This window comes from Streptomyces sp. NPDC002935 (assembly GCF_040611295.1).
GTDB lineage: Bacteria > Actinomycetota > Actinomycetes > Streptomycetales > Streptomycetaceae > Streptomyces.
Genome location: NZ_JBEXNW010000001.1, coordinates 115344 through 171764 on the forward strand (window position 1 = coordinate 115344; position 56421 = coordinate 171764).

General features: G+C 70.4%; 50 protein-coding genes and 1 riboswitch (1 of these 51 cut by a window edge). Of the genes, 30 read left to right on the top strand and 20 right to left on the bottom strand.

The window, feature by feature from the left end:
- On the top strand, positions 1–532 hold the 3' portion of the coding sequence (locus tag ABZX90_RS00455; protein WP_355200533.1) for an ABC transporter substrate-binding protein. 530 nt of this gene lie to the left of the window's left edge; 532 of the gene's 1062 nt are visible here — the last part of the coding sequence; its start codon lies off the left edge, out of view; its stop codon occupies positions 530–532.
- Positions 533–644: 112 nt separating this feature from the next.
- Here the strand turns inward: ABZX90_RS00455 and ABZX90_RS00460 are convergent, their stop codons facing one another.
- From ABZX90_RS00460 to ABZX90_RS00475, 4 genes are all read right to left on the bottom strand, one after another.
- Positions 645–1325 (bottom strand): response regulator, encoded by a 681-nt coding sequence (locus ABZX90_RS00460; RefSeq protein ID WP_351121503.1) that lies wholly within the window; start codon positions 1323–1325, stop codon positions 645–647.
- Entirely contained in the window at positions 1322–3214 is a 1893-nt protein-coding gene (locus ABZX90_RS00465; RefSeq protein ID WP_355200535.1) for a sensor histidine kinase, read from the bottom strand. The genes ABZX90_RS00460 and ABZX90_RS00465 overlap by 4 nt, the downstream gene beginning before the upstream one ends.
- Before the next feature lie 176 nt (positions 3215–3390).
- Entirely contained in the window at positions 3391–4335 is a 945-nt protein-coding gene (locus tag ABZX90_RS00470; protein ID WP_351121499.1) for a sucrase ferredoxin, read from the bottom strand.
- Positions 4336–4505: 170 nt separating this feature from the next.
- A complete protein-coding gene (locus ABZX90_RS00475; RefSeq protein WP_355200537.1) occupies positions 4506–5765 on the bottom strand; it encodes a citrate synthase family protein in 1260 nt (419 codons plus the stop codon).
- Positions 5766–5862: 97 nt separating this feature from the next.
- On the opposite strand from ABZX90_RS00475, the gene ABZX90_RS00480 reads away from it, so the two are divergent.
- Positions 5863–7029, top strand: coding sequence for a citrate synthase/methylcitrate synthase (locus tag ABZX90_RS00480; protein WP_351121495.1), 1167 nt, complete (start codon positions 5863–5865; stop codon positions 7027–7029).
- 229 nt (positions 7030–7258) lie between these two features.
- Here the strand turns inward: ABZX90_RS00480 and ABZX90_RS00485 are convergent, their stop codons facing one another.
- Positions 7259–7495, bottom strand: a complete 237-nt coding sequence (locus tag ABZX90_RS00485; protein ID WP_351121493.1) for a hypothetical protein — start codon at positions 7493–7495, stop codon at positions 7259–7261.
- Positions 7496–7860: 365 nt separating this feature from the next.
- Entirely contained in the window at positions 7861–8361 is a 501-nt protein-coding gene (locus tag ABZX90_RS00490; protein WP_351121491.1) for a DUF6082 family protein, read from the bottom strand.
- Between the two features lie 321 nt (positions 8362–8682).
- Here ABZX90_RS00490 and ABZX90_RS00495 point away from each other — a divergent pair, with 321 nt between their 5' ends.
- The gene (locus tag ABZX90_RS00495) at positions 8683–9756 is read left to right on the top strand and encodes a GTP-binding protein (RefSeq protein WP_351121489.1); all 1074 of its coding nucleotides are present in this window, start codon (positions 8683–8685) and stop codon (positions 9754–9756) included.
- A gap of 7 nt (positions 9757–9763) precedes the next feature.
- Here ABZX90_RS00495 and ABZX90_RS00500 read toward each other — a convergent pair whose 3' ends face one another.
- Positions 9764–12223, bottom strand: a complete 2460-nt coding sequence (locus ABZX90_RS00500) for a DNA topoisomerase IV subunit A (protein ID WP_351121487.1) — start codon at positions 12221–12223, stop codon at positions 9764–9766.
- A gap of 370 nt (positions 12224–12593) precedes the next feature.
- Between ABZX90_RS00500 and ABZX90_RS00505 the strand changes: the two genes are divergently transcribed.
- The 4 genes from ABZX90_RS00505 to ABZX90_RS00520 all read left to right on the top strand — a co-directional run bounded on the left by ABZX90_RS00505 (position 12594) and on the right by ABZX90_RS00520 (position 17374).
- Positions 12594–13946: a pitrilysin family protein gene (locus ABZX90_RS00505; RefSeq protein ID WP_351121485.1), complete on the top strand. Its 1353-nt coding sequence runs from the start codon at positions 12594–12596 to the stop codon at positions 13944–13946.
- Entirely contained in the window at positions 13943–15331 is a 1389-nt protein-coding gene (locus ABZX90_RS00510; RefSeq protein WP_351121483.1) for a pitrilysin family protein, read from the top strand. The genes ABZX90_RS00505 and ABZX90_RS00510 overlap by 4 nt, the downstream gene beginning before the upstream one ends.
- A 215-nt stretch (positions 15332–15546) precedes the next feature.
- Positions 15547–15705: riboswitch (cyclic di-AMP (ydaO/yuaA leader) on the top strand.
- 12 nt (positions 15706–15717) lie between these two features.
- Positions 15718–16482 carry a M23 family metallopeptidase gene (locus ABZX90_RS00515; protein WP_351121482.1) on the top strand — a complete coding sequence of 255 codons (765 nt, stop codon included), beginning with the start codon at positions 15718–15720 and terminating at the stop codon, positions 16480–16482.
- 196 nt (positions 16483–16678) lie between these two features.
- Positions 16679–17374 carry a GntR family transcriptional regulator gene (locus ABZX90_RS00520; protein WP_351121480.1) on the top strand — a complete coding sequence of 232 codons (696 nt, stop codon included), beginning with the start codon at positions 16679–16681 and terminating at the stop codon, positions 17372–17374.
- A gap of 224 nt (positions 17375–17598) precedes the next feature.
- On the opposite strand, the gene ABZX90_RS00525 is transcribed toward ABZX90_RS00520, so the two are convergent.
- A complete protein-coding gene (locus tag ABZX90_RS00525) occupies positions 17599–17880 on the bottom strand; it encodes an HPr family phosphocarrier protein (RefSeq protein ID WP_351121478.1) in 282 nt (93 codons plus the stop codon).
- Positions 17881–18056: 176 nt separating this feature from the next.
- On the opposite strand from ABZX90_RS00525, the gene ABZX90_RS00530 reads away from it, so the two are divergent.
- The 4 genes from ABZX90_RS00530 to ABZX90_RS00545 all read left to right on the top strand — a co-directional run bounded on the left by ABZX90_RS00530 (position 18057) and on the right by ABZX90_RS00545 (position 23484).
- Positions 18057–20885 carry a GNAT family N-acetyltransferase gene (locus ABZX90_RS00530; RefSeq protein WP_351121476.1) on the top strand — a complete coding sequence of 943 codons (2829 nt, stop codon included), beginning with the start codon at positions 18057–18059 and terminating at the stop codon, positions 20883–20885.
- A gap of 134 nt (positions 20886–21019) precedes the next feature.
- Entirely contained in the window at positions 21020–21607 is a 588-nt protein-coding gene (locus ABZX90_RS00535) for a DUF5998 family protein (RefSeq protein ID WP_351121474.1), read from the top strand.
- Positions 21607–22794, top strand: a complete 1188-nt coding sequence (locus ABZX90_RS00540; RefSeq protein ID WP_351121472.1) for a nucleotide pyrophosphatase/phosphodiesterase family protein — start codon at positions 21607–21609, stop codon at positions 22792–22794. Before ABZX90_RS00535 ends, ABZX90_RS00540 begins: the two co-directional genes overlap by 1 nt.
- A 42-nt stretch (positions 22795–22836) precedes the next feature.
- Positions 22837–23484, top strand: a complete 648-nt coding sequence (locus ABZX90_RS00545) for a thymidine kinase (protein WP_351121470.1) — start codon at positions 22837–22839, stop codon at positions 23482–23484.
- A 44-nt stretch (positions 23485–23528) separates the two neighbouring features.
- On the opposite strand, the gene ABZX90_RS00550 is transcribed toward ABZX90_RS00545, so the two are convergent.
- Positions 23529–24332: a VOC family protein gene (locus ABZX90_RS00550; protein ID WP_351121468.1), complete on the bottom strand. Its 804-nt coding sequence runs from the start codon at positions 24330–24332 to the stop codon at positions 23529–23531.
- A gap of 322 nt (positions 24333–24654) precedes the next feature.
- On the opposite strand from ABZX90_RS00550, the gene ABZX90_RS00555 reads away from it, so the two are divergent.
- Positions 24655–25482, top strand: a complete 828-nt coding sequence (locus ABZX90_RS00555; protein ID WP_355200544.1) for a sulfurtransferase — start codon at positions 24655–24657, stop codon at positions 25480–25482.
- 205 nt (positions 25483–25687) lie between these two features.
- On the opposite strand, the gene sepH is transcribed toward ABZX90_RS00555, so the two are convergent.
- A complete protein-coding gene (gene sepH, locus ABZX90_RS00560; RefSeq protein ID WP_355200546.1) occupies positions 25688–26740 on the bottom strand; it encodes a septation protein SepH in 1053 nt (350 codons plus the stop codon).
- Between the two features lie 472 nt (positions 26741–27212).
- On the opposite strand from sepH, the gene ABZX90_RS00565 reads away from it, so the two are divergent.
- Positions 27213–28010 (top strand): hypothetical protein, encoded by a 798-nt coding sequence (locus ABZX90_RS00565; RefSeq protein ID WP_355200548.1) that lies wholly within the window; start codon positions 27213–27215, stop codon positions 28008–28010.
- On the opposite strand, the gene ABZX90_RS00570 is transcribed toward ABZX90_RS00565, so the two are convergent.
- Both ABZX90_RS00570 and ABZX90_RS00575 read right to left on the bottom strand, forming a co-directional pair.
- Positions 27934–29253 carry a D-arabinono-1,4-lactone oxidase gene (locus ABZX90_RS00570; RefSeq protein WP_355200550.1) on the bottom strand — a complete coding sequence of 440 codons (1320 nt, stop codon included), beginning with the start codon at positions 29251–29253 and terminating at the stop codon, positions 27934–27936. The genes ABZX90_RS00565 and ABZX90_RS00570 overlap by 77 nt on opposite strands.
- On the bottom strand, positions 29213–30451 hold the full coding sequence (locus ABZX90_RS00575) for an MFS transporter (RefSeq protein WP_355200552.1): 1239 nt from the start codon (positions 30449–30451) through the stop codon (positions 29213–29215). Before ABZX90_RS00575 ends, ABZX90_RS00570 begins: the two co-directional genes overlap by 41 nt.
- A gap of 269 nt (positions 30452–30720) precedes the next feature.
- Between ABZX90_RS00575 and ABZX90_RS00580 the strand changes: the two genes are divergently transcribed.
- Positions 30721–31848: a ferrochelatase gene (locus ABZX90_RS00580; protein ID WP_355200554.1), complete on the top strand. Its 1128-nt coding sequence runs from the start codon at positions 30721–30723 to the stop codon at positions 31846–31848.
- An 8-nt stretch (positions 31849–31856) separates the two neighbouring features.
- Positions 31857–32672, top strand: coding sequence for an inositol monophosphatase family protein (locus tag ABZX90_RS00585; protein ID WP_351121454.1), 816 nt, complete (start codon positions 31857–31859; stop codon positions 32670–32672).
- Positions 32673–32751: 79 nt separating this feature from the next.
- On the opposite strand, the gene ABZX90_RS00590 is transcribed toward ABZX90_RS00585, so the two are convergent.
- Entirely contained in the window at positions 32752–32925 is a 174-nt protein-coding gene (locus ABZX90_RS00590) for a hypothetical protein (RefSeq protein ID WP_167459062.1), read from the bottom strand.
- Between the two features lie 414 nt (positions 32926–33339).
- On the opposite strand from ABZX90_RS00590, the gene ABZX90_RS00595 reads away from it, so the two are divergent.
- The 4 genes from ABZX90_RS00595 (at position 33340) to ABZX90_RS00610 (ending at position 36848) form a co-directional block, all read left to right on the top strand.
- Positions 33340–33993: a response regulator transcription factor gene (locus ABZX90_RS00595; protein ID WP_103549594.1), complete on the top strand. Its 654-nt coding sequence runs from the start codon at positions 33340–33342 to the stop codon at positions 33991–33993.
- Between the two features lie 6 nt (positions 33994–33999).
- On the top strand, positions 34000–35232 hold the full coding sequence (locus ABZX90_RS00600; protein WP_351121451.1) for a HAMP domain-containing sensor histidine kinase: 1233 nt from the start codon (positions 34000–34002) through the stop codon (positions 35230–35232).
- A 394-nt stretch (positions 35233–35626) separates the two neighbouring features.
- Positions 35627–35923: a DUF4193 domain-containing protein gene (locus ABZX90_RS00605; RefSeq protein ID WP_003997302.1), complete on the top strand. Its 297-nt coding sequence runs from the start codon at positions 35627–35629 to the stop codon at positions 35921–35923.
- Between the two features lie 13 nt (positions 35924–35936).
- Complete coding sequence (locus ABZX90_RS00610) at positions 35937–36848, top strand: hypothetical protein (protein ID WP_355200557.1); 912 nt, start codon at positions 35937–35939, stop codon at positions 36846–36848.
- Positions 36849–37183: 335 nt separating this feature from the next.
- Here ABZX90_RS00610 and ABZX90_RS00615 read toward each other — a convergent pair whose 3' ends face one another.
- The gene (locus ABZX90_RS00615; RefSeq protein ID WP_351121447.1) at positions 37184–37660 is read right to left on the bottom strand and encodes a DUF3093 domain-containing protein; all 477 of its coding nucleotides are present in this window, start codon (positions 37658–37660) and stop codon (positions 37184–37186) included.
- 58 nt (positions 37661–37718) lie between these two features.
- Between ABZX90_RS00615 and ABZX90_RS00620 the strand changes: the two genes are divergently transcribed.
- The 9 genes from ABZX90_RS00620 to ABZX90_RS00660 all read left to right on the top strand — a co-directional run bounded on the left by ABZX90_RS00620 (position 37719) and on the right by ABZX90_RS00660 (position 46651).
- On the top strand, positions 37719–38303 hold the full coding sequence (locus ABZX90_RS00620) for a hotdog domain-containing protein (protein ID WP_351121445.1): 585 nt from the start codon (positions 37719–37721) through the stop codon (positions 38301–38303).
- Between the two features lie 41 nt (positions 38304–38344).
- Entirely contained in the window at positions 38345–38839 is a 495-nt protein-coding gene (gene dut, locus ABZX90_RS00625) for a dUTP diphosphatase (protein WP_351121720.1), read from the top strand.
- A 1-nt stretch (position 38840) separates the two neighbouring features.
- Positions 38841–39599, top strand: a complete 759-nt coding sequence (locus ABZX90_RS00630; protein ID WP_351121443.1) for a DUF3710 domain-containing protein — start codon at positions 38841–38843, stop codon at positions 39597–39599.
- 232 nt (positions 39600–39831) lie between these two features.
- Entirely contained in the window at positions 39832–41052 is a 1221-nt protein-coding gene (locus ABZX90_RS00635) for an alginate lyase family protein (RefSeq protein ID WP_355200559.1), read from the top strand.
- 95 nt (positions 41053–41147) lie between these two features.
- Positions 41148–41846: an ABC transporter ATP-binding protein gene (locus ABZX90_RS00640; protein WP_355200561.1), complete on the top strand. Its 699-nt coding sequence runs from the start codon at positions 41148–41150 to the stop codon at positions 41844–41846.
- 249 nt (positions 41847–42095) lie between these two features.
- Positions 42096–44639: an ATP-binding protein gene (locus tag ABZX90_RS00645; protein ID WP_355200563.1), complete on the top strand. Its 2544-nt coding sequence runs from the start codon at positions 42096–42098 to the stop codon at positions 44637–44639.
- A complete protein-coding gene (locus tag ABZX90_RS00650; protein WP_351121435.1) occupies positions 44636–45319 on the top strand; it encodes a response regulator in 684 nt (227 codons plus the stop codon). Before ABZX90_RS00645 ends, ABZX90_RS00650 begins: the two co-directional genes overlap by 4 nt.
- 171 nt (positions 45320–45490) lie before the next feature.
- Positions 45491–45889 carry an OB-fold nucleic acid binding domain-containing protein gene (locus ABZX90_RS00655; RefSeq protein WP_351121433.1) on the top strand — a complete coding sequence of 133 codons (399 nt, stop codon included), beginning with the start codon at positions 45491–45493 and terminating at the stop codon, positions 45887–45889.
- 3 nt (positions 45890–45892) lie between these two features.
- Positions 45893–46651 (top strand): DUF3159 domain-containing protein, encoded by a 759-nt coding sequence (locus ABZX90_RS00660; protein WP_351121431.1) that lies wholly within the window; start codon positions 45893–45895, stop codon positions 46649–46651.
- 240 nt (positions 46652–46891) lie between these two features.
- Here ABZX90_RS00660 and ABZX90_RS00665 read toward each other — a convergent pair whose 3' ends face one another.
- Positions 46892–47569, bottom strand: coding sequence for a TrkA family potassium uptake protein (locus ABZX90_RS00665; RefSeq protein WP_351121429.1), 678 nt, complete (start codon positions 47567–47569; stop codon positions 46892–46894).
- Positions 47569–48240 carry a TrkA family potassium uptake protein gene (locus tag ABZX90_RS00670; protein WP_351121427.1) on the bottom strand — a complete coding sequence of 224 codons (672 nt, stop codon included), beginning with the start codon at positions 48238–48240 and terminating at the stop codon, positions 47569–47571. Before ABZX90_RS00670 ends, ABZX90_RS00665 begins: the two co-directional genes overlap by 1 nt.
- A gap of 424 nt (positions 48241–48664) precedes the next feature.
- On the opposite strand from ABZX90_RS00670, the gene ABZX90_RS00675 reads away from it, so the two are divergent.
- Positions 48665–50713 (top strand): APC family permease, encoded by a 2049-nt coding sequence (locus tag ABZX90_RS00675; protein ID WP_351121425.1) that lies wholly within the window; start codon positions 48665–48667, stop codon positions 50711–50713.
- Positions 50714–50819: 106 nt separating this feature from the next.
- Positions 50820–52148, top strand: coding sequence for a class I SAM-dependent RNA methyltransferase (locus tag ABZX90_RS00680; protein ID WP_355200567.1), 1329 nt, complete (start codon positions 50820–50822; stop codon positions 52146–52148).
- A 182-nt stretch (positions 52149–52330) separates the two neighbouring features.
- On the opposite strand, the gene ABZX90_RS00685 is transcribed toward ABZX90_RS00680, so the two are convergent.
- From ABZX90_RS00685 to ABZX90_RS00700, 4 genes are all read right to left on the bottom strand, one after another.
- On the bottom strand, positions 52331–52912 hold the full coding sequence (locus ABZX90_RS00685; RefSeq protein WP_355200569.1) for an SRPBCC family protein: 582 nt from the start codon (positions 52910–52912) through the stop codon (positions 52331–52333).
- An 89-nt stretch (positions 52913–53001) separates the two neighbouring features.
- Positions 53002–54378 (bottom strand): carotenoid oxygenase family protein, encoded by a 1377-nt coding sequence (locus ABZX90_RS00690; RefSeq protein WP_355200571.1) that lies wholly within the window; start codon positions 54376–54378, stop codon positions 53002–53004.
- A gap of 78 nt (positions 54379–54456) precedes the next feature.
- Positions 54457–54897, bottom strand: coding sequence for an SRPBCC family protein (locus ABZX90_RS00695; protein ID WP_355200573.1), 441 nt, complete (start codon positions 54895–54897; stop codon positions 54457–54459).
- Between the two features lie 48 nt (positions 54898–54945).
- On the bottom strand, positions 54946–56421 hold the full coding sequence (locus ABZX90_RS00700; RefSeq protein ID WP_355200574.1) for an MFS transporter: 1476 nt from the start codon (positions 56419–56421) through the stop codon (positions 54946–54948).

Here is a 56421-nt window from a genome sequence, read left to right on the forward strand (position 1 = left end):
CAGCGAGTTCACTCCGGTCGCGGTCGGCGCCGGACCGACGTTCGTCTCCGCTCTGCAGCAGGGCGCCATCGACGGTGGCATGACGACGGACCCCACCGTCGCCACGGTCATGGAGAAGAACCTCGGCAAGGTACTCATCGACATGCGGACGCCCGAGGGCTCGCAGGAGGCGCTCGGCGGGCCGTACCCCTCGTCCAGCCTCTACATGCAGACGGACTGGGTCAACGGTCACAAGGCGACGGTCCAGAAGCTGGCGAACGCCTTCGTGAAGACGCTTCGGTGGATGTCCACGCACAGTGCCTCCGACATCGCCGCCAAGATGCCCGATGACTACTCCCAGGGCAACAAGACGCTGTACGCCGGGGCGATCCAGAGCACGCTGCCGATGTTCACCGAGGACGGCGTCATGCCAGAGAACGGCCCCGAGACCGTGGAGAAGGTACTCAAGGCGTTCAACCCCAACATCAAGAACGCCGATGTGGACCTGAGCAAGACCTACACCACGGAGTTCGTGAAGAAGGCGGCCGGCTGACCGCACGCCGGCCGGCAGCGTGTCGAGCTGACCCGTCGCGCGTACGACTGTGCTCTCCCGGCAGTCGTACGCGCGACGCGTGCGCCGCCGTGCCGCCTCGTCGGTCGTGTCCTCAGGCGCGGGTCGCCCAGACGTAGCGATGCTCCGGGCGGCCCGCGTCGCCGTATCTGAGGGTCAGCCTGGCCCTCCCCATACGCTCCAGGAGCTTCAGATAGCGCTGTGCGGTCTGCCGGCTCAGTCCGGTCTCCTCCGCGACCTCCTGGGCCGACAACGGGCCCTCCGCGCTCAGCAGGGCGCGCCGTACGAGCTCGGCGGTCGGAGGCGAGTGCCCCTTGGGCAGATCGGGTTCGGCGCGCGCCGAGAAGGCCCCGAAAATCCGGTCCACCTCGGACTGTTCGGCTTCGCCGCCGCCGTCGAGAGTGCGTCGCAGCTCCGCGTATGCCTCCAGTTTGGCGCGCAGCCCAGCGAACGCGAACGGCTTGACCAGGTACTGGAGTGCGCCCTGGCGCAGCGCCGCCTGGACGGTCGAGATGTCACGGGCCGCGGTCACCATGATCACATCGGTCTGGAGGCCCCGGCGGCGCATCTCCTGGACGACCGCGAGGCCTGTCTCGTCCGGCAGATAGTGGTCCATGAGGACCAGGTCCAGGCGCGGCAGCGCCTCCATCCGGCGCAACGCCTCGGCGGCGCTGTGCGCCTCGCCCGCGACATGGAAGCCGGGCACCTTCTCCACGTAGGCGGCGTTGACGCGCGCGACCCGTGTGTCGTCGTCCACGACCAGGACCTCGATCATCGCGACTCCTCCCTGGCGTCCTCGGCGTCCTCGGCGTCCTCGGCGTCCTCGGCGTCCTTGGCGTTCCTGATGGCTCCGGTGGCGGCGAGGGAGGTATCGGCGGTCCCCGGAGGAGGGAGCTGTCGTACGACTCCTGGTTCCTGACCGGGGACGGGGACGGGGGCGAGGAGGTGGGCGGGGGTGGGTCCGTTCCCCGTCGTGAGCCCGTCGTTCAGCGCCACCGTGTCGTCCAGTGCTCCCCCGCCATCCGGTGCCACCGCGTCCTCCGGTGCGAGTGCCGGGTCGGTCAGTGCCTCCGGCAGGACGACCGTGAACTCCGCGCCTCCGCCGTCCGCATCGGCCACCTCCGCGCTGCCGCCCTGCCGCTCGGCGAGGCGCCGCACCAAGGAGAGGCCGATTCCACGCTTGCCGTGCGCAGGGGGCTTCTTGGTGCTCCAGCCGTCCGTGAAGATCAACTCCCGCCGCCCCTCCGGGATACCGGGCCCGGTGTCCCGTACCCGCAGCACGGCGGTGCGTCCCTCGAAGCGCAATTCGACCTCCACGCGCGCGTGGGGCGTGCCCGCGACGGCGTCCAGCGCGTTGTCCACGAGGTTCCCGACGACGGTGACGAGCCCTCGCGGGTCGATCAACCGATCCGGCAGCAGCGTCCGGTCCGAGATCCACAGCGCCACGCCACGCTCGGCCGCCACGGTCGCCTTGCCTACCAGCAGGGCGGCGAGCAGCGGGTCGTGGATCTTCTCGGTGACCTGCTCCGCGGTGACCCTGTGGTCGCCGACCACCTCCCCGACGAACTCCACGGCGTCGTCGTACATCTCCAGTTCGAGCAGCCCCAGAAGCGTGTGCATGCGGTTGGCGTGCTCATGGTCCTGCGCGCGCAGCGCGTCGATCAGGCCGTGCGTGGAGTCGAGCTCGCGGCCGAGCTGCTCGAGTTCGGTCCGGTCGCGCAAGGTGGCGACCGCGCCGCCGTCCTCGGTGGGCATCCGGTTGGCCACCAGGACACGCTGGCCGCGAACGGTGAGCAGGTCGGTGCCGGTGACGCGCCCGGCCAGCACATCCGTCGTACGGCCCGGGCCCAGCGCGTCGTCGAGCGGCTGCCCGATGGCCTCGGCGCCGACCCCCAGCAGCCGCTGCGCCTCGTCGTTCAGAAGGCGTACGCGACCTTCGCGGTCCAGCGCGACCACGCCCTCCCGGATGCCGTGCAGCATCGCCTCGCGCTCCGCCAGCAGCGCCGAGATATCGGAGAAGGCCAGGTCGCGGGTCTGCCGCTGGACCCTGCGGGAGATCAGGTACGCGGCCAGCGCACCGACGGCCATGGCCCCGCCCGCGTAGGCGAACAAGCCCGGGATCGCGTCGATCAACCGAGCCCGCACACTGTCGTACTTGATTCCCACCGACACCGCGCCGACGATCCTGCCGTCGGCGTCACGCAGCGGCACCTTGCCCCGTGCGGAGCGGCCCAGCGTTCCGGTGTCGATCTCCATGACGTCCTTGCCGGCCAGGGCCCGGGCAGGGTCCGTCGAGACCGGTTTGCCGATTTCAGCAGGGTTCCTGTGCGACCAGCGGATGTGCCGCATGTCCATCACGACGACGTACTCGGCACGGCTCGCCTTCCGTATCCGCTCGGCCTCGGCCTGCACGGGGCCGGTCGTGGAGGGAGGTGTCCTTTGGAGGTCCAGGGCGATCTGCGGCTGCGCGGCCGTGGTCCGCGCGATCGCGAGTGCACGCTGCATGGCCTGGTCGTCCAGCTGCGCGCTCAGCGGCGCCAGGAACAGCCCGGTGGCGAGTACAGCGACTCCCGCCGCGATCGCGATCTGCATCAAGAGCACTTGTGAGAACACTCGCCGCGGAAGACCGAGGCGCAGTCGTCGTGCGGGGGGAGTGGGGCTCATGCCCATGACGGTACGGGGGCGTGCGCGCCCCTCCGAAGGGAGTGTGGCGTGGATCTCTTGATCAATGGGTGAGCCAGTCGACGAATACCGGACCGGGCCGTCGGGGAGCGAGGGCGTCGCGGATCGTGCGGAGGGAGCCGGAGGGGTCAGGTTCGGGGCGTTGGGGACCAGGGCCCTCAGCAGGCCACGGGGACAGCCGTCTGCTCCAGTTGCCGTACGGCCACCACGTCCATCCGGGCGGGTGAACCCAGTGCCGAGCCGCAGCTCTCCGGGCGGGGCGGCAGCGAGGCGCCCTGCGCGACGATGACGCGCCACAGGCGGCCGTCGGCGTGGGCCACGGTCACCTCCCAGCGCGGCGCTGCGCCGTCCGTACGGACCACCGTCAGGACATCGGCGGAATGCTCTCCGGAAGCCGTGCGTACGGCCAGTTCGGCCGCCTGGCCGGGGCGTTCCCAGGCGGAGTTCCCGCGACAGCCCTCGGTGACGACACGGCCCTCCCGGACGCCCTGGAGGACCTCCTTGACGGCGTGGGCCTCGGCACGGCCGTACGCGTACCCGTACGGGAGGACGAGCACTGTGGGCGAGAAACGATGACCGCCCAGATGAGTGACCTCCCAAGTGCCGTGCACGCCGGAAGCGGCCAGTTCCGCCGCGAGGGGGCGTCCGAGCAGGGCGCAGCAGCGGTCGCGCTTGCCGTTGGTGCAGACGAGGGCGAGCGGATCGTCGGTGTGGGGCCGCCCGTGGAGGACCTCGTCGAAGGAGCGCGGGTCACCGTTGCCGAGCTCGGCGAGGTCGAGGCCGAGTACCTCCTCGGGATCACGCGTCATGGCGCCGTGCAGCCATACGTTTCCCGGAGTTGTGTGGGCGGCGTACACATGCCGCTCGGCGGGCGTACCGCAGTCGGCATGGCGCCCTGGACGGCGGATGAGCGCGATCCGTACCCCTGTGCCCTGCGCGGCCGCTTCGAGGGCACGGCCGAGCGTGGGATCCAGGTGGCTCGAAGTGAGCGCCTTGGCACCCCAGGGTCCGGGCTGCTCGATCAGCAGCCATGTCCTCGCGGTGGCCGCGGTCCCCGCGAGGGGCTCGTCGAGGTGCCGCGACGCGGTCGTGCACATACTCACAGAGGTGAGCCTAACCTGACTTGGCCCAGGGCGACTTCCAGGGCGCCTTCCAGCCGCGTGGACGGGGCGCGCCCGGGGTGGTCCAGGCGCACGGTCCGGCTGGGGAAGCGCGCGCGGGGAGAGTGCTTGCGGCTCGCCCCGCGTCTCCGCCGTGATCGACCGGACAGGTCCTAGCCGGGGAGCGGCTGCGGGGGTCGCTCGCCCACGTAGTTCCCGCTCGGTCGCATCCGCAAGGGGCGCTCCGCGTACTCCTCCAGGGTGTGGGCGATCCAGCCCGCCGTCCGGGCGACAGCGAAGATCGTCTCTCCCGCGGAGGCCGGCATGCCGGAGGAGACCGTGAAGGCGGCCAGGGCCAGGTCGACATTGGCGTGCAGGGGCGCGTGGCGGGCCGTGGTGGTCACCACGTCCTGGGCCGCCGCCAGGGCGGGCGCGGCACCGGGCACTTCCTCAAGAAGCGCGAACAGGGCACGCGCGCGTGGATCTTCGCCGGGGTACAGCCGATGGCCGAGTCCCGGGACACGGCGTCCGGCGCGCAGTTCGTCGGCGACCACAGGAGCGGCGGTGCCCTGGTCCAGTACGTCGAGCAGCAGCCTGTGCGCGAGCCCGCTGGCCGCCCCGTGCAGGGGCCCTTCGAGGACGCCGAGGCCCGCCGACACGGCGGCGTACGGGTGGGCGCGGGCCGACGCGGCGACCCGGACCGCCAGCGTCGAGGCCGCCAGGTCGTGGTCGGCGAGCAGCCCGAGTGCGGTGTCCAGCACGCGCAGTGACGCGTCGTCGGCTGTGCGTCCGGTGAGCCGTGCCCACAGCCGATGGGCCAGTGGGCCCTCGTCGCGGTGGTCGTGACGTACGGAGGGAAGGGCGGCGACGAGCGTGGGAATGAGGGTGCGCCCGGTGCCGAGTACGGCGCTCTCGGAGAGGTCGAAACGCAATGGGTCGGCCACCGCGGCGGCGATCGCCGCGACGCGCAGCCGGTCGGTCGGGCCGCTGTGCTCGGGCAGCGACTCGACGCTGCGCCGGGCGGCGGCCGCGGACGCCTCCGGGGCCGTGAACGTGACACCGGGGCGCAGCTCACCGGTCCACAGCCATTCGGCGATCTCTTCGTAGGAGTACCGCGCGGCCAGTTCCGTCGCGTCGACGCCCCGGAAGTAGTACCGGTCCTTGTCGATCAGGGTGATGCGGGTACGGACGGAGAGCTCGCCGCCGACGCTCGGACTGCCGCCGCCCTCCCGCCTGTTGCGCCGCGCGAGTGCCTCCACCTCCTTGGTGTCGAACGTGCTCCCGCGCCCTCCCGGCTCCCGCCTGCTGCTGAGCTGACCGCGGCTCACGTAGGCGTACACGGTCTCCGGCTTCACGCCGAGCAGTTCGGCTGTCTCCTTGGTGGTGAGCCGTCGGCCCTCGTGCCCTGACGTTGCGGCTTCTCGATCCCTCATGAGCGCCACCGTATCTGTGGATCAGTGTATTGATTGGATCAATATTGACAGCTATAGAGTCAAGCATGGACAGTCGAATCAAGTCCAGGGAGGAAACATGCCGATCAACCGGGCCGCGTCCACCTCTGTCGACGTACCGCGAGGACTCGCGGGCGTCGTCGTCACCGACACCGAACTGGGTGACGTCAGGGGGATGGAGGGCTTTTACCACTACCGCCAGTACTCGGCCGTCGACCTCGCACAGGCCCGCGCCTTCGAGGACGTCTGGCATCTGCTGGCCCACGGTGAGCTGCCCGACGAGGCTCGCCGTGCCGCCTTCACCGAGCGGACCGCCGGGTTGCGCAGACTGCCGGACGACGTGCGCGCCGCCCTGCCCGCGATCGCGGAGGCGACCGGCATGTCGGGACCGCTCGCCGGGCTGCGCACCGCGTTGTCGCTGCTCGGAGCCTCGCTGGGGTTCCGTCCGGTGTACGACATCGACGCCGAGCGGCGCCGCGACGACGGCCTCGCGGCGACGGCGGCCGTGCCGACGCTGCTCACCGCGCTGTACCGGCTCGGACAGGGGCTGGAGCCGGTGGAGCCGCGCGAGGACCTCGGCTACGCAGCCAACTACCTGTACATGTTGACGGGTTCGGAGCCGGACGCGGCCCGTGCTCGTGCGGTTGAGCAGTACCTCATCTCAACCATTGATCATGGATTCAATGCATCAACCTTCACGGCGCGGGTGATCGCGTCGACCGGCGCGGATGTGGCGGCCTGTCTCGTAGGTGCGGTCGGGGCTCTCTCCGGCCCGCTCCACGGAGGTGCTCCCAGTCGTGCCCTGGACACACTCGACGCGATCGGGACACCCGACCGTATCGACCCCTGGATCCGCGAACGTGTTCTCGCCGGCGATCGCATCATGGGCTTCGGGCACCCCGTCTACCGCACGGAGGACCCGCGTTCACGCATGCTCCGCGGTATAGCCCAGGGGTTCGGAGGCCCGCTCGTCGACTTCGCCGTCGAAGTGGAACGACAGGTGGAGGCGATCCTGGCCGAACTCAAACCGGGCCGCGAGTTGCACACCAACGTGGAGTTCTATGCCGGTGTGGTCATGGAGCTCTGTGGGTTGCCCCGCGAGATGTTCACCCCCACGTTCGCCGCCGCCCGCGTGGTCGGCTGGAGTGCGAACGTCCTGGAACAGGCGGAAGACTCGAAGATCATCCGCCCGGCGGCCCGCTATGTGGGGCCGGTCCCGCCGGTGGCGGTGCCGACGGCGGGCTGACGTCATCCAGTGGTTGACCCGTTAAGGTACCGGCTGCCGACACGCGTGGAACCCGGCGTGCGGCTACGCGTCAAGGGCCCGGCGTCGTGGTGATGCCGGGCCTCTGCGTCGTGGTCGAAAGGATTCTCTCGAAGCGATTCAAGGGAAGTCAGAAGGGGGCGATCTTCCCGTCTGCTGTCGTGCGACCAGACCCGCGCCACTCCGCGGGCAAGCCCTGGTCCGGTGTCAGTCAGGCGTCCGGGATGTCTTTCTTGGCGCGCAACAGCGTCTCGCGGGTGATGATCACGATCCGCTCGTAGTCCGCTCGTGAGGCGTCGGGCGGGAGCTCAGGGTCGAGCTCCTGGGTGGCCTCGCGCCCAATGACGGCGAAGCTGCCGTCGCTGAGCTCGAAGATGTCGGGGCAGGACTGGCCTGTAGCGCTGCCGCGCTCACGTGGAGTAGCCCCGACACGTCGCACGATCTTCACGGAGTGGTACCAACCTTATGCTCGGAAATCTTAGTCAGGGCTGTGGTGTCGTCCGAGCGAGGTTTCTCGGCATGTGAGGGACTCCGAGCGGAGATGTTCGCCCGGAGTCCTGGGTCTCCGAGCGCAGGGGTGTTGGGCCGGAGTGCTCAGAGATCTGAGCAGGCGCCAACTTAGCCAAGTTCCGTTGCTCGTGGTGCGCAAAGCTACCAAGCAGTCGAGTGAATCTCGACTGCTCCGCTTGGGCCGGAGATGGTATTGGGGCTCTTGGTACTCATCGGGGGACCAAAGGGCGCACAGGGGCGTGCGAGGGGGTGCGACGGTCGGGTCCGGCGCGCGAGTGTACCGACCTGCGCGAGACACCGGGACTATTCCTCGTCCGGCTCACCCACGACCCACCACTCGTCGGCGTCGCCATCCGTCTGATCCTGGATCAGCGTGTCCATCATCCGGCCCAGTTGGGCCTCATCAGAGGAATCGGGCAGGCTCTTGCGGTGATGCTCGGTTGCCGACCAGTACTCCCGGAAAATCCGGTTCTGGCACATGATGCGGAAGTGGCCGTGAAGCTCCGCGCGGTCCAGCGCCCCGATCCGATGGAAGTACAGAGCGTTGATGTAAAGGGCGTTCGCGAAGAGGTACTGGCGCTGCTTCTCGGGGCTGATCTCCGTCTCGTACGTGTTGAGGACGGCCGCGAGTGCGGGATCGTCCATGGCCTTGCACAGCAGGTCGAAATGGAGGCGGTGCTGCTCGGTGAGCACGGCACGTCTGCGCTGCCGTGAGCTTCGATCCGTCACGGCGTGCGCCGCGACGCCGAGCCCGGCCCGGGCGACCGAGCCGAGCCTCCGTATCGCGGAATTCTGTGTGGCCATGTCAACCCCCGAATCAGGCGACCGTCCGCCGGTCGTCGGTTGTGGGGCGACAGGGAGCGGACCGGCGAGCGGTGGGCGGCGCGCTTGCCGTCTCCCAGTGTTGCCGAGCGGCTCTGATCGGCAGGGAGGCGGAGAGGAGGCGCACGGAGGGATGTGTGGGTCGCGTATACCGGCGCCATGTCCAACGTGTGCCCCGCGAGCGCCGCTAACAATCGTTCACTTCGGGGCCGTTTCCTCCAGCTCGTATGCTGGGTCGGCATTCATTCCCCGCGTGAACGCCGGTCCCGTGAGCCGGTGCGCGCACAGGTTCAGAGAGGGCGCATGGTGAGTCGGCCGAGTCCCCGGCAGATCCCGGTCATCGTTCTCGCCGGTTTCCTGGGCTCCGGCAAGACCACGTTGCTCAACCATCTCCTGCACCGCAGCGGCGGCAGCCGTATCGGAGCCGTCGTCAATGACTTCGGGGCGATCGAGATCGACGCGATGGCGGTGGCCGGCGCGCTCGGCGATTCCACCGTCTCCCTCGGCAACGGGTGTCTGTGTTGCGCGGTCGATGTCGGCGAGCTTGATCAATATCTGGATCGACTCGCTCAACCCTCCGCCCGTATCGATGTCATCGTCATCGAGGCGAGCGGGCTCGCAGAACCTCAGGAACTCGTGCGCATGGTGCTCGCCAGCGAGCATCCGGGCATCGTGTACGGAGGGCTCGTCGAGGTCGTCGACGCCGCCGAGTTCGCCGGCACCCGCGAGAAGCATCCCGAGATCGACCGGCACCTCGCCCTGGCCGATCTCGTCGTCGTCAACAAGATCGACCGGGCCGACGACGGCGAGCGCGTGCTGCGCGCCGTCCGGGAACTCGCCGATCGCGCCGCGGTCGTCCCCGCCACCTACGGCCGTGTCGATCCGGAGTTCCTCTTCGACTGCAGGCCCAGCGAGGAACGCATCGGACAGCTGTCCTTCGACGATCTCCACGATCACGAGGAAGGCGACCCGGGGGAGGGCGGTCATGACGAGCGCGGCCACCTGGGCCATCTGCACTCCGCCTACGAATCGCTCTCCTTCTCCTCCGAAGTGCCGCTGGGCCCACGGCGGTTGATGGCCTTCCTCGACAGCAGGCCGGAAGGGCTCTACCGGATCAAGGGGTACGTGGACTTCGGCGTCCAGGACACCCGCAACCGGTACGCCGTGCACGCCGTCGGACGGTTCCTGCGGTTCTATCCGGAGCCCTGGACCAGTGCGGAGGGCCGGCTCACCCAGCTCGTCCTCATCGGCTCAGGAATCGACACGGCCGCACTGAGCAAGGAGCTGGAGGCGTGCAAAGAGGACGCCCCACACGCCGACGAACACAGCATGTGGGGCGTCCTCCGCTACGTACAGGAGCCGAGCCCGGAGGGCTGACCGCGGACTACACCGGGCCCGCCACCACCGACACCGTCTTCCCCAGCGACAGGCCCGAGCCGTCACGGCGCGGGTCGATCTCCGGCAGGTCGACGGGCATGCCGCTCTTCTGAGCCGCGCGTCCCGGCGTCGGACCGGCCCAGGCCAGCGACAGGCAGTCCTCGCCCTTCAGGAACCGCTGGCAGCGCACACCGCCTGTGGCGCGGCCCTTGCGCGGGTACTGGTCGAAGGGGGTCAGCTTGGCCGTGGTCTGGACGGAGTCGTCCAGTGTCCCGCGCGAACCCGCCACCGTGAACACCACCGCGTCGACCGCGGGGTCGACGGCGGTGAAGGAGATCACCTTCGCGCCGTCCGTCAACTTGATACCAGCCATGCCGCCCGCGGCACGGCCCTGCGGGCGGACCTGCGAGGCCTGATAGCGCAGCAACTGGGCGTCGTCCGTGATGAAGACCAGGTCCTCCTCGCCGGTGCGCAGCTCGACCGCGCCGACGATCCGGTCGCCGTCCTTGAGGGTGATGACCTCCAACTCCTCCTTGTTCGAGGGGTAGTCGGGAACCACACGCTTGACGACACCCTGCTCCGTGCCGAGCGCGAGACCCGGTGACGATTCGTCGAGCGTCGCCAGACAGATCACCGTCTCGTCCGGCTCCAGGGAGGACAGGAACTCCGAGATCGGAGCGCCCCCGGAGAGATTGGGCGCCGACGCCGTCTCGGGCAGCCGCGGGAGGTCGATCACGTTCAGGCGGAGGAGGCGGCCCAGGGACGTGACCGCACCGACCTCGCCGCGTGCCGTCGTGGGCACCGCGGAGACGATCACGTCGTGCTTGGTGCGCTTGCCCTCCGGGTCCTCCCCGAAGGGGTCACCGGTCGCCGTGCGCGCCAGCAGTCCGGTCGAGGACAGCAGCACCCGGCACGGGTCGTCGGCGACCTGGAGCGAGACCGTCGCGGCCGGGCTGCCGGCGGACTCCAGGAGCACCGTGCGCCGGTCGGTGCCGAACTTCTTGGCCACTGCGGCCAGTTCGCCGGAGACCAGCTTGCGCAGCTCCGCGTCGGAATCCAGGATGCCGGTCAGCTCGTCGATCTCGCCGTTGAGCCGGTCGCGCTCCGACTCCAGCTCGATGCGGTCGAACCTGGTGAGGCGGCGCAGCGGCGTGTCCAGGATGTACTGCGTCTGGATCTCGGAGAGCGAGAAGTGCTCGATCAGGCGTTCCTTGGCCTGCGCCGAGTTGTCGCTGGAGCGGATGAGGCGGATGACCTCGTCGATGTCCAGGAGAGCGACGAGGAGACCCTCGACCAGGTGCAGCCGGTCGCGCTTCTTGGTGCGGCGGAACTCGCTGCGGCGGCGCACGACCTCGAAGCGGTGGTCGAGGTAGACCTCCAGCAGCTCCTTGAGGCCCAGGGTGAGCGGCTGGCCGTCCACCAGTGCCACGTTGTTGATGCCGAAGGACTCCTCCATCGGCGTCAGCTTGTAGAGCTGTTCGAGGACCGCCTCCGGTACGAAACCGTTCTTGATCTCGATGACCAGGCGCAGTCCGTGCGCACGGTCCGTGAGGTCCTTGACGTCGGCGATGCCCTGGAGCTTCTTCGCGCCGACCAGGTCCTTGATCTTGGCGATCACCTTCTCCGGGCCGACGGTGAAGGGCAGTTCCGTGACGACGAGGCCCTTGCGGCGCGCCGTGACGTCCTCCACCGACACCGTGGCGCGGATCTTGAAGGTGCCGCGGCCCGTCTCGTACGCGTCCCGGATCCCGGAGAGGCCGACGATCCGGCCGCCGGTGGGCAGGTCGGGCCCCGGGACGTGCTTCATCAGCGTCTCGAGGTCGGCGGCCGGGTACCGGATGAGGTGGCGGGCGGCGGCGATGACCTCGCCGAGGTTGTGCGGCGGCATGTTGGTGGCCATGCCGACCGCGATCCCCGACGAGCCGTTGACCAGTAGGTTCGGGAAGGCGGCCGGAAGGGCCACCGGCTCCCGCTCCTGGCCGTCGTAGTTGGGCGAGAAGTCGACCGTGTCCTCGTCGATGGACTCGGTCATCAACGACGTCGCGTCGGCCATCCGGGCCTCGGTGTAACGCATCGCGGCCGGCGGGTCGTCGTTGCCGAGCGAACCGAAGTTGCCGTGGCCGTCGACCAGGGGCAGGCGCATGGAGAAGGGCTGCGCCAGACGCACCAGAGCGTCGTAGATCGACGCGTCGCCGTGCGGGTGGAGCTTACCCATGACCTCGCCGACGACGCGGGCACACTTCACATAGCCGCGGTCGGGGCGCAGGCCCATCTCGTTCATCTGGTACACGATGCGACGGTGCACCGGCTTGAGGCCGTCGCGGGCGTCCGGCAGGGCTCGCGAGTAGATGACCGAGTACGCGTATTCGAGGAAGGAGCCCTGCATCTCGTCCACGACGTCGATGTCGAGGATCTTCTCCTCGTACGAGTCGTCGGGCGGCGGGGTCTTCGTGCTGCGGCGGGCCATCGCTGCTGCGGCTCCTTCACAGTCTCTGCCGGGGCATGAACGGGTTCTGACGCGCACCATTGTGGACCGCCCCACTGACAACGCGGACCGCGACCCGTCCGTAGCGACTCTCCGGCGCGCTCCGCGGGCGCCGCCGGGACCGCTCCCGAGCGGCCCCCGGGCCTGGTACGCGGCGGCCCCCGGCCCCGGTACTCGGCGGCCACCGGACCGTCCGTGGTGCTCCTCGGAGGGTTCTCCGGGTTGTGTCAGGGACACGCGTAAGTCTCGCTCTCGGCGTACGAGGTGCGGGAACTTCGCCAGCCGTCCGCGCGCTTGCATACAGTGGCAGGACCGACAGGAATGACGCAGTTCCGCGATCGAAGGGACGTACATGCCCATGGGTCACACGGCCACAGCTGAGGCAGGCTCCGGCGGCCTGACAGCGACCGAGCACCGCCTGGCCAACGGCCTGCGCGTGGTGCTCTCCGAGGACCATCTGACCCCGGTCGCGGCGGTGTGCCTCTGGTACGACGTCGGCTCGCGGCACGAGGTCAAGGGCCGGACCGGACTCGCCCACCTCTTCGAGCACCTGATGTTCCAGGGCTCCAAGCAGGTTCACGGCAACGGTCACTTCGAACTCGTCCAGGGCGCCGGCGGCTCGCTCAACGGCACGACGAGCTTCGAGCGCACCAACTACTTCGAGACCATGCCCACCCACCAGCTGGAGCTCGCCCTCTGGCTGGAGGCCGACCGCATGGGCTCGCTGCTCGCGGCACTGGACGACGAGTCCATGGAGAACCAGCGCGACGTCGTCAAGAACGAGCGCCGGCAGCGCTACGACAACGTCCCGTACGGCACCGCGTTCGAGAAGCTCACCGCGCTCTCGTATCCCGAGGGCCACCCGTACCACCACACCCCGATCGGGTCGATGGCGGACCTGGACGCGGCCACCCTGGAGGACGCCCGCGCCTTCTTCCGCACCTACTACGCGCCCAACAACGCGGTTCTGTCGGTCGTCGGCGACATCGACCCGGAGCAGACGCTCGCCTGGGTCGAGAAGTACTTCGGCTCCATCGAGGGGAACGACGACAAGCCCGCCCCGCGTGACGGATCGCTGCCCGACACCATCGGCGAGCAGCTGCGCGAGGTCGTCGAGGAAGAGGTCCCGGCGCGCGCCCTGATGGCCGCCTACCGGCTCCCGGAGGACGGCACGCGCGCGTGCGACGCGGCCGACCTCGCGCTCACCGTCCTCGGCGGCGGCGAGTCCTCCCGGCTCTACAACCGGCTCGTACGCCGTGACCGCACCGCTGTCGCGGCCGGGTTCGGCCTGCTGCGTCTCGCCGGAGCACCCTCCCTGGGGTGGCTGGACGTGAAGACGTCCGGAGACGTCGAGGTCCCGGTCATCGAGGCCGCCGTCGACGAGGAGCTCGCCCGGTTCGCCGAGGAGGGCCCCACGGCCGAGGAAATGGAGCGCGCGCAGGCCCAGTTGGAGCGCGAGTGGCTGGACCGGCTCGGCACCGTCGCGGGCCGTGCCGACGAACTGTGCCGGTACGCCGTCCTGTTCGGCGACCCGCAGCTCGCCCTGACCGCCGTGCAGCGCGTCCTCGACGTCACGGCGGAAGAGGTCCAGGAGGCCGCCAAGGCCCGCCTGCGCCCCGACAACCGCGCGGTGCTCGTCTACGAGCCGACCGCCGCCGAAGCCACCGACGCCGCTGACGACACCGACGAGGAGGCGGCGAAGTGACCGAGCTCGCCACCATGGACTTCCACCCGCAGCCGCAGGCCGGCAGCCCCAAGCCGTGGGCCTTTCCCGCCCCCGAGCGCGGCACCCTGGACAACGGTCTGACCGTGCTGCGCTGCCATCGCCCGGGCCAGCAGGTCGTCGCCGTCGAGGTGATCCTCGCCGCGCCCCTGGACGCCGAGCCCGCGGGCCTGGACGGCATCGCCACGATCATGTCGCGCGCCTTCTCCGAGGGCACCGACAAGCACTCGGCCGAGGACTTCGCCGCCGAGCTGGAGCGCTGCGGCGCCACGCTCGACGCGCACGCCGACCACCCCGGCGTACGCCTGTCCCTCGAAGTGCCCGTCTCGCGTCTGGCCAAGGCGCTCGGCCTGCTCAGCGACGCCCTGCGGGCACCCGCGTTCGCGGACAGCGAGGTCGAGCGGCTGGTGCGCAACCGGCTGGACGAGATCCCTCACGAGACGGCCAACCCGGCCCGTCGTGCCGCCAAGGAGCTCTCCAAGGAGCTGTTCCCGGCGAGCGCGCGCATGTCACGCCCGCGTCAGGGCACCGAGGAGACCGTCCAGAAGATCGATTCCGCGGCCGTACGCGCCTTCTACGAGAAGTACGTACGCCCCGCGACGTCCACCGCTGTTGTCGTGGGCGACCTGACCGGTGTCGACCTCGACGAGCTGCTCGGCGAGACGCTCGGCTCCTGGACCGGTTCGTCCGCCGAGCCGCGTCCCGTGCCGCCCGTGAACGCCGACGACACCGGCCGCGTGATCATCGTCGACCGCCCCGGCGCCGTCCAGACGCAGCTGCTCATCGGCCGTGTCGGCGCCGACCGGCACGACCGTGTGTGGCCCGCCCAGGTGCTCGGCACCTACTGCCTCGGCGGCACCCTCACCTCGCGCCTCGACCGCGTCCTGCGCGAGGAGAAGGGCTACACCTACGGTGTGCGGGCGTTCGGCCAGGTCCTGCGCGCCGCGCCGGACGGTACGGGCGTCGCGATGCTCGCCATCAGCGGCTCCGTGGACACCCCGAACACCGGTCCCGCGCTCGACGACCTCTGGAAGGTGCTGCGCACCCTCGCGGCCGAGGGGCTGACCGACGCGGAGCGCGATGTCGCCGTGCAGAACCTGGTGGGCGTGGCGCCCCTCAAGTTCGAGACGGCGGCGGCCGTCGCGAGCACGCTCGCGGACCAGGTCGAGCAGTACCTGCCGGACGACTACCAGGCGACGCTCTATCAGCAACTGGCCGCCACGGGCACGGTGGAGGCCACCGCGGCCGCCGTGAGCGCCTTCCCGATGGACCGTCTGGTGACCGTCCTGGTGGGCGACGCCGCGCAGATCGAGGAGCCCGTCAAGGCTCTCGGAATCGGTGAAGTCAGCGTGGTGGCCGCGGAGTAGAGCCCACGCGACCGAAGAGGGCCCTGGTGACTGAAGAGTCACCAGGGCCCTCTTGTGCCCGGGCATCGTTCCCAAGATGTCCGGATTGGTACGGAGGTTGCCTGTCTGCCCTGTGGGATGCGCTACAAAAACCGTGATCCGTTTGTTGTTCGAAAGAAACCCCGACTAGCTTCGTTCCGACTGTTCGTCAGGCACTGCGCCGCGCCCGCGGCACCGGACAGCCATCGCCGAGTCCCCCTTTGGCGCGAGCCAGGGGAGCCGGGGACCCACGTAGTCCCTGGGGTGAATCGGACACCCTCCCCGGAGGGGGTCCGTAGGAGACCTTCCTGCTCCGAACCCGTCAGCTAACCCGGTAGGCGAGAGGGAAGGAAAGGATCAGCCCCTACATGGCGTTCACCTGTGGCACCGGGAAGCACCGTCGTCCGACCCGAGTGCACAGCACCACCACGAGCGCCGTCGGCGTCGCGGCCCTCACCACCACCGGTGTCATCGGCACCCTGGCCGCCCCCGCGTTCGCCGCGGAATCCTCCGTCGAGCAGACCGGGCTGACCCAGGCCGTCACCATCGGCGACTCGGTCGCCGACCAGATCGACGCCCAGGCCTTCGCGCAGCAGCGCGCCGCCGCCGAGGCCGCCGCGCGGAAGCAGGCCGAGCAGGTCGCGCGCAAGCAGGCCGCCGAGCAGGCCGCGAAGTCCCGCGAGATCAAGGAGCGCGCCGCCCGCGAGGCCGAGCGCAAGCTCCTGAACACCTTCGTCATGCCGATCACCGGTTCGTACGTCTCCACCGGCTACCAGGCCAGCAGCAGCCTCTGGTCCTCCGGCAGCCACACCGGCGTCGACTTCCACGCCGCGTACGGCACCTCGGTGCACTCCGTCGGCTCCGGAACGGTCGTCACGGCCGGCTGGGGCGGCGCCTACGGCAATCAAGTCGTGATCAAGATGCACGACGGCACGTACACCATGTACGGCCACCTCTCGTCCATCGGTGTGTCCGTGGGTCAGACGGTCACTCCGGGGCAGCAGATCGCGCTCTCCGGGGACACCGGCAACACCACCGGACCGCACCTTCACTTCGAGGCCCGTACGACCGCCGAGTACGGCTCGGACATGGACCCCGTCGCGTACCTGCGCTCGCACGGCGTCAACGTCTGACGACCTCTTCGCCGCTTCTCCACCGCTTTCGATGCCCCGGCTCACCGAGCCGGGGCATCATCGTTTCCGGAGGCCGTCTGTCCAAAAAATATCCATGGATTCAGGCCTGCCATCGGAAATTCCGGCTCCCTGCAATAGAGTCACTGAACAAGCGTCAATCGATGGCGTTTCGCGGGGATTAAAGCGGAGGTCGGGCATGCGTATTCCGGCGCACTCGGTATGCACGGCGATCCGTGACGACATCGTCGCGGGTGTCTACGAGCGTGGCGGCCGGCTCACCGAGGAACTGCTCGCGCGGCGCTACGGCGTCTCGCGCGTCCCCGTGCGCGAGGCCCTGCGCACGCTGGAGGCCGAGGGCTTCGTGGTCACCCGCCGGCACGCGGGCGCGTGCGTCGCGGAACCCACCGAGCAGGAGGCCGCGGACCTCCTTGAGATGCGCATGCTGCTGGAACCGCTGGGAGCCTCCAGGGCCGCCCAGCGCCGCACGGAGGCTCACCTGAAGGTGCTCCGAGGCCTGGTCAGGTTGGGGCAGGAGCGCTCCAGGAGAGGCCACAGCGAGGATCTGCGCTCACTGGGCGGCTGGTTCCACGAGACGCTCGCACAGGCATCCGGAAGCCCCGCACTGAGCTCCACGCTCGCCCAGCTGCGGCACAAGATCGCCTGGATGTACTCGGTGGAGGCGCCGGCCAACCCCGCGGAGTCCTGGGCGGAGCACGGCGGCATCGTGGACGCGGTCGCCCGCGGCGACAGCGAGCGGGCCCGCGCGATCACGGCCCTGCACACCGAGCGGGCGATGGGCGCGCACCGGCTCCGATTTCCCGGCGGCGGCGATCGTCCGGAACGTGTGAGGACTTCGCAACATCCCGTAAACATGACGGGCCCGCGTCATTAACACGGGCGCCGTATACAAAGAGGGATATTAGGCAGGGGTCTATTTCTCATGCCCTTTTATTCGCGTGCCAGGAATTCAGGCGCGCGCTATTTCTGTGTCCGCGCAGCGAGAGGCGCGCGGGTCGCGCGGGAATTCCTGAGCGGGGTACGGAAAACGGCTGAGCCGCACCGCCCGGGGGAGGGGCGGTGCGGCTCAGCCGCGTGTGTCCTGGGCGCCTTGTGGGCTCAGACGGTCTCGGGGAGCTCGTCGAGCCCCTCGGCGACCAGCTTCGCCAGACGGTCGAGGGCGATGTCCGCGCTCTCGGCGTCCGACGCGAGGACGATCTCCTCGCCGCCCTGGGCGCCCAGGCCGAGGACCGCGAGCATGGAGGCCGCGTTGACGGGGTTGCCGTCGGCCTTGGCGATCGTCACGGGGATGCCGGAGGCCGTGGCGGCCCGGACGAAGATGGAGGCGGGCCGGGCGTGGAGGCCCTCGGTCCAGCCGACGTTGACGCGGCGCTCAGCCATGTGATGCTGCCCTTCAGGTGTTCAGGGTTGTCTAGACCAGTGTTCCATATCGTGAGGCATGCCCGGACGGCCCCTCGTTCCGTCCGCCGCGACGCCGGTCCGCGGCCCCGGCGCGACGTCCGTCCTCCACAGACTGCCTCGCGCCGTTGTCGTACGCGAGCCGTACTCTGGGCCCCATGCAGACCTCGTCGGACCGGCACGAGTACCCCGCGCACTGGGAGGCCGACGTGGTGCTGCGCGACGGCGGCACCGCACGCATCAGGCCCATCACCGTCGATGACGCCGAGCGCCTGGTCAGCTTCTACGAGCAGGTGTCCGCCGAGTCGAAGTACTACCGCTTCTTCGCGCCGTATCCGCGCCTGTCCGCCAAGGACGTCCACCGGTTCACCCACCACGACTTCGTGGACCGCGTGGGTCTCGCGGTCACGGTGGGCGGCGAGTTCATCGCGACCGTCCGCTACGACCGGATCGACGCCGACGGGCTGCCCGCGTCCGCGCCCGCCGACGAGGCCGAGGTCGCCTTCCTCGTGCAGGACGCCCATCAGGGCCGCGGTGTCGCCTCGGCCCTGCTCGAACACATCGCGGCCGTGGCCCGCGAGCGCGACATCCGCCGCTTCGCCGCCGAGGTACTGCCCGCCAACAACAAGATGATCAAGGTGTTCACGGACGCCGGGTACACCCAGAAGCGCAGCTTCGAGGACGGCGTCGTACACCTGGAGTTCGACCTCGAACCCACCGACCGGTCGCTCGCCGTGCAGCGCGCGCGGGAGCAGCGTGCCGAGGCCCGGTCCGTGCAGCGGCTGCTCGCCCCCGGCTCGGTCGCTGTCATCGGCGCCGGGCGCACACACGGCGGGGTCGGCCGCAGCGTCCTCGACAACCTGCGGGAAGCCGGGTTCACCGGACGCCTGTACGCCGTGAACACGGCACTTCAGGAGAAGGAACTCGACGGAGTACCGGCCCACCGCTCCATCCGCGACATCGCCGAACCCGTCGACCTCGCCGTCGTCGCCGTGCCCGCCGAGCATGTCCCCGAGGTCGTCACGGAATGCGGCGAACACGGGGTGCAGGGGCTCGTGGTGGTCTCCGCCGGATACGCCGAGAGCGGTCCCGAAGGACGCGAGCGCCAACGCGAACTCGTGCGGCACGCGCGCACGTACGGCATGCGCATCATCGGGCCCAACGCCTTCGGAATCATCAACACCTCCCCCGAAGTGCGCCTGAACGCCTCGCTCGCCCCGGAGATGCCACGCCCCGGGCGGATCGGCCTGTTCGCGCAGTCCGGCGCCATCGGTATCGCGCTCTTGTCCCGGCTGCACCGGCGCGGCGGCGGCGTCACGGGCACCACCGGCGTGTCGACCTTCATCTCCTCCGGGAACCGGGCGGACGTGTCCGGCAACGACGTACTTCAGTACTGGTACGACGACCCGGACACCGACGTCGCCCTGATGTACCTCGAATCCATCGGCAACCCGCGCAAGTTCACCCGCCTCGCCCGGCGGACCGCGGCGGCGAAGCCGCTGGTCGTGGTCCAGGGTGCGCGGCACGGCGGGGCCGCTCCCCAGGGGCATGCCGTACGGGCCACACGGCTGCCGCACACCACCGTGTCCGCGCTCCTGCGCCAGGCCGGAGTGATCCGGGTGGACACGATCACCGAACTCGTCGACGCGGGCCTTCTGCTGGCGCGCCAGCCGCTCCCCAGGGGGCCCCGCGTGGCGATCCTCGGGAACTCCGAGTCGCTGGGGCTTCTGACGTACGACGCGTGTCTCGCCGAAGGGCTCAGGCCCCTGCCGCCGCGGGACCTGACCACGGCGGCCTCGGCGGAGGACTTCCACCGCGCGCTGTCGGAGGCCCTCGCCGACGACGACTGTGACGCCGTCGTCGTGACGGCCATACCGGCGGTGGGGGAGACCTCGACCGCCGACGCCGCGCTCGCCGAGGCGCTCCGCTCCTCCGCCGCGGCGGCTCCGGCGAAACCGGTGCTCGTGGTGCACGTCGAACTGGGTGGGCTCGCCGAGGCCCTGTCCGCCGCCGCGAGCACCGCTCCCCAGGCAGCCGAGACGGCACCCGGTGCGGCCCCTGGAGCCCGGTTCCATCCCGCGGACCGATCACCCACCGCGGTGAGCGCCGAATCCGCGTCGGACTCCCGGCTCATCCCGGCCTACCCCGCCGCCGAGCGCGCCGTCCGCGCCCTCGCCGAAGCGGTGAAGTACGCCCAGTGGCGCATGGACGCCGGCGAGCCCGGCAAGGTGCCCGAGTACGAGGACATCGACGAAAAGGGAGCGGCCCGGCTGATCGACGACCTCCTCGCGCGCGGGGAGGGGCTGACCCTCGGCGGCGAGGAGACGCGGGCGCTGCTCGGGCGGTACGGCATCGACGTACACCCTGCTCTGCCCGCCCCCACACCGGACGACGCCGTCGAGGCCGCGCGCGTCATCGGCTACCCCGTGGCCCTGAAGACCACCGCCCCGCACCTGCGACACCGGGCCGACCTGGGCGGCGTACGGCTGGACCTGGCGGACGAGGAACAACTGCGCCGGGCGTACACGGAGTTGACCGAGCTGTTCGGGACACCGACGGTGCTGCGCCCGGTCGTGCAGGGGATGGCACCGCGCGGCGTCGACACGGTCGTCCGCGCGGTGATCGACCCGGCGGCCGGGGCGGTGCTCTCCTTCGGGCTCGCCGGAGCCGCCTCCGAACTGCTCGGGGACACGGCGCACCGGCTGATTCCGGTCACCGACCGGGAAGCGGCCTCGTTGGTCCGGTCGATCCGGACGGCACCGCTCCTGTTCGGCTGGCGGGGCTCCGCGCCGGTCGACACGGCGGCCCTCGAAGAGCTCATGCTGCGGGTGTCGCGGCTGGTCGACGACCACCCGGAGGTCGTCGCGGTCTCGCTGGAGCCGGTGGTGGTCGCCCCCACCGGTCTGAGCGTCCTGGGCGCCACGGTACGACTGGCCCGCGCCCCGCTCCGGGACGACCTCGGCCCCCGGACACTGCCCGTCGTCTGAGCAGTCGGGGCCGTCTGTGTCGTCCGAGCCGCCTGGTCCGGTCGAGGACTGCTCCCCGATTCGATCTGATCCGTCCACGACAGACCCCTGCGAGCGGTGCCTCGCAGTCAGTGGGCCCCCGTAGGATGGACGTCATGGCCAAGACCAGTACGACGACCCAGGGGCTGCGAGCGGCGATCGAGCGCAGCGGCTACTACCCGGCCCTCGTGGCCGAGGCGGTGGAGGCCGCGATCGGCGGCGAGACCATCCGGTCGTACCTGGTCCACCAGGAGACGACGTTCGACGCGAACGAGGTGCGGCGGCACGTCACCGTGCTCGTCCTCACCGGCAACCGCTTCATCGTGAGCCACACCGACGAGCAGAACGCGGACACCACGTCCCCGACGCCGTACGCCACGACGTCGACGGAGTCGGTCAAGATCGGCCGGATCTCGTCGGTCGTCGTCAGCCGTGTCGTCGCGAACCCCGAGTCGTACACGCCCGGCACGCTGCCCCGCGAGGTCGTCCTGACCATCGGCTGGGGCGCCGTCTCCCGCATCGACCTGGAGCCGGCCGCCTGCGGTGACTCCAACTGCGAGGCGGATCATGGTTACACCGGCAGTTCGACGGCGGACGACCTGAGCCTGCGCGTCAGCGAGGCGGGGGACGGCCCGGAGACCGTCCGCCAAGCCCTCGCCTTCGCGCAGTCGCTCTCCGAGGCGACCGCGGACATCACCCGCTGATGGCGCTGCCCACCTGGGACCACCCGGAACCGCTCGCCATCGGCTCCGCGCCCGTCCCCGAGTACGGCGCCGGTTCGCTGGCCGACCTGCTGCCCACGCTCGCCGCGGGGATGTCCGTGCCCGGCGCGACCGCCGTCATACCGGAGCTGACCGCAGCCGACAGGAACTGCGTGTTCCTGATCGACGGCCTCGGCTGGGAGCAGCTCAAGGCTCACCCGGACGAGGCACCCTTCATGACGTCGCTCCTCGCGTCCTCGCGCGGCGGCACGGGGCGTCCGATCACCGCCGGCTACCCGGCCACCACCGCGACCTCCCTCGCCTCCGTCGGCACCGGCCTGCCCCCGGGCGCGCACGGCCTGCCCGGCTACACCGCGCGCAACCCCGCCACCGGCGACCTGATGAACCAGCTCCGCTGGAACCCGTGGACCGATCCGCGCGCCTGGCAGCCCTACCCCACGGTCTTCCAGCTGGCCGACGCGGCCGGCGTGCACACCGCCCAGGTCTCCTCGCCCACCTTCCAGAACACCCCGCTGACGAAGATCGCGCTGAGCGGCGGCACGTTCCACGGCCGGCTGTCCGGCGAGGAGCGCATGGACCTCGCTGCCGAGCAACTGGCCGCCGGTGACCGCTCCTTGGTCTACACGTACTACGCGGAGGTGGACGGCAAGGGCCACCGCTTCGGCGTCGACTCGGACCCCTGGCGCGGTCAGCTGATGTATGTCGACCGCCTGGTCCAGCGCCTCGTGGAGCAGCTACCGCCCCGCTCGTCGCTGTACATCACCGCCGACCACGGCATGATCGACATCCCGTTCGACGAGCAGCACCGCATCGACTTCGACGAGGACTGGGAGCTGCGTGCCGGCGTCGCCCTGCTGGGCGGCGAGGGCCGTGCCCGCCATGTGTACGCGGTCCCTGGCGCCGAGGTGGACGTGCTGACCTGCTGGCGCGAGGTCCTCGGCGAGCAGTTCTGGATCGCTTCCCGGGACGAGGCGATCGACGCGGGCTGGTTCGGCCCGCACGTCGACGAGCGGGTGTACGCCCGGCTGGGTGACGTGATCGCGGCCGCCCGGGACGATGTCCTGATCACCGCCTCCGAGCGGGAGCCGAAGGAGTCGCTGATGGTCGGCAACCACGGCTCGATGACCCCGGCCGAGCAGCTGGTGCCCCTCCTCCAAGTACGCTCCTGACGCCCTCCCCCTTCCCCGTTGCCGAAAGGTGCTCAACTCACCATGCCCGAGCTGGTGTTCTTCTCCGGAACGATGGACTGCGGGAAGTCCACGCTGGCTCTCCAGATCGAGCACAACCGCTCGGCGCGGGGTCTGCAGGGCATGATCTTCACGCGCGACGACCGCGCGGGCGAGGGCAAGCTCTCCTCGCGCCTCGGCCTGGTCACCGACGCGGTCGAGGTGGCCGACGACCAGGACCTGTACGCCTATCTGGTCGACCATCTCTCCCAGGGCGGCCGGGCGGACTACGTGATCGCGGACGAGGCGCAGTTCCTGGCTCCCCCGCAGATCGACCAACTGGCGCGCGTGGTGGACGACCTGGGCGTCGACGTCTTCGCCTTCGGGATCACCACCGACTTCCGCTCCAAGCTCTTCCCGGGCTCCCAGCGTCTGGTCGAACTGGCCGACCGGGTCGAGGTCCTCCAGGTCGAGGCCCTGTGCTGGTGCGGCGCCCGCGCCACGCACAATGCCCGCACCGTGGGCGGCGAGATGGTCGTCGAGGGCGCCCAGGTCGTCGTCGGTGACGTCAACCAGCCCGAGAACATCGGCTACGAGGTCCTGTGCCGCCGGCACCATCGCCGCCGTATGACAGCGGCCACGGCCCACGCGAGCGCCCTGTCGCCCGACGTCCTGCCGATCGCCTCGGCCTGACCTGTTCTCCGAAGGCGGTTTCCGAGGCGCGGTGGCTCACCGCGTCACGTGACGGCGTGGATCAGGGAGAACATCGCGCCCTCCGGATCCGCCACCGTCGCCACGCGCCCGTACGGCGAGTCGTGGGCCTGCTTGAGGAGGTGCCCACCGAGTTCCGTGATGCGCCGGACGGTGCCGTCCACGTCGTCGGCCTCGAAGTACGTCAGCCAGTGCGGGCCGCGGTCGCGGGGCAGGGCGTTCCCGACGCCGTGGATGCCGGCCACCGGGTGGCCGTCGAGGTGCAGGGTCACATAGTCGAAGTCGGCCGAGACGGTCGGCTCCAGTTCGTAGCCGAAGACCCCCTGGTAGAACTTGACGACACTCTCGGTGTCGCGGGTCACGAGCTCGTTCCACGCCGGGGTGCCCGGCACGCCGGTGATCCCCGTGCCCAGATGGGCCGCCACCTGCCAGATGCCGAAGACGGCGCCCGACGGGTCCGAGGCGATCGCCAGGCGGCCGGCCTCGGCGGCGTCGATCGGGCCCACCCCCACGGTGCCGCCGCTGTGCCGCACCGTCTCGGCGGTCTGGTCCACGTCGGCCGAGGCGAAGTACGGCGTCCAGGCGATCGGCAGGTGCCGGTCGGGCGGCAACTGGCCGATCCCGGCCACCTCATGGCCGTCGAGAAGGGCTCGCGCGTACGGGCCGAGCTGCGGTGGGCCCGGCTGGAACTCCCAGCCGAACAGCGCTCCGTAGAAGTCCTGGGTCGCGGTCATCTCATGCACCATCAGGCTCACCCAACAGGGTGAGCCGGGCGTGTGCCGAGCGTGCGTGGTGCCGTTCGGGCCGGCCGATTCCCGTGCCTCGGTCATCGTCACTCTCTTCTCGGCCCCTCGCGGTGGCCGGTCACCTTCCGCCTGCGAACACGCGTACTCAGTCGCGTGCGTGCACGCCCCGTGCCGATGTTCGCACCACCGGTCGTCCCGCGCGTCCCGGCCGCGCCGCCGTCGGGCGGCCCACGGGCGGAGGACGCCCGATCTGCCGTTTCTCATCCGTTTCGGAGTGATTGCCGCGTGGTGTCCATCGGTTGTACAGCATGTGCCCGATCCCATACGCCTGGTGATCGGACCTGTCCGGCGGAGCAGAGTAGCCGGACATGGACGAAGCGGCCACCCCGTGCGTAAGGATGGGGCCATGAACGCCATCATCACCGCACCCGAACTCGCGAGCGACCTGGCCGGACCGAACCCGCCGGTGCTCCTCGACGTCCGCTGGCAGTTGGGTGGCCCCAACCTGCGCTCCGAGTACGAGAGCGCGCACATTCCCGGTGCCGTCTACGTCGATCTGGATTCCGAACTCGCTGGTCCGGCCGGTGCGGCGGGCCGCCATCCGCTCCCCGACCCCGAGGTCTTCGGCGCGGCGATGCGGGCCGCCGGAGTGTCCGAGGACCGCGATGTCGTTGTGTACGACGGCGGGCAGGGCTGGGCCGCCGCGCGTGCCTGGTGGTTGCTGGGCTATTCGGGTCATCCGTCGGTGCGCGTGCTTGACGGCGGGTTCGGCGTGTGGAGCGGTCCGGTGTCCTCGGAGGTCCCCTCGCCGGCCCCCGGAACGTTCGTACCGGCGCCCGGCGCCCGGCCGATGCTCGACGCGGACGGAGCGGCCGGGCTCGCCCGCACCGGGCTGCTGCTCGACGCCCGCGCGGGGGAGCGGTACCGGGGCGAGGTCGAGCCGATCGATCCGGTCGGCGGGCACATCCCGGGCGCCGTCTCCGCGCCGACCGCCGAGAACGTCACGGAGGACGGACGGTTCCTGCCGTCGGCCGAACTCGCCGCCCGGTTCACGTCCCTCGGTGTGATGCCGGCGTCCGAGGTCGGCGTCTACTGCGGCTCCGGTGTCTCGGGCGCCCATGAGGTGCTGGCCCTCGCCGTGGCCGGTGTTCCCGCGGCTCTGTACGTGGGTTCGTGGTCGGAGTGGTCCCAGGACGGGAACCGCCCCGTCGCGGTGGGCCCCGACCCGCGGTAACGCCCGCAGTAGCCACCGGGACGTCCGCGGTGACGGCGAGAACGTCCGCAGTGACGGCGCGAACGCCCGCGGTAACCGCGAGGCGCCCGCAGGAACGGCGTGGTGCGCCGGCCGCCGTGCCGAGCGCGGTCGTCGACCCCGCCGTGCGGTGTACGAAGACGGGGCCCGCACCGGATCGGCGCGGGCCCCGTCGTCGTACACCTGACTAGTCCTGCTTCTTCCGCCGTGTGCCGAAGACGATCTCGTCCCAGCTCGGGACCGCCGCTCTGCGGCCCGGGCGGACACCGTCGGCCTCGGCCTGGCGGTCGGTCGCGCCGACGAGCCGGTCGCGATGGCTGCCGACCGAGCGGGGCATGAGCACGTCCGCGTACGCGGAACCGGCACCTGCCGAGGCGGCGGGAGCCGGGGGCTCCTCCGCCTCGGTGTCGGGGTCGGGTTCCTCGACGGCGGGCCGCTCGGTGGTGGTGGGCCGCTCGGGCACCACCATGTCGCCCCGGAAGCTGGGCACCGCCTCCAGGAGGCTGGTCAGCGAGTCCCGGTCCTCGGCCTCCTCGGCCGGTTCCGGGGGCGGCGGAGGCAGGCTCGGCCGCTCCATCTGCCGGTCCAGGGCGCGGTCCAGCGGACGGTCGCGGGGCAGCCGGGCGATCCGCGGCACGAACGGGAAGCTCGGCTCGGGTGCCGCGAGGTCGTCGGATTCGCCGATCAGCGAGCGTGCCTCGTCGTCGACGGCCTGGACGAGCCGCCGGGGCGGGTCGTAGGTCCAGCTCGCGGCGTGCGGTTCGCCGGCGACCCGGTAGACCAGCATGACTTCCCAGGTGCCGTCGTCGCGGCGCCACGAGTCCCACTGGACGGTGTCCTTCTCGGCACCCCGGATCAGCAGCCGCTCCTGGACGGCCTCGCCGAGCTGGGGACCGGCGTTCTCTCCGGGGCGGCGGACAGGAGTCTTCCTGGCGCGCTCGGCCATGAAGGCGCGCTCGGCCAGCACGGGTCCCTCGAAGCGACGTACGCGATCGACGGGGATTCCGGCGAGCTGGGCGACTTCCTCCGCGGAAGCGCCGGCGCGTATACGCGCCTGGATGTCTCGGGGGCGGAGATGGCTCTCCACCTCGATCTCGATCTGGCCGAGGCGGGGACGGTCACCGCGTACAGCGGCGCGCAGACGCTCGTCAATCGGAAGCGTGTACTCCGTACTGTCCGCAGCCTTCAGCACCAGCCGTGTGCCGTCGTTAGAGACGGCCACGACACGCAGTTCGGGCATGGGGACCTCCCGGGTGGTGCCTGCCGACGTCACGTGCGTCGCTGCTTCCGCTAGTCGAGTGTGGCCTGCCCGGGTGCAGCCTGCCACAACCTTGCCGAGTTGCCCGGCGTGTCGGGCACGGGCCCGGGATCGCCGTTATGGCACGGTTACCTATTCGCAACGCTAAGTGACGAACTCCATCACCCTGTGCAACGAGCCCCCTCCCGGCGGTCCTGCAAGGCCCCGGACACCCTGGCGGGAGTCCGGACCCAGGGCTCGCAACAGTACTCCATTCGGGCCACTTGCGTGGATCGGCACGCCGCCCAACTTCGAGCGGGGGGTGGTAGTTGGCCGTTCCTGGAGCCGATTCGGCGGTCATCGAACGTGGCGCACTTCACGTAATCGGCAGAAACGGAACTTATCGTTTCGCCTGTACGTCCCCTTCTCGTGCGGTCGGTCGATCAAGTACGGGAAAGGCAGGCAAGGTCCGGGAATGCGTGAGAAGCCGGAAGTGGGCGGCGAGAAGCCGGGTGCCGACGTGGAGTCGAGGAAGAGGCGGGTGGACCTGAGCGTCCCTCAAGTGGCGGGCAGCGCGGTGGCCGCGGTGGTCGCCGCGAAACTCGCCTCCTACTTCGGGGTCTACGGGACGATCCTGGGCGCCGGACTGGTCAGCGCGGTCGCCACCTGCGGAGGAACGCTCTTCCAGCACTTCTTCAAGCGCACCGGCGAGCAGATACGCGATGTGAAGGTGCCGCCGAGAACGAAGCCCCGGCAGGTGCTCGGTACCCCCGGCGAGTTCACCGAGGGGACCGTCTACCGCGCGCGGGTCAGGAGCTGGAAGCGGCCCCTGGTCGCGACCGCCCTCGTCTTCGGCGTCACGATGGCCGGAATCACCTCGTACGAGCTGGTCTCGGGGCGGAGTTTCAGCGGCGGAGGCACGAGTACGACGGTCGGCGACGCCTTCAAGGGGCACGGCGCCGGCTCGGGGAATCCGGAGCCCGGTACGTCACCCTCGACCGGGTCTTCGTCGTCCTCGATCCCGGATTCGACCCAGGATTCGACCCAGGAGACGTCCCCGGCCACCGGCGGTGGCGGCTCGGGTGACGCGGGGAGCGACGGCAGCGGTACGACGTCCGTGCCGATGCCGGGCGACGGCGCGTCCTCGGACCCGGAAGCCGGGGACGGCACCCCGACTCCCGCGCCCAGCACGACCGCTACGACCCCAGAACCCTCCGCAAGTAGTCATTCGCGAAGCGCCGCTCCGGATCCAGCCGATCCCGCAGCGCCGTGAACTCGCCGAAGCGCGGATAGACCTTGGCGAAGTACTCCGCGTCGCGCGTGTGCACCTTGCCCCAGTGCGGCCGCCCCTCGTGCGCGGTGAAGATCCGCTCGGCGGCGCTGAAGTACGCCTGATAGGGGGTGCCCTTGAACATGTGGACGGCGATGTACGCGCTCTCCCGTCCGGACGCCGTGGAGAGGGCGATGTCGTCGGCGGGCGCGGTCCGCACCTCCACGGGGAAGCTGACCCGCAGAGCCGAGCTGTCGACCATCGACTTCAGCTCGCGCAGCGTTTCGACGAGGGCCTCGCGCGGCACGGCGTACTCCATCTCCACGAACCGCACACGGCGCGGGGAGGTGAACACCTTGTACGGAATGTCGGTGTAGGTCCGCGCGGACAGCGCGCGGCTGGAGAGCCTGGCGATCGACGGGATGGCGGCGGGCACGGCCCGGCCGAGCAGATTGGCCACCTGGAAGGCGCCGTTGGAGAGGAGCTCGTCCTCGATCCAGCCGACGATCGGCCCCACCGGCTTCTCGGGGCCCGCGCTGCGGTTGTTGCGCTTGGTGTTGCAGTTGCCCGTGTGAGGGAACCAGTAGAACTCGAAGTGCTCGTTCTCGGTGAAGAGTTCCTCGAAGTCGGCGGTGAGCCTGTCGAAGGTCATCGGCTCCTCGCGGGCCGTGAGCAGGAAGACGGGCTCCACGGAGAACGTGATCGCGGTGACGATCCCCAGGGCGCCGATGCCTATCCGGGCCGCCGCGAAGACGTCCGGGTTCTCGTTCTCGGAGCAGGACAGCACCGAGCCGTCCGCCGTCATTAGTTCGAGGCCCTTGATCTGCGCGGCGATCGACGCGGAGTCGCGCCCGGTGCCGTGCGTTCCGGTGCTGGTCGCCCCCGAAACGGTCTGCTCCATGATGTCGCCCATGTTCGTGAGCGACAGACCCTCACGCGCGAGCGCCATGTTGAGTCTCTTGAGCGGGGTGCCCGCCTCGACCGTGACCGTCATGGCCGTACGGTCGATCTTGCGGATGCCGGTCAACAGTTGAGGGCGGATCAATACGCCGTCGGTCGCCGCGGCGGCGGTGAAGGAGTGGCCGGTGCCGACGGCCTTCACCGTCAGGCCGTCCTCGGCCGCTTTCCGTACGGCGGCGGAGAGTTCGTCGACCGAGGCAGGGGTGACCTCCCGTACGGGACGGGCGGTGACGTTCCCCGCCCAGTTACGCCACGTGCCGCTCTTCCCGCTCACTGTGGTGCTCATGAGACCCTCCCCGCTGCGGAACCGGCCTGCTCAGCCGGCGATACCCGAGGAAACCGACCGCGACCGCGACGGCCCCGGACACCGCCGGAACCCCGTACCCGGCCTTCGCGCCGGCGGAGTCGATCACCCAGCCGGCCACGGAGGAGCCGAGCGCGACCCCGACCGCGAGTCCGGTGCTCACCCAGGTCATGCCTTCGGTCAGTTTCGCGCGAGGTACGTGCTGCTCGATGAGGGACATCGTCGTGATCATCGTGGGAGCGATGGAGAGGCCCGCAACGAACAGCGCCACGGCCAGGAACGGCAAGTTTCCGACCAGTAGGAGGGGGATCATACTCACGGCCATCGCGCATATTCCCAGCAGCCACCTGCGTTCGGGCGCCCCCTTGAAGTGCAGCAGTCCGAAGACGGCTCCCGCGAGGCAGGAGCCCGCCGCGTAGAGGGCCAGGACGATGCTCGCGGCGCCCTTGTGGCCCTGCTCCTCGGCGAAGGCCACGGTGACCACGTCGACCGCTCCGAAGATCGCCCCGGTCGCCACGAACGTGGCCACCAGGACCTGGAGTCCGGCCGCGCGGAGCGCCGAACCTCCGGCGTGCTGCTCGCGCGGATGCGGCTCGGGTTCGGTGGCGCGCTGGGAGGTCAGCCAAAAGACTCCGGCTGCCAGGAAGCAGGCGGCGAGCAGCGGTCCGGCCTCCGGGAACCACACCGTGGAGAGGCCGATGGAGATGATCGGCCCGAAGATGAAGCAGATCTCGTCCACCACGGACTCCAGGGAGTACGCGGTGTGCAACTGCGGGGTGCCTCCGTAGAGGGCCGCCCAGCGGGCCCGGATCATCGCGCCGATGCTCGGGACGCAGCCGATGCCGGCCGCGCACACGAACAGCACCCAGTCCGGCCACTCGAAGTGCGCGGCGACCAGCAGCCCCGCGGCGGCCGACAGCGCGAAGAGGGTCACGGGGCGCAGGACCCGCCGCTGTCCGTGCCGGTCCACCATGCGCGAGACCTGCGGACCCATCGCCGCGGCCGCCAGCGCCATGGTCGCCGACAGGGCGCCGGCGAGGCCGTACCGCCCGGTCAGCTGCGAGATCATCGTGACCACGCCGATGCCCATCATGGACAGCGGCATCCTGCCGAGCAGGCCCGCGGCGGAGAAGCCCTTGGACCCGGGGGCGGCGAACAGGGCGCGGTACGGGCTGGGCACGGGGGGACTCCGTCGGCTCGGCTCGGCCCCTCCCGGTCACCACGGGCGGCCCGAACTTCGGTAAGGCGTGAAGCTGGCCGATACAGCTTACGGGTTAGGTGACCCTAACGCACGCCTCCGGAAGCCTCTCCGTACGTCCTGCGCCCGCCCTCGCGCCCGTCCGCGCGCGCAGGCTCGACGCCCGCCCGGCCGAGCGCCCCCGCCATCGCCGTCTCCTCCGTCGCCCCGCCGTTTCTCGCATGCCAGTGGCGGGTGGCAGGATCGGACGCATGCCAGAAGTGCTCGATGCCACCCCCTACGACGCCCTGCTCCTGCTCTCGTTCGGAGGTCCCGAGGGTCCGGACGAAGTGGTCCCGTTCCTGGAGAACGTGACGCGGGGCAGAGGCATCCCCAAGGAGCGGCTCAAGGAGGTCGGGCAGCACTACTTCCTGTTCGACGGGATCAGCCCCATCAACGACCAGAACCGCACCCTGCTCGACGCGCTGCGCAAGGACTTCGCCGAGCACGGTCCGGACCTGCCGGTCTACTGGGGCAACCGGAACTGGGCGCCGTACGTCACCGACACGCTGCGCGAGATGGTCGCCGACGGACGGCGCCGGATCCTGGTGCTGGCCACCAGCGCGTACGCCTCGTACTCGGGCTGCCGCCAGTACCGCGAGGACCTGGCCGGGGCGCTGGCCGTCCTGGAGGGGGAAGGGCTGGAGCCGCCGAGGATCGACAAGCTGCGGCACTACTTCAACCATCCCGGGTTCCTGGAGCCGATGACCGAGGGCGTCCTGCGGTCCCTGGCCGAACTGCCCGAGGAGGTCCGGGCGGGCGCGCACCTGGCGTTCACCACGCACTCGATCCCGATCGCCGCGGCGGACACCTCCGGCCCGGTCGAGGGGCACGGCGACGGCGGCGCGTACGTCCGGCAGCACCTGGATGTGGCCCGGCTGATCGCGGAAGCGGTGCGCGAGGAGACCGGGATCGCGCACCCGTGGCGGCTCGTCTACCAGTCGCGCTCCGGAGCCCCGCACATTCCGTGGCTGGAGCCCGACATCTGCGACCACCTGGAGGAGCTGCACGGGGCCGGAGCGGCGGCCGCGGTGATGGTGCCGATCGGGTTCGTCTCGGATCACATGGAGGTCCTGTACGACCTGGACACCGAGGCGCGGGCGAAGGCGGCGGAGCTGGGGCTGCCGGTGCGCCGTTCGGCCACGGTGGGCTCCGACCCCCGGTTCGCCGCGGGAGTCCGTGACCTGGTGCTGGAGCGCGCCGCGGCCGAGAGCGGCCGGCGGGTGACACCGTGTGCCCTGGGCGCGCTGGGCGCGAGTCACGACCTGTGCCCGGTGGGCTGCTGCCCGGCCCGCACGCCCAAGCCCGCCGCCGCGGGCACCGACAGCCCCTACGCATGAGGAGCCCCGTGACCGAGCCTCTGCACACCGAACTGCTCCAGCTCGCCCACGAGGCCGCCCGCCGCGCGGGCGCGCTCCTGCGTGACGGCCGCCCGGCGGACCTGGCGGTCGCCGCCACCAAGTCCAGCCCGATCGACGTCGTCACCGAGATGGACATCGCGGCCGAGAAGCTGATCACCGCTCTGATCGCCGAGCACCGCCCCCGCGACGGCTTCCTCGGCGAGGAGGGCGCCGCCACCGAGGGCACCAGCGGCATCCGCTGGATCGTCGACCCGCTCGACGGCACGGTCAACTACCTGTACGGGCTGCCGACCTGGGCGGTGTCGATCGCGGCCGAACAGGACGGCGAGACCGTCGTCGGCGTCGTGGCGGCACCGATGCGGGGTGAGACCTATCACGCGGTGCGCGGCCGGGGTGCCCGGGCCACCGGCGCCTGGGTCGGCGAACGCCGGCTCGCCTGCCGCCCGTCGCCGCCGCTCGACCAGGCACTCGTCGCGACCGGTTTCAACTACGTGACCGAGGTCAGGAGCCACCAGGCCGACGTGGCCCAGCGGCTGATCCCGCTGGTGCGCGACATCCGGCGCTCCGGCTCCGCGGCCGTCGACCTGTGCGACGTCGCGGCCGGCCGCCTCGACGGCTACTACGAGCGCGGCCTCCACCCCTGGGACCTCGCGGCGGGGGACCTGATCGCCCGTGAAGCGGGCGCGGTGACCGGTGGACGCCCCGGAGAGCGCCCCGCGGGCGATCTCGTGGTGGCAGCCTCCCCGGGCGTCTTCGAGCCCCTCCAGCGGCTCCTGGAGGACTTCGGGGCCTGGCACGACTGAGGGCGGCCGCTGGAAGGCGGAAACGGAGCGGGGCCCCGGTACTGGATCGATACCGGGGCCCCGCTCTCGTACGTACTGATCAGACGCGCGTCGCGCCGACCTCCACACCGTGCTCGGCGGCCAGGCGGTGCAGGTCGTCCAGCTCGGCCTGCTCGACCTCCGCGAGGAAGTCGTCGCCTGTCTCGCGAGCCCGCGTCAGGTCGGACTCGGTCGCCCTTATGCGCTGCAGAAGTCCTGCGGTGAATGCGTCCATGCTGCGCCCCCTCGTCCTGGGTCGTGGGTCGGGTGGCACGGGGGTGTGCCGATGGGAAGGGGCGATCACGTCTCCGATGGGGTGCCCAGCGCTGCCCGGGCTGGGCGGCGACGGTGCCGGACACCCACGCCCGCTCTGCGGAAGCGGTTGGACGTACCACAAGGTGGCTTGCCACATGCAGAGCGTGATCGCGGGGTGTAAAGCCGTCCTCCCCCCGCTCTCTTCCGTGGAAACCTCAACCCGGCGAGAAAATCTGGCATTCCCGGTCCCCTGGACGGGCTTCCCTGGCGCCTCCCCCGTCTTACAGCCGGTTTACGGCCGAAAAGGGCAGGATGGAGCTCTCATCCGTGACAGACCTGCCCGCGTGGTGCCCTGAAACGTGCCGCGCCGGTGGACAGAGGAAGGACAAGCGACGTGCGTGTACTCGTCGTCGAGGACGAGCAGTTGCTCGCCGATGCGGTGGCCACCGGACTGCGCCGGGAGGCCATGGCCGTCGACGTCGTGTACGACGGGGCGGCCGCGCTGGAGCGCATCGGAGTCAACGACTACGACGTGGTCGTCCTCGACCGCGACCTCCCGCTCGTGCACGGCGACGACGTCTGTCGCAAGATCGTCGAGCTCGGCATGCCCACGCGCGTGCTGATGCTGACCGCGTCCGGCGACGTCAGCGACCGGGTCGAGGGCCTGGAGATCGGTGCCGACGACTACCTCCCCAAGCCGTTCGCGTTCAGCGAGCTGACGGCACGCGTGCGTGCTCTCGGGCGTCGTACGAGCGTGCCGCTGCCGCCCGTCCTGGAGCGTGCCGGGATCAAGCTCGACCCCAACCGCCGCGAGGTCTTCCGCGACGGCAAGGAGGTCCAGCTCGCTCCCAAGGAGTTCGCCGTCCTGGAAGTGCTGCTGCGCAGCGAGGGAGCCGTCGTCTCCGCGGAGCAGCTCCTGGAGAAGGCCTGGGACGAGAACACGGACCCGTTCACCAACGTCGTGCGCGTGACCGTCATGACGCTGCGCCGCAAGCTCGGCGAGCCAGCCGTGATCGTCACCGTGCCCGGCTCCGGCTACAGGATCTGATCCACCGTGGCCACCACCCCCGCGCCGCCCACGGCGCCACCGAAGCCCACCTGGGACCCCAGAAGGGCGGAGCCGCCGTTCCCCTGGCTGCGCCCGACGATCCGTATACGGCTCACGCTGCTGTACGGCGGCATGTTCCTGATCGCCGGCATCCTGCTGCTGTCGATCATCTACCTGCTCGCGGCGCAGGCGTTGAACGTGGGCAGCGAGCTCCCGTTCAAGATCATTTCAGGGCAGGTCGGCAGCAGCACCTGCAACTTCCCGTCGGCTCCGTCGTCGGACGAGCTCAACAAGGCGATGTACGACTGCGTGAACCAGCAGCGCCAGCACGCCCTGGACGACCTGCTCAGCCGCTCGCTGCTGGCCCTGCTCGGCCTCGCGATCATCGCCTTCGCGTTCGGCTACGCGATGGCGGGCCGCGTCCTCTCGCCGCTCGGGCACATCACCCGCACCGCGCGCGCGGTGGCCGGCTCCGACCTGTCCCGGCGGATCGAGCTGGACGGCCCGGACGACGAGCTGAAGGAGCTCGCGGACACCTTCGACGACATGCTGGAGCGGCTCCAGCGGGCCTTCACCGCCCAGCAGCGTTTCGTCGGGAACGCCTCGCACGAACTGCGTACCCCGCTCGCGATCAATCGCACGCTTCTGGAGGTGCATCTCTCGGGCCAGGAGGTGCCGGCGGAGCTGCAGCAGCTGGGCAAGACCCTGCTCGCCACGAACGAGCGCAGTGAGCAGCTCGTCGAGGGTCTGCTGCTGCTGGCCCGCAGCGACAACCAGATCGTCGAGCGCAAACCCGTGGACCTCGCCGAGGTCGCCTCGCAGGCCGTCGACCAGGTGCATGCCGAGGCGGAGGCCAAGGGCGTGGAGATCCGCGGGCGGCGGGCTCCGGTGGTCGTCCAGGGCAACGGCGTCCTCCTGGAGCGCATCGCCCTGAACCTCGTCCAGAACGCCGTCCGGTACAACGTGCCGAAGGACGGCTGGGTCGAGGTCACGACCGAGACGCAGCACGGCCGGGCGGTCCTGGAGGTGTCGAACACGGGACCGGTGGTTCCCGCGTACGAGATCGACAACCTCTTCGAGCCCTTCCGGCGGCTGCGGACGGAGCGCACGGGCAGCGACAAGGGTGTGGGCCTCGGCCTGTCGATCGCCCGGTCGGTGGCCCGCGCGCACGGCGGCCACATCGTCGCTCAGCCCCGCGAAGGGGGTGGTCTCGTGATGCGCGTCACCCTTCCCATCTGAGACCATGTCGCGGACACGCGACGATGTTCGCTTTGCGCGGAATTTCGTGGTCACCCACTTGAGTGACCCGTGTGTGATCGATCACAAGGGCGATTTTCGGTCCATCCACTCTCTGTGATCATGCAGGCTGTCGGAAAGCCGGGAAAATCCGGGTTTTCGGGGGTCTTGATCACGGGAAGTACACGGTGGGACGCCTTTGAAGTGCGACCTCAGGACCGTGTACGGTCCGCATCGCCATCCAAGCCGATCACTCTTGAGGAGTCCGGTTGGGTGTCGATTGAGTAACAGACCTTGATGTGAGGCAAAATCTCCGCCTCGGGTCGGGCACAAGTCCGGCCTCTCACGCGTTACGTGCGCTGGAGACACCGAAGACACCCAGAGGGGGAGAGCGACAATGGCAACGGATTACGACACCCCACGCAAGACCGACGACGACGTCGACTCGGACAGCCTTGAAGAACTGAAGGCTCGCCGGAACGACAAGTCGACGTCGTCCGTCGATGTAGATGAGTTCGAGGCCGCAGAAGGCCTGGAGCTGCCCGGTGCGGACCTCTCGAACGAGGAGCTGGCCGTCCGGGTGCTGCCCAAGCAGCAGGACGAGTTCACTTGCATGAGCTGCTTCCTGGTGCACCACCGCAGCCAGCTGGCCCGCGAGAAGAACGGTCAGCCGATCTGCCGCGACTGCGACTGAGGCAGGGTCGGCCGTGACTGGCTCGACCTCACCCTGGAAGCGCCGCCTCCCCTTCAGGGCGGCGGACGAAGGGTCCCTCAAGGGCCCTGAAGGCGTGCGTGACGACGAGCGGGGCTCTTCCGAACAGGGATCAGCCTCGCTCGACCGAGCGGGCGCCACAGACGGCCTGACGGCCCCCACGGACACTCCCGCGCCCGTCGCAAGGCGTCGCGCGGCGGCCGTCCGGGACGGGGTCACGAAGGGCGTCCACACGAGCGGCGTGCGGGTCAGGTCGGGCCTGGCGTACGTCGTCGACCGCATCATCGACATCGCCCCGCGGGTTCCCGTACGGGACCTCGCGACGCTCCGCAAGCAGTTCCCGGGCCTCGATCCCGAGCAACTCGCGGACAAGCTCGTCGCGGGCGCCGCCGCCGCGACGTCCACCGTCGGCGCCGGGATCGGCGCCGCCGCGATGCTGCCGGTGCCGCCCGCCATGCCCACGGAGCTGGCGGCCGAGATCACCGCCGTCGCCGCGATCGAGCTCAAGCTGGTCGCCGAACTCCACGAGGTCTACGGCCTGCGGCCGCCGGGGAACCTCAAGCAGCGCAGTACCGCGTATCTGCATTCCTGGTCGGGCGAGCGCGGCATCGACGTGGCCAAGCCCGTGACGATCAACGCCGCGCTGGGCGGCCAGATGAAGCGCGAGCTGCGCCAGCAGATCATGAAGAGAACGATTCGGGACCTGCCCAACCTGATCCCGTTCATGGTCGGCGCGGCGGTCGGGGCGGTGATGAACCGCCGCGACACCAAACGCGTCGCGGGGCACATCCGCAGGGACCTGCGCAAGATGCAGGTGCCGTGGGACGCGCTCCCGGAGCTGCCACCGCTGGAGAAACCGACGGATCCGGTACGGATCGGGGAGATTCCCGGAGAGCTGGGGCGCTGACGTCGTTCGCGGGGCCGGCGCCCGGAACCCTGACCGATGTCCTGGACGAACCCTGACCGCTGTCCTGGACGCGGCCGTGGTGTGCCCGAAGGCCGCCGGGATCAGTTGCCTCGGCGCCGCCTGGTCTCGCCGTCGGCTTCCCGGCGGCTGCCCAGGCTCGGCGGGCCACTGTCCTTGTCACGGCCCGGAGCTCTGATCGCTCTCATGTGAGCAGGCGCGCCACCGCTCGGGTGAGCGCCTTGCCGAGCGTCCCGGCGCCGACCGGAGACACTTCGTTCGGGGCGTCACGCGTGCGTGCCGCCCCGCGCGTCCCGGCGTGACGCCAAGGGCAGCCTTCAGCTGTCCTCGGGCCGGGCCGACTCCCGCGCCGCTTCCAGGGCGGCCACCAGACGCTCCGGCTCCCGCGTCGACAGATACAGATAGGGCGTCGGGTCCGCCGGGTCCGTGACCTGGACGCGCAGCGCCGTCGGGATGTACGAGCGCAGGAGCATGAACGCACGCGTGTCGGCCTTGTACGTGCGCCAGGCCCGCGCCTCCTCCTGGTCCAGGATCTCCGTGTCTCCGAGCGCCGAGACCGGGATCCGGGCGTCGCCCGCGATCAGCGAGTCACCGACCACACGGATGCGCATCGAGCCGTACGCGCTGGCCGCGACCGCCGCGACCGCGGTGCCGCCGACCAGGGCTCCGAGCATCGGCAGCGTGCCGAAGGGGAGGAAGACCAGGGCCATCGCGAGCCCGAACAGGAAGCTGATCACCCACCACGACCGGGGTGCGGTGAGGCGTTCTTCGTACGGGGAGGCGGAGAGCTGCATGAAGCCAAGCTTGGCACGGTGCGAAGACTTGGTGGACTCGCGGGTAAGGTCTGCGGCTGTGAGTGGTACATCCGCAGCTCTGACGCCTCCCGCCGACGCCGTCGCGCCGGTGCGGCACCCCGACGCGCCCGCCCCCGGAGAGCTCCTCGGAGCACACTACGAACAGTGTTTCGGGTGTGGCGGAGGGCAGCCTCACGGGCTCCATCTGGAGGCCCGCGCGGGCGACGGGGTCCGGGTCACGGCGGAGTTCACCGTGCGGCCAGTCCATCAGGGCGCCCCCGGTCTCGCGCACGGCGGCGTCCTCGCCACCGCGCTCGACGAAACGCTCGGCTCCTTGAACTGGCTGCTGCGGACGATCGCCGTGACGGGACGCCTGGAGACCGACTTCCGACGCCCTGTGCCGGTCGGCACCGTGCTGTATCTGGAGGCCGAGGTCACCGCGGTGGCCGGCCGGAAGATCTACTGCACGGCCACCGGGCGGATCGGCGGCCCCGACGGGCCCGTCGCCGTCACCGCCGACGCCCTCTTCGTCGAGGTGAAGGTCGACCACTTCATCGACAACGGCCGCCCGGAGGAGATCCGGGCCGCCATGAACGACCCGGACCAGATCCGGCGAGCCCGTGCCTTCGAGGTGAACCCGTGACCCGCAGTCCCGGGGCCCGTGAGCCCCGTCAAGAACTCGCTGTGCTGATCAGGCGCGTCGATCCGGACGTCCCGCTTCCCGAGTACGCGCAACCCGGTGACGCCGGAGCCGATCTGCGGACCACCGAGAGCCGCGAGCTGAAGCCCGGTGAGCGGGCCGTCCTGCCGACGGGAGTGTCCATCGCGCTGCCCGAGGGGTACGCGGCCTTCGTGCACCCGCGCTCCGGCCTGGCCGCCCGCTGCGGCGTCGCCCTCGTGAATGCCCCGGGGACGGTTGATGCCGGGTACCGTGGGGAGATCAAGGTGATCGTGGTGAATCTCGACCCGCACGAGTCCGTGCGATTCGAGCGCTTCGACCGGATTGCTCAACTGGTCGTCCAGCAAGTCGAGAAGGTTCGCTTCCAAGAGGTCGCGGAACTTCCCGATTCTGCGCGGGCCGCAGGGGGCTTCGGGTCCACCGGCGGTCATGCCGCCGTGGACAGCACAACGGGTGGGAATCGATACGCTTCGGTCGTATCCGACCGGGAAGGACAGTGACGTGTTCGGACGTCGCAAGAAGGGCAGTGCCGCCGAAGACGCGGCGGGCGAGGCCGAGCAGGTCGTCGACGGCGTCGACACTGAGACGGACGAGGGTCGCGAGCGCGTGAGGCTCGAACCCGAACCGCGCCCCGACGGGCCCTGGGACAGCGCCGAGGTCCGTGACCCGGCCGAGGGCCGGGTGGACCTGGGCGGTCTCTTCGTGCCCGGAGTCGACGGCATGGAGCTGCGGGTCGAGGTCGCGGGCGACGCGATCGTCGCGGCGACCGTCGTCGTCAACGACAGCGCGGTCCAGCTCCAGGCTTTCGCCGCTCCCAAGCGCGAGGGAATCTGGGGCGAGGTGCGCGAGGAGATCGCCTCCGGGATCACTCAGCAGGGCGGTGTCATCGACGAGGTCGAGGGTCCGCTGGGCTGGGAGCTGCGGGCGCAGGTACCGGTACAGCTGCCGGACGGCACGGGTGGTTTCCAGGTCGTGCGATTCGTCGGCGTGGACGGTCCCCGCTGGTTCCTGCGCGGAGTGATCTCCGGGCAGGGCGCGGTGCAGCCGCAGGCCGCGGGTCTGCTGGAGCAGATCTTCCGGGACACGGTCGTCGTCCGCGGTGAGGGCCCGATGGCCCCGCGCGACCCGATCGTCCTGAAGCTGCCGAACGACGCGCAGATGGTCCCCGAGGGCGTTCAGCAGGAGGAGCAGAGCGGCTCCCGCTTCTCCGGCGGCATGGGACAGCTCCAGCGCGGACCGGAGATCACCGAAGTCCACTAGTCGGACATCAGGAGGGCCGCATCCCCAGGGGTGCGGCCCTTTCCTATGTCTCCACCACCGTGCGCGGCTCACGCGCGCCCACCTCCCGCCAGGTCCTCGTATGTGAACGGCGGTTGAGCAGCAGGTCTTTCTTCAGGCCTTGACGGAAGGCTGGTCCATACCTATGGTCACCGGCCAGCGCACCTGTTCAGCACCCCATGTGTAGTTCACATACAAGAACGGATGGCTCCGCATGTCCGACACCCCCACTCGGCATCGCCGCAGACGGCGCCCCGCCTTCCTCGTCACCGTCGCCGCGGCGACCGCCGCCCTCGTCGGCACCCTCCTGTCCTGGCCCGGCGCGCACCGGGCCGACGCGGCGCCCGCCACCTTCGTCCACCCCGGAGTCACCGTCTCCAGGGGCCAGTTGGACTTCGCCCGCACCGAGGTCCTGGCCGGCGCCCAGCCCTGGAAGGGCGCCTACGACCAGATGATGGCGAGCAAGTACGCCTCGCTCACCCGCACCCCCACACCCCGCGCGACCGTCGAGTGCGGCTCCTACTCCAACCCGAACTACGGCTGCACGGACGAGCGCGAGGACGCGATAGCCGCGTACACCGACGCCCTCGCCTGGTACGTCACCCGCGACGAGCGCTACGCCAAGAAGGCCATCGAGCTGATGGACGCCTGGTCCGCTGTGATCAAGGACCACACCAACAGCAACGCGCCCCTGCAGACCGGCTGGGCCGGCTCCTCCTGGCCCAAGGCCGCCGAGATCATCAAGTACACGTACACCGGCTCCTGGGCCAACTCCGGCCGTTTCGCGACCATGCTGCGCGACGTCTACCTGCCCGAGATCATCAACGGCTCGAATTCCAACGGCAACTGGGAACTGTCGATGATGGAGGCCGCGGTCGGCATCTCCGTCTTCCTGGAGGACAAGACGTCGTACGACAAGGCCATGGCGAAGTTCCGGACGCGTACGGCGGCGTACGTCTACCTCTCCATCGACGGCTCCGTGCCGAAGACGGTACCGAGCCAGAACCTCGACACCACCGCCAAGATCGTCGCCTACTGGCAGGGACAGTCCACCTTCGTCACCGGGCTCACCCAGGAGACCTGCCGGGACTTCACCCACACCGGATACGGCATCTCGGCCATCTCGCACATCGCCGAGACCAGCCGCATCCAGGGGCAGGACCTCTACGGCACCGATGTCGGCGAACGGCTGCGCCAGGCACTCGGCTTCCAGTCGAAGTACCAGCTGGGCACGGCGGCGCCGAGCTGGCTGTGCGGCGGCTCGCTGAACCTCGGGCTCGGGCCGGTCACCGAGGTCGGCTACAACGCCCTGCACAACCGCCTGGGCATCGCGATGACCAACACCCAGACGCTGAACCAGCAAAACCGCCCGGCGGGCAGCAACAACCTGTTCGTGGCCTGGGAGACGCTGACGCACGGCGACAATCCCGCGTGAACCGAAGCCGGGGCCTCATCCGATGAACCATTGAGGGACCGGGCGTTCGGTCGCGATACTGACGCCCGGTCCACGGGGGATCACGGGGAGGGAACATGAGGCAGGTCGTCACCGGCACCGACACCATGGTGCGCGTCGAGAACGTCCATCGTTCGTACGGGACCGGAGCCGCCGCCGTGCACGCGCTGCGCGGTGTCTCCTTCGAGGTACCGCGCGGAGAACTCGTCGCCCTCAAAGGGCGCTCGGGATCGGGCAAGACCACACTGCTCAATCTCGTCGGCGGGCTCGACGAACCGGACGAGGGCCGTGTCGCGGTGGACGGCCTAGACCTCTCGACCCTCGACGAGAACGGACTGCTGGGCCTGCGTCGCGACCACATCGGCTTCGTCTTCCAGTCCTTCGGACTCATCCCCATCCTCACCGCCGCGGAGAATGTCGGGGTCCCGCTGCGGCTGCGCCGGGCCGAAGCGCGCGAGCGCGAGGAGCGCGTCGAGCTGCTGCTCTCCCTCGTCGGTCTCGCCGACCACGCCGCCCAGCGGCCCGGTGAGCTCTCCGGTGGCCAGCAGCAGCGCGTGGCCATCGCCCGCGCCCTCGCCAACAACCCCGCCCTGCTCATAGCCGACGAGCCCACCGGCCAGGTGGACGCGGAGACCGGCCATGCCGTGATGGAGCTGCTGCGCGCCGTCGTCCGCAGCGAGCAGGTGACAGCGCTGGTCGCCACCCATGACGCGACTCTGCTCGACCTGGCCGACCGCGTGCTGGAGCTGAGCGACGGGGAGATCGTCGAGCACTGAGGCCTCGCGGGGGCAGGGAGGGCGGTGCGGGGCTCAGTGGGGGCTGTACCAGGCGCTGCCCAGAGCCGCCCAGAGCCGCCCAGAGCCGCCGAGAGCCGTGCGGGGTCGTACGGGGGGCTACGAGGTCGTCCGGGGCATCAGGGTTGTGTCAAAGACGTCTCCCGGCCGGCCTCTCGTCCCTTTTGTCGAGATTCTTGGCCGTAAAGTCGACGCTGCGTACACAGCGGTGACAGGAAGACAATAGGGCTCATGGGACGCGGCAAGCTTCGGATCTACCTCGGTGCGGCACCGGGCGTCGGCAAGACGTACGCGATGCTCTCCGAGGCGCACCGTCGTGTCGAGCGCGGGACGGACTGCGTGGTGGCGTTCGTCGAGCACCATCACCGGCCGCGCACCGAAGTCATGCTGCACGGTCTGGAGCAGGTGCCGCGCAAGGAGTTGGAGTACCGGGGCGGCGTCTTCACCGAGATGGACGTCGACGCCGTGCTCCAGCGCGACCCGGCCGTCGCCCTGGTGGACGAACTGGCGCACACCAACGTGCCCGGCTCCCGCAACGACAAACGCTGGCAGGACGTGGAGGAGCTGCTCGCCGCCGGCATCGACGTCGTCTCCACCGTCAACATCCAGCACCTGGAGTCGCTCGGTGATGTCGTCGAGTCGATAACGGGTGTACGGCAGCGTGAGACCGTGCCGGACGAGGTGGTGCGGCGTGCGGACCAGATCGAGCTGGTCGACATGTCGCCGCCCGCGCTGCGTCGCCGCATGGCGCACGGCAACATCTACAAGCCCGACAAGGTCGACGCCGCCCTGTCCAACTACTTCCGCCCGGGCAACCTCACCGCCCTGCGCGAGCTCGCACTGCTGTGGGTCGCCGACCGGGTCGACGAATACCTGACCGAGTACCGCAGCGAGCACAGCGTTTCCAAGATCTGGGGCTCACGGGAGCGGATCGTCGTCGGACTGACCGGCGGTCCGGAGGGGCGGACGCTGATCCGGCGGGCCGCGCGGCTCGCCGAGAAAGGCGCGGGCGGCGAGGTGATGGCCGTCTACATCGCCCGCAGCGACGGGCTCACCTCCGCCTCACCGAAGGAACTGGCCGTCCAGCGCACGCTGGTCGAGGACCTCGGCGGCACCTTCCACCACGTGGTCGGGGACGACATACCCGCCTCGCTCCTGGACTTCGCACGCGGCGTCAACGCCACCCAGATCGTGCTCGGCTCCTCCCGCCGCAAGACCTGGCAGTACGTCTTCGGGCCGGGCGTCGGCGCCACGGTCGCCCGGGAGTCGGGCCCCGACCTGGACGTCCACATCGTCACCCACGAAGAGGTCGCCAAGGGGCGCGGTCTGCCGGTGGCACGCGGCGCACGGCTCGGGCGCTCCCGGATCATCTGGGGCTGGCTGATCGGGGTGGGCGGCCCGGTGGTGATGGCGCTGCTGCTGAACACCATCGACCTCGGCCTCGCCAACGACATGCTGCTGTTCCTGGCGGTGACGGTCGCGGCCGCCCTGCTCGGCGGTCTCCTCCCGGCCCTCGCCTCGGCGGCCTTCGGCTCCCTGCTGCTGAACTACTTCTACACACCGCCCCTGCACCGGCTGACGATCGCCGACCCGAAGAACATCGTGGCCATCGTGATCTTCGTGGGCGTCGCCGTCTCCGTGGCGTCGGTGGTGGACCTCGCGGCCCGCCGCACCCACCAGGCGGCGCGGCTGAGGGCCGAATCGGAGATCCTCTCCTTCCTCGCGGGCAGCGTGCTGCGCGGCGAGACCAGCCTGGAGGCCCTGCTGGAGCGAGTCAGGGAGACCTTCGGGATGGAGTCGGTCGCCCTCCTGGAGCGAGTGAGCGACGTCGAGCCGTGGACGTGTGCGGGCAGCGTCGGACCGGCGCCCTCGACCCGCCCGGAGGACGCTGACGTCGACATGCCGGTCGGCGACCACATGGCGCTCGCCCTGTCCGGACGGGTGCTGCCCGCGTCGGACCGCCGGGTGCTGGCCGCCTTCGCGGCGCAGGCCGCGGTGGTCCTGGACCGTCAGCGCCTCCAGTTCGAGGCCGACCAGGCCAAGGAACTCGCCGAGGGCAACCGCATCCGCACCGCCCTGCTGGCAGCCGTCAGTCACGACCTGCGGACCCCGCTCGCCGGGATCAAGGCTGCGGTGTCGTCCCTGCGCTCCGACGACGTGGCCTGGTCCGAGGAGGACCGGGCCGAGCTCCTCGAAGGCATCGAGGACGGCGCCGACCGCCTCGACCACCTGGTGGGCAACCTGCTCGACATGTCCCGGCTCCAGACCGGCACCGTCGCCCCGCTGATCCGCGAGATCGACCTCGACGAGGTCGTCCCGATGGCGCTCGGCGGCGTCCCCGAGGACAGCGTGGACCTGGAGATCCCGGAAAGCCTGCCGATGGTCGCCGTCGACGCCGGGCTCCTGGAGCGCGCCGTCGCCAACCTCGTCGAGAACGCCGTCAAGTACAGCCCCGTCGACGAACGGGTCCTGGTCGCCGCGAGCGCCATCGCCGACCGCGTGGAGGTACGCGTCGTGGACCGCGGCCCCGGCGTTCCGGACGAGGCCAAGGACCGTATATTCGCGCCCTTCCAACGCTACGGAGACGCCCCGCGCGGCACCGGAGTGGGCCTCGGTCTCGCGGTCGCCCGCGGGTTCGCCGAGGCGATGGGCGGCACCCTCACCGCCGAGGACACCCCCGGCGGCGGACTCACCATGGTGCTCACGGTGCGGGCGGTGGACCGCCGCCCCGACCTGGCCGCCCGACCAGCAGTCGCAGAAAGGCAGGTCTCATGACCCGGGTCCTCGTGGTCGACGACGAGCCGCAGATCACCCGAGCCCTCGTGATCAACCTGAAGGCACGCAAGTACGAGGTGGACGCGGCCCCCGACGGAGCCACCGCGCTCCAGCTCGCCGCCGCCCGCCACCCCGACGTCGTCGTGCTCGACCTCGGCCTGCCCGACATGGACGGCGTCGAGGTGATCAAGGGGCTGCGCGGCTGGACCCGGGTGCCGATTCTGGTGCTGTCCGCCCGGCACTCCTCCGACGAGAAGGTCGAGGCGCTCGACGCGGGTGCCGACGACTACGTCACCAAGCCCTTCGGCATGGACGAGCTGCTCGCCCGGCTGCGCGCAGCCGTCCGCCGCGCGGAGCCCACCGGGGGCGAGGAGGACGACGTGATCGTGGAGACCGCCGGATTCACCGTCGACCTGGCCGCGAAGAAGGTGCACCGCGACGGGCGGGACGTCCGCCTCACCCCCACGGAGTGGCACCTGCTGGAGGTCCTGGTCCGCAACACGGGCCGCTTGGTCAGCCAGAAGCAGCTGCTTCAGGAGGTCTGGGGGCCGTCGTACGGGACGGAGACGAACTACCTGCGGGTCTACATGGCCCAGCTGCGCCGCAAGCTGGAGGCGGACCCCTCGCACCCGAAGCACTTCATCACCGAGCCGGGGATGGGGTACCGCTTCGAGCGGTGACGCGATCACTGGTCCGGGCCGCGTCGCTCGCGCGGTCCGGGCGATGTGCGCCATCCCGGCGATGTGCGCGATCCGGTTCGAGCGTGGTCCGGTTCGAGCGTGGTCCGTCCCCGGTTCGGGCCGAGGTGCCGCGGGTACGTAGCTGTCAGCGCCCCCCGGTACGCTTTCGGTATGAGTGCTGTTCCTCGTTCCGAAAAGCCGGCGGGCCGGTTCCGGCGCATGATGGACCGGCTCTCCTCGTCCCAGGAGGACCTGGAGTCCGAGGAGCTGCGGGAGGACACCGAGACCGCGGGCTGCACCCGTATCGGTGACTGCCACGACCGACAGATCGTCACGGTTACTGGTACCTTGCGCACGGTCACTCTGCGGCCGCGGGCCGGTGTCCCGGCCCTGGAGGCCGAGCTGTTCGACGGCTCGGCCGCCCTGGATGTGGTCTGGCTCGGCCGCCGCTCCATCGTCGGCATCGAGCCCGGACGCAAGCTGATCGCATCGGGCCGCATCTCGATGAGCCGGGGCCGTAGGGTGTTGTTCAATCCGAAATACGAACTCAGACCGCTCGGACGGGAGTAGCCGGTGACGTCGCTCGACAAGCCGACCGAAGACGCCCAGCAGGATTCCAGGGCGGTGACCGAGGCCGCACTCTTCGAGGCCTTCGGCGGCGTGCGCGGCATGGTCGAGACCGTGATGCCCGGCCTGCTCTTCGTCACCATCTTCACGATCAACAAGGACCTGCACTGGGCGGCGATCGCCGCCCTCGCGGTGTCCCTGACGCTCGTCGTGGTCCGCCTGGTGCGGCGCGACACCGTGAAGCACGCCTTCAGCGGAGTATTCGGCGTCGCCTTCGGCGTGGTCTTCGCGATGATGACGGGCAACGCGAAGGACTTCTATCTGCCGGGCATGCTCTACACGCTCGGTCTCGCCGTCGCCTACATCGTCACGACCCTCGCGGGTGTCCCGCTGATCGGCCTGATCCTCGGCCCGGTCTTCAAGGAGAACCTCTCCTGGCGCACCCGCAACCCCGGCCGGAAGAAGGCGTACGCGAAGGCCAGTTGGGCCTGGGGCCTGATCCTGCTCGCCAAGTGCGCGGTGCTCTTCCCGCTCTACTGGTGGGCCGACACCACCCAGTTCGGCTGGGTCCTGATCGCCCTCAAGATCCCGCCGTTCCTGCTCGCCGTCTGGCTCACCTGGGTCTTCCTCGCCAAGGCGCCGCCGCCCATCGACGTGTTCGCGGAGATGGAGGCCGAGGAGCAGGCGGAGAAGGAGCGCAAGGCCGCCCTCGCGACGGAACGCGGCGAGACCGCGGCCCCGGCCCGGCACCGCCGCGAGGCGTGAGCACCTCGGCCGGCTCGGCCGAACACGCCGAGGGACATCACCCCTCGGCATGACGGCGCCGAAGGGCCTCGGTTCCCGCCATGACGACGCCGAAGGGCGTCAGCCCCGGATACGGGACGCCGAGGACGCCGAAAGCCACCGGCTCGCTACGACGAAGGGGGCGCCCGGAGAATCTCCGGGCGCCCCCTTCGTCGTACCGCCGACAGGACGTCGTACCGCCTCGTACCGCCGACAGGACGGCTAGCTCGTCGTGCCCTCGCGGCGCACCGACAGCAGGTCCTCCAGCTGCTCCTCACGGGCCTGGGCGGCCACGAAGAGCAGTTCGTCGCCCGCCTCCAGGGAATCCTCCCGGGAGGGCGTCAGGACGCGCGTGCCGCGGATGATCGTCACCAGCGAGGTGTCCTCCGGCCACTCGACGTCGCCGACGGTCGTGCCGGCCAGGGCGGACTCCGGCGGCAGGGTCAGCTCGACGAGGTTGGCGTCGCCGTGACTGAAGCGGAGCAGCCGCACCAGGTCGCCGACGCTGACGGCCTCCTCGACGAGGGCCGACATCAGACGCGGGGTGGAGACGGCGACGTCCACGCCCCAGGACTCGTTGAACAGCCACTCGTTCTTGGGGTTGTTGACGCGGGCGACGACCCGCGGGACCCCGTACTCCGTCTTCGCGAGCAGGGAGACGACGAGGTTGACCTTGTCGTCTCCGGTGGCCGCGATGACCACGTTGCAGCGCTGCAGCGCGGCCTCGTCCAGGGAGGTGATCTCGCAGGCGTCGGCGAGCAGCCACTCCGCCTGCGGGACGCGCTCGACCGAGATGGCGGTCGGCGCCTTGTCGATCAGCAGGATCTCGTGCCCGTTCTCCAGCAGTTCGCCCGCGATCGAGCGGCCCACGGCACCGGCACCGGCAATGGCGACCCTCATCAGTGACCGGCCTCCTCTTCAGGGCCCTTGGCGAACGCCGCCTCGACCTTGTCCACCTCGTCGGTGCGCATCATCACGTGCACCAGGTCGCCTTCCTGCAGCACCGTCTGAGACGTGGGCAGGACCGCCTCGCCGAGCCGGGTGAGGAAGGCGACGCGTACGCCCGTCTCCTCCTGGAGGCGGCTGATCTTGTGGCCCACCCAGGTGGCGGAGGCGTGCACCTCGGCGAGCTGCACACCGCCCGTGGGGTCGCGCCACAGCGGCTCGGAGCCCGAGGGCAGCAGCCGGCGGAGCATCTGGTCGGCCGTCCAGCGGACGGTTGCGACGGTCGGAATGCCGAGGCGCTGGTAGACCTCGGCGCGGCGCGGGTCGTAGATGCGCGCCGCGACGTTCTCGACGCCGAACATCTCGCGGGCCACCCGGGCGGCGATGATGTTCGAGTTGTCACCGCTGGAGACCGCCGCGAACGCGCCCGCCTCCTCGATGCCCGCCTCGCGCATGGTGTCCTGGTCGAAGCCGACTCCGGTGACTCGACGGCCGCCGAACCCGGAGCCCAACCGACGGAAGGCGGTGGGGTCCTGGTCGATCACGGCGACCGTGTGCCCCTGTTGCTCCAAGGTCTGGGCAAGAGCGGAACCCACTCTTCCGCAGCCCATGATGACGATGTGCACGACCGTCCTTCCGCATGTGAATGGTTACGGCTCAGGCTAAACAGGGTCTCAGACCGCCGCCCAAGCTACACACGCGCGGTCACCTCGGGGCACCCCTGTGCATGTTCGCCTGCGCTTTTTCGTGGAACGTTCACGGAACGGCGGTGAACGGGCGGGTTCAACGCCGTGTGATGCTGCGAACACTCGCGAGCGTCAGGATTCCGAGGCCGACCAGTCCGATGGTGGCGCCGACGAGCTCCGCGGTCACGTGCATGGGTCCTCCAGGGCGGTCGGGAGCGGGGTTTTGTCATATAGACACGTGGATCTCCGGGACCACGGAATCCGCAGCCGGAGCCCGCCTCGTTTTCACTCGGAGAGCAGATGACGGACCGAAGGGGGATGGCGGGTGGGCGACTGCCAGTTCGAACCCTTACGATTCCCTGTTGTGTCCAAACTGACCGACGTGCCCAAGCGGATCCTGATCGGGCGCGCTCTGCGCAGCGACCGGCTGGGCGAAACGCTCCTGCCGAAGCGCATCGCCCTCCCCGTCTTCGCATCCGACCCGCTCTCCTCCGTGGCGTACGCCCCCGGAGAAGTGCTGCTGGTCCTTTCCATCGCGGGCGTGTCGGCCTACCACTTCAGCCCCTGGATCGCGCTGGCGGTCGTCGTGCTGATGTTCACGGTGGTCGCGTCCTACCGACAGAACGTGCACGCGTACCCGAGTGGTGGTGGCGACTACGAGGTGGCCAACACCAACCTCGGTCCGCGGGCCGGCCTCACCGTCGCCAGCGCGCTGCTCGTCGACTACGTCCTGACCGTCGCCGTCTCCATCGCCTCCGGCATCGAGAACCTCGGCTCGGCGGTTCCCTTCGTGGTGGAGCACAAGGTGGCCTGCGCGGTCGCCGTCATCGTGCTGCTCACACTGATGAATCTGCGCGGAGTCAAGGAGTCCGGAAAGCTCTTCGCGATTCCGACGTACGTCTTCGTCGCGGGCGTCTTCATCATGGTCGCCTGGGGTGCCTTCCGCGGACTCGTGCTCGGCGAGACCATGGCGGCGCCGACCGCCGACTACCACATCAAGGCCGAGCACCAGGGGCTCGCGGGCTTCGCCCTCGTCTTCCTGCTGCTGCGCGCCTTCTCGTCCGGCTGTGCGGCGCTCACCGGCGTCGAGGCGATCTCCAACGGCGTCCCCGCCTTCCGCAAGCCGAAGTCGAAGAACGCCGCGACCACGCTCGCGGCGATGGGCCTGCTCGCCGTCACCATGTTCTGCGGCATCATCGCCCTGGCCATGACCACCAACGTGCGCATGGCCGAGAATCCGGCAACGGACCTGATCCACAACGGCGTGGCGGTCGGTGCGGACTACGTCCAGAACCCGGTGATCTCCCAGGTGGCCGAGGCCGTGTTCGGCAAGGACAGCTTCCTGTTCATCGTGCTGGCCGCCGCCACCGCGCTCGTCCTGTTCCTGGCCGCGAACACCGCGTACAACGGCTTCCCGCTGCTCGGTTCGATCCTCGCCCAGGACCGCTACCTGCCGCGCCAGCTGCACACCCGTGGCGACCGCCTGGCCTTCTCGAACGGCATCGTGCTCCTGGCCGGCGCCGCGAGCATGCTCGTCATCATCTACGGGGCCGACTCGACGCGCCTGATCCAGCTCTACATCGTCGGTGTCTTCGTCTCCTTCACCCTCAGCCAGACCGGCATGGTCCGCCACTGGAACCGCCACCTGGCCGGTGAGACCGACCAGGCCAAGCGGCGCCACATGGTCCGCTCCCGGGCGATCAACGCCTTCGGCGCGTTCTTCACCGGGCTGGTCCTGGTCGTCGTCCTCGTCACCAAGTTCACGCACGGCGCCTGGGTCGCCCTGCTCGGCATGGTGATCTTCTACGCGACGATGACCGCGATCCGTAAGCACTACGACCGGGTCTCGGAGGAGCTGGCCGCCCCCGAGGGACCGTCCGACGACAGCGTCCGCCCCTCGCGCGTCCACTCCGTCGTACTGGTCTCCAAGATCCACCGCCCGGCGCTGCGCGCCCTCGCCTACGCCAAGCTGCTGCGCTCCGACACCCTCGAGGCGCTCAGCGTCAACGTCGACCCGGCCGAGACCAAGACCCTGCGCGACGAGTGGGAGCGGCGCGGCATCGACGTACCGCTGAAGGTCCTCGATTCGCCCTACCGCGAGATCACCCGGCCGGTCATCGAGTACGTCAAGGGCCTGCGCAAGGAGTCGCCGCGCGACGCGGTCTCCGTGATCATCCCCGAGTACGTGGTCGGCCACTGGTACGAGCACCTGCTGCACAACCAGAGCGCCCTGCGCCTCAAGGGCCGACTCCTGTTCACGCCGGGCGTCATGGTGACCTCCGTGCCCTACCAGCTGGAGTCCTCCGAGGCCGCGAAGCTGCGGGCCCGCAAGCGGCAGGACTGGAACGCGCCGGGCGCGGTGCGCCGGGGCCCGGCCCACGAACGGCCGAAGGAACCCACTCCGAAGAACTGACGAAATCCGACGAAGAACTGACGGGCGTGGGAAGAGGTCAGGAAGCACGTAGACTGGTGGGCTGTTGTCCGCGCGTTTCCCCTTTCTCATCTGGAGTCACCCCACCATGCAGGCAGAACCGAAGAAGTCGCTGGTGGGGGACGAGTACGAGGTCGAGATCGGCCCCGTGGCGCACGGCGGACACTGCATCGCCCGGACGGACGAGGGCCAGGTCCTCTTCGTCCGGCACGCGCTGCCCGGTGAGCGCGTCGTCGCCCGGGTGACCGAGGGCGAGGAGGGCGCGCGGTTCCTGCGCGCCGACGCCGTACGGATCCTCGACGCGTCCAAGGACCGCGTCGAGGCGCCCTGCCCGTACGCGGGCCCCGGCCGCTGTGGCGGCTGCGACTGGCAGCACGCCAAGCCCGGCGCCCAGCGCCGTCTCAAGGGCGAGGTCATCACCGAGCAGTTGCAGCGCCTCGCGGGCCTCACGCCCGAGGAGGCCGGCTGGGACGGCACGGTGATGCCCGCCGAGGGCGACAAGCTGCCCGCGGGCGAGGTCCCGGCCTGGCGCACGCGCGTGCAGTACGCGGTCGACCCGGACGGCAACGCCGGACTGCGCCGCCACCGCTCGCACGAGGTCGAGCCCGTCGAGCGCTGCATGATCGCCGCCGAGGGCGTCACCGAACTCGGCATTGAGGAGCGCGACTGGTCCGGCATGGCCTCCGTCGAGGCGATCGCCGCGACGGGCTCCCAGGACCGCATGGTGATCCTGGAGCCCCGGCCCGGCGCCCGGCTGCCGCTCGTCGAGCTCGACAAGCCGGTCTCCGTGATGCGCGTCGAGGAACACGACGGCGGCATCCACCGCGTCCACGGCCGCGCGTTCGTCCGCGAGCGCGCCGACGGCCGTACGTACCGCGTCGGCAGCGGCGGCTTCTGGCAGGTCCACCCGATGGCGGCCGACACCCTGGTCAAGGCCGTCATGCAGGGACTGATGCCGCGCAAGGGCGAGATGGCGCTCGACCTGTACTGCGGCGTCGGCCTCTTCGCGGGCGCCCTCGCGGACCGCCTCGGCGACAAGGGCGCGGTCCTCGGCATCGAGTCCGGCAAGCGCGCGGTGGAGGACGCCCGGCACAACGTCGCCGCGTTCGACCGCGTCCGCATCGAACAGGGCAAGGTCGAGGCGGTCCTCCCGCGCACCGGCATCTCCGAGGTCGACCTCATCGTCCTGGACCCGCCCCGCGCGGGCGCCGGCAAGAAGACGGTCGAACACCTGTCGTCGCTGGGGGCGCGCCGGATCGCGTACGTCGCCTGCGACCCGGCGGCGCTGGCCCGGGACATCGCGTACTTCCGCGACGGCGGCTACAAGGTCCGGACGCTCCGGGCGTTCGACCTGTTCCCGATGACGCATCACGTGGAGTGCGTGGCGATTCTGGAGAAGGTCGCGAAGGCCGCCTGACCCGCGGGTTTGTCGGCCTGTGTGAAGTCCGCCGTGGGCGGTCGCGGGCGATGTCCCGAGGCTGGAACGACGTTCATTTGACGCTCGCCGAACGCATTTCCTGAGTGGGCCTCAGCAGCGAGAATCCGCCTCCTGGACCGGGCTGTGTTGCCGGGTCCAGGAGGCGGATTCTGTGGCGAGGGCTACTGGGCGGCCTGGTCCTCCGCCTCGTGCTTGAGGTTGCTCAGCCAGTTGTGGAGCGAGTCGTCGAGGGCGGCCTGGAGCGCGGCCTGGTTGGCGACGACCGGTGCTCCGGTCCAGGACTCCTCGGTGTGGACCAGGATGCCGTCGCGGGTCGGGGTGAAGGTCCATACGTGGACGGCGGTGATGCCCTGGGCGGGGCCGCCCCAAGCCAGTCGCTTGCCGTACTCGACCTGCTTGACGGTGGAGGCGATGTCCAGCCCCTCGGTGGTCCAGCGGAACACCGAGCCGGGACGCAGGCGTCCAGGGGTGTCCTTCACGACCACCTCGACGTGGGGCTGCCAGGTGGGCCACTTCTCCACATCGGTCTGGATCTTCCAGATCGTGTGCAGCGGGGCGTGGATGAGGATGTTGTCGCGGGTGATGACCGGCGCGGTCCTGTCGATCTGTACGTCGGCCGCGTGCTTGGCCACCGCGGTGCGGGTCGTGACCGGCCTGTCGCCGCCGAGGGCGTAGGCGGTGCCGGACGCGGTGAGGATGAGCGCGGTGGTGGCGGCGATGGCGGCCGCGGTGAGCGTGCGCATGGGACGTTCCCTTTCGTGAGGTCGGTTACGGGGTCTGTCGCGCCGGGACCGGGCCGCGGGGTGGAGTCCCCCGGGGCCCTGGGCCGGGGTCAGCTGTCGGAGCTGTCGGAGCCGTCGAGGTCGTTGTCGGGGATCCAGGAGCCGTGGATGCCGGCGGTGACACGGCGCGGGAGGTGGACGGTGGCGATCCGGTCGAGGCCGGAGGCGTCCAGGACCAGGAGCTGGGAGGCGTCCTGCTTGAGGTCGGAGACGACGGTGAGCAGGTAGCCGTCGTCCTCGCGGGTGGCGCCGGCGGCGGGGACGAACACGGCCTCGCTGGGCAGGCGGGCGTCGCCGGCCTGGTGGACCCTGCGGGTGCCGGTGGTGCGGTCGTACTTGACGACGCCGTAGCCGCCGCGGCCGTCCTGGTCGGGGAAGGAGATCGCGTACTGGTATCGGTGTTCGGTGCCGAGGAACTCCTCGTTGAGCGTGGGGAATTCGACGGCGAGGTCGTCGATGATCTGCTCATCGACGCTGCCGGCGGCCAGGTCGATGACCCATCGGCGGTTGTACGAGCGGGTGTTGGGCTCGGTGCCGCGGCCGGGGGCGCCGACCCACCAGTTCCAGGAGAGCTGGAAGCCCTCGCGGTCCACGGTCGGCCCCTCCAGCACGATGCGGCCCTGGGCGTCCTCGTAGGCGTTGGCGGCGTGCAGCATGTTGCCCGGCTCGACGGAGAACCAGCGGATCTTCGCCGCGCCTTCCGGCCCGCGGGGCATGACGCCGATCCGGGCCTGCTGCGCGTCGTTCCAGCCGTACGGGATGCCCGAGTGCTCGGTGGGGTCGAAGGTGACGGTGCCCTCGACGAAGACCACGTGGTTGCGGGTGATGGCGAAGTCGTGCTTGAGGGAGGCGGTCGCCCCCGGCACTTCGGCGCTGTGGGTGATCCGCCCCTTGGCGTCGGACACGTAGTACGTGAGGTAGGGCGGGAACGCCGAGGAGCCGAAGAAGTGCAGCTCGCCGGTGCCCGGGTCGGTCTTCGGGTGCGCGGTCATCGCGCCGCGCAGCTTGTCGCCGAAGTCGTAGGCACCGACCGTTTCCAGGTCCCTGGTGAGCTCGAAGGGGAAGTTGGCCTCGCAGAGCGCGAGGAGGCGTCCGGCGTGCTCGATGACGTGGGTGCCGGCGGTGCTGGCCGTCAGGTCCGGGCCGTGCTCGGTCATGTAGGGGGCGCCGTTCAGGGCGGGGGTGCGCACCCAGCGGTTGCGGTACCACTCGGCGCGGCCGTCGCGCAGCCGGAGGCCGTGGACCATGCCGCTGCCCTTGAACCAGTGGGTGGGGGTGACGCCGGGCTTGGGGTTGTGGCTGTTGCGGATCAGCCGGCCGGTCAGCTCCGGCGGCAGGGAGCCCTCGACGGTCAGCTCGGTGGCGGTGATCTCGTCGACGGCCGGGGCGTAGTGGCCGATCAGGTAGGGCTGCGTGTACGTGGTCATGGCAGAACCTCGCTTCGTGTGACGGCGTCGGTGGCGATGGCGGACGAGCGGTGTCGCGGGTGCAACGGGCGGCGGGAGTCAGTCGGTCTGCTCGGCGCGGGCCTTGAGGGCGGCGAGCCAGACGGTCAGGGAGTCGTGCAGGGCCTGGCCGAGCTCGGCGGCCGCGGCGTCGACAGGGGCGCCGCTCCAGGACTCCTCGGTGTGGACACTCACCTGGCTGCCGGTCTGCTCGAAGGTCCACACGTGGACGCCCTCGACGCCGCCCGCCGGGCCGCCCCAGACCAGCCGCTCACCGGGGACGATCTCGCGGATGGTGGAGGTGATGTCCAGCCCGTGCGTCTTCCAGCTGAAGGAGTTGCCCGGCAGCAACGGGCCGTCGAGCTCGGCCTGGTCGACGTGAGCGTTCCAGCTCGGCCAGGCGTCGATGTCGGTGTGCAGGGCCCAGACCCGCTCCAGCGGGGCGTCGATCACGGTGGACAGGCGGACGATGACGGGAGCGGTCTCGTCGATGGTGAACATGGCTGTTCTTCCTCTCGGTTCGGTGTATCTGGTGTGTCTGGCGATGGGTCAGCGCGTACGGAGCGTGGTGGAGGGTGCGGCTTCGGCGGTGCCCGGGACTTCTCCGTCCGGGGCTTCCCCGCCTGGGGTACGGCCGCGTCGGGTCAGGAGGGCGGCCAGGACAGCGGTGGTGGCCAGGACAGCGGACGCGATGCCGAAAGCTGTGCGGTAGCCGGCGGTGAGTGCTTCCAGGTGTGGCTGTTGGGTGGCCGCATGGGCGGTGGAGGTGCCGGCGAGGGTGGCCAGTACGGCGAGTCCGACCGCGCCGCCGACCTGGCGGGTGGTGTTGACCAGGCCGCCGGCCGTCCCGGCATCCGCGCGGGGTACGCCCTCGACGGACAGGGCGGTCAGTTGGACGAAGGCGACGCTCAGGCCGAGGCCGATCAGGATGCTGGGGCCGAGGACGTCGGCGACGTAGCTGCCGTGGGCGTCGATCCGGGACAGCCACAGCAGTCCGGCGGCCTCGGTGAGCAGCGCGCCGGTGACGGTCGCGCCGGCGCCGATGCGGCGGGAGATCCGCGGTGCCAGCGTGGAGCCGAGCATGTTGGCGAAGGCGAGCGGGAGTTGCCCCAGTCCTGTGACCAGGGGGCTGTAGCCGAGGACCTGCTGCTGGTAGAGCGGGAGGAAGAAGAACAGGGCGATCCACACCGAGCCCAGCAGCGCCATGAGGACGTTGGCTGTGGTGACGCGGCCGGTGCGGAACAGGCGGGGCGGCAGCAGTGGGTCCGGGTGGCGGCGCTCGACCAGGACGAACGCGGTCAGCAGCGCGGCGGCGACGGCGAACGACGCGAGGACGGTGGTGTCCGTCCAGCCCGAGCGGCGGGCCGTGGTCAGCCCCCACACCAGGGAGGTGAGCGAGAGGGTCACGGTGGCGGTGCCGGGCAGGTCGAACCGTCCGCCGATGACGGACTGCGCCCTCGGCAGGGCGGCGGCAACGGCGGCCAGGATCAGGAGCGCGCCGATCGCGACGACGTAGAAGATCCACGGCCAGCCCCATGCCTGCGTGAGGACGCCGCCGAGGAGGACTCCGGCCGCGCCTCCGGCGCCGGAGACCGCACCCCACACCCCCAGGGCTCTGCCGCGGCCGGGGCCGGGCGGGAACAGATCCATCACCAGGGCCAGCGAGGCTGGGGCGATGGCCGCGGCGCCCAGTCCCTGCACCGCTCGGGCCGTGATCAGCACGGCGGACGAGGTGGCCAGTCCCGCCGCCAGAGAGGAGGCGCCGAACACCGCGAGTCCCGCCAGCAGCATCCGGCGGCGGCCCAGCAGGTCCGCCGCCCTCCCACCGGCCAGGAGCAGCGCGCCGAAGGCCAGACCGTAGGCGTTGACCACCCACGTGGTGCCACTGTCCGACAGTCCGACGCCCGAGCGGATCTGGGGCAGGGCGACGTTCACGATCGAGGTGGCCAGCATGACGGTGAACTGCGCCCCCGCCAGAGCGGCGAGTGCTGCTCCGGGGCTGCGGGTGGTGGCGGCGACCTTCAT

What these genes read in the sequence shown, in the direction of transcription:
- sepH (WP_355200546.1), bottom strand. Translation starts at nt 26,740, where the DNA reads ATGCCCGAACTGCGTGTCGTGGCCGTCTCTAACGACGGCACACGGCTG.
- ABZX90_RS00615 (WP_351121447.1), bottom strand. Translation starts at nt 37,660, where the DNA reads ATGCAGCTCTCCGCCTCCCCGTACGAAGAACGCCTCACCGCACCCCGG.
- ABZX90_RS00605 (WP_003997302.1), top strand. Translation starts at nt 35,627, where the DNA reads ATGGCAACGGATTACGACACCCCACGCAAGACCGACGACGACGTCGAC.
- ABZX90_RS00590 (WP_167459062.1), bottom strand. Translation starts at nt 32,925, where the DNA reads ATGGACGCATTCACCGCAGGACTTCTGCAGCGCATAAGGGCGACCGAG.
- ABZX90_RS00700 (WP_355200574.1), bottom strand. Translation starts at nt 56,421, where the DNA reads ATGAAGGTCGCCGCCACCACCCGCAGCCCCGGAGCAGCACTCGCCGCT.
- ABZX90_RS00690 (WP_355200571.1), bottom strand. Translation starts at nt 54,378, where the DNA reads ATGACCACGTACACGCAGCCCTACCTGATCGGCCACTACGCCCCGGCC.
- ABZX90_RS00550 (WP_351121468.1), bottom strand. Translation starts at nt 24,332, where the DNA reads ATGACCGAGGCACGGGAATCGGCCGGCCCGAACGGCACCACGCACGCT.
- ABZX90_RS00475 (WP_355200537.1), bottom strand. Translation starts at nt 5,765, where the DNA reads ATGAGGGATCGAGAAGCCGCAACGTCAGGGCACGAGGGCCGACGGCTC.
- ABZX90_RS00540 (WP_351121472.1), top strand. Translation starts at nt 21,607, where the DNA reads ATGGCGCTGCCCACCTGGGACCACCCGGAACCGCTCGCCATCGGCTCC.
- ABZX90_RS00555 (WP_355200544.1), top strand. Translation starts at nt 24,655, where the DNA reads ATGAACGCCATCATCACCGCACCCGAACTCGCGAGCGACCTGGCCGGA.
- ABZX90_RS00480 (WP_351121495.1), top strand. Translation starts at nt 5,863, where the DNA reads ATGCCGATCAACCGGGCCGCGTCCACCTCTGTCGACGTACCGCGAGGA.
- ABZX90_RS00665 (WP_351121429.1), bottom strand. Translation starts at nt 47,569, where the DNA reads ATGAGGGTCGCCATTGCCGGTGCCGGTGCCGTGGGCCGCTCGATCGCG.
- ABZX90_RS00545 (WP_351121470.1), top strand. Translation starts at nt 22,837, where the DNA reads ATGCCCGAGCTGGTGTTCTTCTCCGGAACGATGGACTGCGGGAAGTCC.
- ABZX90_RS00680 (WP_355200567.1), top strand. Translation starts at nt 50,820, where the DNA reads ATGCAGGCAGAACCGAAGAAGTCGCTGGTGGGGGACGAGTACGAGGTC.
- ABZX90_RS00500 (WP_351121487.1), bottom strand. Translation starts at nt 12,223, where the DNA reads ATGGCCCGCCGCAGCACGAAGACCCCGCCGCCCGACGACTCGTACGAG.
- ABZX90_RS00650 (WP_351121435.1), top strand. Translation starts at nt 44,636, where the DNA reads ATGACCCGGGTCCTCGTGGTCGACGACGAGCCGCAGATCACCCGAGCC.
- ABZX90_RS00525 (WP_351121478.1), bottom strand. Translation starts at nt 17,880, where the DNA reads ATGGCTGAGCGCCGCGTCAACGTCGGCTGGACCGAGGGCCTCCACGCC.
- ABZX90_RS00565 (WP_355200548.1), top strand. Translation starts at nt 27,213, where the DNA reads ATGCGTGAGAAGCCGGAAGTGGGCGGCGAGAAGCCGGGTGCCGACGTG.
- ABZX90_RS00695 (WP_355200573.1), bottom strand. Translation starts at nt 54,897, where the DNA reads ATGTTCACCATCGACGAGACCGCTCCCGTCATCGTCCGCCTGTCCACC.
- ABZX90_RS00495 (WP_351121489.1), top strand. Translation starts at nt 8,683, where the DNA reads ATGGTGAGTCGGCCGAGTCCCCGGCAGATCCCGGTCATCGTTCTCGCC.
- ABZX90_RS00460 (WP_351121503.1), bottom strand. Translation starts at nt 1,325, where the DNA reads ATGATCGAGGTCCTGGTCGTGGACGACGACACACGGGTCGCGCGCGTC.
- ABZX90_RS00505 (WP_351121485.1), top strand. Translation starts at nt 12,594, where the DNA reads ATGCCCATGGGTCACACGGCCACAGCTGAGGCAGGCTCCGGCGGCCTG.
- ABZX90_RS00580 (WP_355200554.1), top strand. Translation starts at nt 30,721, where the DNA reads ATGCCAGAAGTGCTCGATGCCACCCCCTACGACGCCCTGCTCCTGCTC.
- ABZX90_RS00465 (WP_355200535.1), bottom strand. Translation starts at nt 3,214, where the DNA reads ATGAGCCCCACTCCCCCCGCACGACGACTGCGCCTCGGTCTTCCGCGG.
- ABZX90_RS00645 (WP_355200563.1), top strand. Translation starts at nt 42,096, where the DNA reads ATGGGACGCGGCAAGCTTCGGATCTACCTCGGTGCGGCACCGGGCGTC.
- ABZX90_RS00655 (WP_351121433.1), top strand. Translation starts at nt 45,491, where the DNA reads ATGAGTGCTGTTCCTCGTTCCGAAAAGCCGGCGGGCCGGTTCCGGCGC.
- ABZX90_RS00520 (WP_351121480.1), top strand. Translation starts at nt 16,679, where the DNA reads ATGCGTATTCCGGCGCACTCGGTATGCACGGCGATCCGTGACGACATC.
- ABZX90_RS00535 (WP_351121474.1), top strand. Translation starts at nt 21,020, where the DNA reads ATGGCCAAGACCAGTACGACGACCCAGGGGCTGCGAGCGGCGATCGAG.
- ABZX90_RS00685 (WP_355200569.1), bottom strand. Translation starts at nt 52,912, where the DNA reads ATGCGCACGCTCACCGCGGCCGCCATCGCCGCCACCACCGCGCTCATC.
- ABZX90_RS00570 (WP_355200550.1), bottom strand. Translation starts at nt 29,253, where the DNA reads ATGAGCACCACAGTGAGCGGGAAGAGCGGCACGTGGCGTAACTGGGCG.
- ABZX90_RS00530 (WP_351121476.1), top strand. Translation starts at nt 18,057, where the DNA reads ATGCAGACCTCGTCGGACCGGCACGAGTACCCCGCGCACTGGGAGGCC.
- ABZX90_RS00515 (WP_351121482.1), top strand. Translation starts at nt 15,718, where the DNA reads ATGGCGTTCACCTGTGGCACCGGGAAGCACCGTCGTCCGACCCGAGTG.
- ABZX90_RS00635 (WP_355200559.1), top strand. Translation starts at nt 39,832, where the DNA reads ATGTCCGACACCCCCACTCGGCATCGCCGCAGACGGCGCCCCGCCTTC.
- ABZX90_RS00640 (WP_355200561.1), top strand. Translation starts at nt 41,148, where the DNA reads ATGAGGCAGGTCGTCACCGGCACCGACACCATGGTGCGCGTCGAGAAC.
- ABZX90_RS00490 (WP_351121491.1), bottom strand. Translation starts at nt 8,361, where the DNA reads ATGGCCACACAGAATTCCGCGATACGGAGGCTCGGCTCGGTCGCCCGG.